The organism is Streptomyces sp. NPDC056987 (genome assembly GCF_042673865.1).
Taxonomy (GTDB): domain Bacteria; phylum Actinomycetota; class Actinomycetes; order Streptomycetales; family Streptomycetaceae; genus Streptomyces.
The window spans coordinates 115,343-167,223 of the sequence record NZ_JBHURV010000001.1; the positions used below are offsets into that span (position 1 = coordinate 115,343).

Consider the following 51,881-nt stretch of genomic DNA (forward strand, 5'->3'; position numbering starts at 1 on the left):
GCATCCGGATCCCCGCCCAGGCGTCCGCGGTGCACGGCATCAGCAGCGAGCGCGCGGCCTCGGAGGGGCGCCCCGCGCGCGAGGTGGCGGGCGAGATCGCGGAGGTCCTGCGCGGCCACTGGGCGCGCGGGGTGCCGGTCGTGGCGTACAACGCGCCGTTCGACCTGACGCTGCTCGCCGCGGAACTGCGGCGCCACGGACTGCCGGAGCTCGGTCCGGTCGGCCCGGTGATCGACCCGTACACGATCGACCGGGCGGTCGACAAGTACCGCCGGGGCAAGCGCAACCTGGAGGCGGTCTGCGGGGAGTACGGCGTGGTGCTGGACGCGGCCCACGACGCGGGCGCGGACGCGCTGGCGGCGGCCCGGGTGGCCACCGCGATAGCCGAGCGGCACGCCTCGGTGGCCGCCCTCACCCCGGCGCAGCTGCATGAGCGTCAGATCGTCTGGTACGAGGAGTGGGCGGTGGACTTCCAGCGCTTCCTGCGGAGGAAGGGGAACACGGACGCGGTCGTCGACGCGGGGTGGCCGCTGCGCGAGCCGGCGGTGACGACGACCTGACCCGGGCCCCCGGCCGGCGGGGCGGGCGGCGGGCGGCGGCTGTCAGAAGGGGTACCAGCGGACCTCGGGGTCGTCCTCGCGCAGGGAGGCGACCCGGCGGCGGAACTCCACGAGCGCCTTGGGGTTGGCCGGGGCGTGCTGCGCCACCCAGGCGCAGCTGGCCGTCTCGCGGGCGCCGCGCAGCACGGGGCAGCCGGACCAGGCGCGCACGTCCCAGCCGTACACCGCGGTGAACGTGTCGTACGCCTCGGGGGCCAGCCCGTACCGGTCCCGGGAGAGCGCCATGACCACCAGGTCGTGCTCGCGGAAGTCCGCGGAGAAGGTCTCCAGGTCGACCAGCACGGGTCCCCGCGGGCCGACATGGACGTTACGGGGCAGCGCGTCGCCGTGGATCGGGCCGGCCGGCAGATGCGGGGTGAGGGCGGCGGCGGCCTCGGCGAAGCCGTCCCTGCGCCCGCGCAGATAGTCGGCGTCGGCCGGGTCGATCGTGTCGCCCGCGAGCCGCAGCCAGCGCTCCACCCCGCCGAGGAGTTCGCGGCGGGGAAGGGTCAGCACGGCGGGATCGGGGGCGGGCAGCGCGTGCACGAGCCGCAGCAGCGCGGCGAGATCGGCGGGGCCCGCCGGGCGCACGGCTTCGGGCAGCCGGTGCCAGAGCGTCACCGGATGGCCCTCCACGGACCGGGCCTCCGGCTCGGCGGCCCGGACGGCCGGCACCCCGCACTCCGCGAGCCAGGACGCGAGGGCCACTTCACGCCGGGCGCGCTCCAGCAGCTCGGGGTGGTCCCGCGCGTCCCGGCCGACCTTGACGACCAGCCCGGCCGTCCCGAAGACCGCGTTCTCGCCCAGGGCCAGCAGCTCCGCGTCGTGCGGCAGCCCCGCCGCGGCGAGAATCCCCCGCGCCCGCGCCTCGTCCATCCTCTGCTCACTTACTTCCGCTCGTCGCCTCGCGCGGTCCGCCGCGCGCCGTGCCACCGCGAAGTGTCGCATCCGGACGCGTGTGCGTGCTTGACGTACCGAGGGGGCGTCACCACGATGACGAGGGCGGACAGGACGACGCCCGACAGGCTCTCCCCCCGAAGGAGTCGCATCCGTGACATCGGCCACCGCGACGACGCGGTCAGCGGCAGAGCGGGCGGGCGGTGGCCGCCCCCGCGGGCCGCGGTTCGGCAGGGGCCGGTCCGGCCGGGAGCGGCCCGGGCGGGAGCGGAGCCGGGGGGTGCTGGACCACGGCGCCTGGTTCCTGGTGCTGCCCGCGCTGCTGCCGATCCTGGTCCTCAGCGTCGGCCCGCTGCTCTACGGCATCGCGCTCGCCTTCACCGACGCGCAGTCCGGCCGTACCGAACCCACCCGGTGGATCGGCGCCCTCAACTTCCAGGACCTGCTGCACGACACCCTGTTCTGGGACTCCTTCGGCATCGGCCTGCTCTGGGCGGCCGGGGTGACCGTGCCGCAGTTCGCGCTCGCCCTCGGCCTCGCGCTGCTCCTCGACGCGGAGCTGCGGCTGCGCCCGCTGGCCAGGGCCCTCGCGATCATCCCCTGGGCCATGCCCGAGGTCGTCGTCGCCGTCATGTGGCGGCTCGTCTACCACTCCGACGCCGGGGTCCTCAACGAGACGCTCCGCGATCTGGGCCTGGGCGAGGGGCGGGACTGGCTGACCGGTCTGTCCACCGCCCTGCCCGCGGTGATCGTCGTCGGCGTCTGGGCGGGGCTGCCGCAGACCACCGTCGCCCTGCTGGCCGGTCTCCAGAACACCCCGCGCGAACTCCACGAGGCCGCCGCGCTCGACGGCGCGGGCGCCTGGCGCCGCTTCCGCACCGTCACCTGGCCGGCGCTCCGGCCGGTCGCCCTCGCCATCACCGCGCTCAACCTCATCTGGAACTTCAACTCGTTCGCCCTGGTCTACGTACTGACCAGCGGTGGCCCCGGCGGCCGCACCCGGCTGCCGATGCTCTTCGCGTACGAGGAGGCGTTCCGCTACGGGCAGTTCGGCTACGCCGCCGCGATGGGGTGCGTGATGATCGCCGTGATCTCGGTGCTCCTCGCGTTCCGTCTCGCCGGCCGGCTCACGAAAGGGGCCGCGGCATGAGCATGCGCGCCAGTGGGACCGTACGCGCCGGACAGTACGCCGCGCTCCTGTGCTACCTCGTCTTCCTCGCCTTCCCGTTCCTCTGGCTGATGTCCACGGCCTTCAAACCGCCCCGGGAGCTGGGCAGTCTCCACCCCACCTGGATCCCGGACCACCCGACCCTCGACAACTTCCGCCAGGCGTTCGGCGAACAGCCGCTGCTGCGGGCCGCGGCGAACAGCCTGACCGTCGCCCTCGCCGCCGCGGTGATCGCCGTCGCCGTGGCCACCCCGGCGGCCTATGTGCTGGCCCGCCGGCGCGGCGGGCTCGCGAGAGCGGCATCCGGCTGGGTGGTGGTCAGCCAGGCATTCCCCTTCGTCCTGGTGATCATTCCGCTCTTCCTCGTCCTCAAGAACCTCCGCCTCGTCAACTCCCCGGGGGGTCTGGTCCTGGTGTACGTGGTGTGGTCGCTGCCGTTCGCGCTCTGGATGCTCACCGGGTACGTCCGCGCCCTGCCCGCCGAGCTGGAGGAGGCCGCAGCCGTGGACGGCGCGGGCCGGATCCGTACCCTCGTCTCCGTCGTCGCGCCGCTGCTCGCGCCCGGCATCGTCGCCACCGCGCTCTTCGCGTTCATCACCGCGTGGAACGAGTTCTTCTTCGCGCTGGTCCTGCTCAAGTCCCCGGAGAGACAGACCCTGCCGGTGGTCCTCACCCACTTCATCGGGGCGGAGGGCGCCGCGGACCTCGGGCCGCTCGCCGCCGCCGCGTTCCTCGCCACCCTGCCCTCGCTCCTCGTCTTCGCACTCATCCAGCGCCGGATCACCGGCGGGACGCTGGCCGGGGCGGTGAAGAGCTGATGCGCGGGCGGACACCCGGGCCGATGCGCGGGCGGACAGCCGGACCGGCCCGCGGACCGCGGGCGGTCACGGCCCTGGCCCTCGCCACCGTCCTCGCCCTGCTGCTCGGCGGCTGCTCGGGCGGCGGCCCCGACCGGGCGCGGGACGGCCGGATCACCCTGCGCTTCCAGTCCCTCGCCTGGCAGGAGGAGTCCGTCCGCGTCAACAAGGAGCTGGTGAAGGAGTGGAACGCGGCCCATCCCGGCATCCGGGTGGAGTACGTGCAGGGAAGCTGGGACAGCGTCCACGACCAGCTCCTCACCTCCTTCGAGGGCGGCGAGGCCCCCGACGTCATCCATGACGCCTCCGACGATCTCGCCGACTTCGCCTACGGCGGACACCTCGCCGATCTGCGACCCCTGCTCTCCGGCCGGCTCACCCGCGACATCCCGCGGCGCAGCTGGGAGACGGCCACCTTCGGGGACGGCGTCTACGGGGTGCCGTTCCTCCAGGAGCCCCGCGTCCTGATCGCCAACAAGAAGATCCTGGAAGCCTCCGGCGTCCGGATCCCCACCGCACGGCACCCCTGGAGCTGGCCGGAGTTCCGGCGCATCAGCGCCGAGCTGACCGCGTTCATGCGGCAGGGGCGGGAGAAGGGCCGGTTCGCGGTCGCCTGGCCGCTCAAGGACCCCGTCTCCGCGACGCTCAACCTCGGCCTCTCCACCGGCGGCCGGCTCTTCCACCGGGGCACCGACGAGAAGGTGACGGTCCGGTTCACCGAAGCCGACGCCGTGGTGCCCGACACCGTCCGGCGACAGGTCACCACGGACCGCAGCGCGTCCGGCGCCACCCTCGGCATGGGCGGCTCCGACACCCTGCCGGGGCTGTTCGGCGGCCGGTACGCGATGGTCCCGCTCGGGTTCTCGTACCGTCAGCAGGTCATCCAGCAGGCCCCGGAGGGCTTCGAGTGGACCGTCCTGCCGGCCCCCGCCGGTGACGGGAGCACCGGCGCCGAACCCGCGCAAGGGGTGAGCCCGCAGACGCTCTCCATCGCGCGGGACAGCCCGTACAAGAAGGAGGCGGCGCGCTTTCTCGACTTCCTGCTGCGCCCCGCCAACATGGTGCGCCTGGCCAAGGGCGACTGGATGCTGCCCACCGGTACGGCGGCCCTCGCGGACCCGTCCCTGTCCACCGCCGAGCACGGCTGGGCGACGGGCGCGGCGCTCGCGCGCGGACTGCGCCCGGCCCCCGCCCAGTCCGTACGCGGCTACCCGGAGTGGAAGGACAAGGTGGCGACCCCCGCGCTCCAGGAGTACTACAGCGGCGCGATCGACCGGGAGGAACTGGAGAAACGCCTGGTCGAGGACGGTAACCGAGTACTGGCCCGCTATCAGCGGTAGGCGGCCGGGGCCCGCCCGGAAATAGGTTGTACGAGACGTCTCGTCTCGTCTACGTTGAGGGTATGACCGCAGCCAAGCCCGCCCACATCGCCATGTTCTCCATCGCCGCCCACGGCCATGTGAACCCCAGCCTCGACGTCATCAGGGAACTCGTCGACCGGGGCCATCGCGTCAGCTACGCGATCCCCGCGATCTTCGCGGAGAAGGTCGCGGCGACCGGCGCCCACCCCGTGAACTACACCTCCCTCCTGCCCACCCCCGACGACGACCCCGAGGCATGGGGCACGGAACTCATCGACAATCTGGAGCCGTTCCTGGACGACGCGATCCAGGCCCTGCCGCAACTCGCCGCCGCCTTCGAGGACGACCGCCCCGACCTCGTCCTCGGCGACACCACCTCCTATCCGGCGCCTGTTCTCGCCCACCACTGGGGCGTGCCGTTCTTCCAGATCTCCACGCACATGGTCGCCTGGGCCGGATACGGCGAAGAGGTCGCGGAGCCGATGCTCGCGGAACTGGAGAAGTCGGAGCGCGGCAGGGCGTACCGGGCACGCTTCGCCCAGTGGCTCACCGACCAGCACATGGACCACACCGACCCCGACCGGCTCGCCGCCGAACCGGGCCGCTCCCTCGTCCTGATCCCCAGGGTCCTCCAGCACCGGGCCGACGACGTGGACGAGTCCGTCTTCACCTTCGTCGGAGCCTGCCAGGGGGACCGCGCCGACCAGGGGGAGTGGCAGCGGCCCGCCGGGGCGGAGCAGGTCCTCCTCGTCTCCCTCGGCTCGGCCTTCACCAAGCAGCCCGCGTTCTACCGGACGTGTGTCGCCGCCTTCGGCGACGTGCCCGGCTGGCATGTCGTGCTCCAGATCGGCAAGAACGTCGCGGCCTCGGAGCTGGGCGAGATCCCGGCCAACATCGAGGTACGGGACTGGGTGCCGCAGCTCTCCGTCCTCCGCCAGGCCGACGCCTTCATCACCCACGCGGGCGCGGGCGGCAGCCAGGAGGGCCTGGCCACGGCCACCCCGATGGTCGCCGTACCGCAGGCCGTCGACCAGTTCGGCAACGCCGACACACTCGTCGCCCTCGGTGTCGCGCGCCGGATCGACACGGCCGAGGCCACCCCGGAGGCGCTGCGCGAGGCCGTCCTCACCCTGGCCGCCGACCCGGAGGTGGCCCGCAGGCTCGCCGGTATCCAGGCCGGGATGGCCGCGGAGGGCGGCACCCGCCGGGCGGCCGACCTCATCGAGGCCGAACTCCCGCAGGGCCCGGCCCGGTGACCGCGCGGGCCCCGCGCCCGGAGCACGCCGGGTGCCCCGGGCGCGGCCCCGCCCTATCGTGGGGCCCATGACCACGACCTACGTGGCGCTCCTGCGCGGCATCAATGTCGGCGGCCACCGGAAAGTTCCCATGGCGGAACTCCGGGCGCTGCTCACCGGACTCGGCCACGGCCGGGTCCGTACGTACCTCCAGAGCGGCAACGCCGTCTTCACCAGCGACTCCGACGACGAGGACCCGGAGAACGCCCTCGCCACCGCCCTGGAGCGGGCCATCGAGGAGCGCTTCGGCTTCACCGTCGACTGCCTCGTGCGGAACGCCGCGTACCTGCGGGCCGTGGCCGACGCCTGTCCCTTTCCGGCCGGGACACTGGAGGGCCGGCAGCTCCATCTCACCTGCTTCTCCGGGCCCGTGGCTCCCGAGCGGTTCGCGTCGCTCGATCCGGCCGGCTACCTCCCGGAGGAGTTCCGCCTCGGGGACCGGGCGCTGTACCTGTACGCACCCGACGGCCTCGGCCGCTCCAAGCTCGCCGAGGCGCTCGCCAGGCCCGCCCTGTCCAAGGGCCTCACGGCCACCAGCCGTAACTGGAACACCGTCGTCAAACTGGTGGAGCTGTCCCGTGACTGACCGCACCTCCGCGATCGCCGCGGCCATCGACGCCGAACTGCGCCTCCTCGACCCGGCCGTCCGCGCCTCCCCGGCGCTCCTCGCGGAGCTGCTGCACCCCGACTTCCGGGAGTTCGGCTCCTCCGGCCGGGAGTGGGAGCGCGACGCGATCATCACCGCGCTCACGGCGCGGGGCGGGCCCGCCAGGCGGCCGATCACCACCTCCAAGATGCGCGGCGTACGGCTCGCCCCGGACGTGGTGCACCTGACCTTCGACACGGAGTCCGAGGGCCGCCGGGCCCACCGCAGTTCGCTCTGGCAGCTGACCGGCGACCACTGGCTGCTCTACTTCCACCAGGGGACGCCGTACGCCTAGCGTCCGTCGTTCCTGAAGGGGCCGTCGGGGGCGAAGGCCAGTGCGGCGAAGCGTTCGCCGATGCGGCGGTGGGTGGCGGCGTCCGGGTGGAGACCGTCGGGCAGCGGGAGTTCGGCGGAGTCGGCCTCGCCGTAGAGGGCGCGGCCGTCGAGGTGGTGCAGATTCGGGTCCTCGGCCGACCGCTGGGCCACGATCCGGGCCAGCTCGTCCCGGATGACACCCAGGGTCAGTTTTCCCTGGGCGCGCTCCGCGGGATCGCCCGTGGCCACGAACCGCAACCGCCCTTCGCCGAGGGCGGAGGGGGCCATGGCGGCGGGGCCGGGCGTGTCCTCGTGGATCGGGCACAGGAGGGGCGAGACGACCAGCAGCGGGGTGGTGGGATGGCCCTCCCGGACGGTGTCGAGGAAGCCGTGGACGGCGGGGCCGAAGGCGCGCAGGCGCATCAGGTCGGCATTGACCAGATTGATGCCGATCTTGACGCTGATCAGGTCGGCGGGGGTGTCGCGCAGGGCCCGCGCGGTGAACGGGTCGAGCAGGGCGCTGCCGGCCAGCCCCAGGTTGATCAGCTCCACCCCGGCGAGGGAGGCGGCCAGCGCCGGCCAGGTGGTGGTGGGGCTCGCGGCGTCGGAGCCGTGGCTGATCGAACTGCCGTGGTGCAGCCACACCGGGCGCCCCCGGTCCGGCGCGGGCTCGACGGGGGCGTCCGTGCGGAGCGCGACGAGTTCGGTGGTCTCGTTGTGCGGCAGCCAGATCTCGATGTCCTTGACCCCCTCGGCCAGGCCGGCGAAGCGGAGGGTGCCGGCCGGGCCGTACGAGGGCCGCACGGACCCGGTGGCCATGTCGATGGTCAGCGTGTTGCCGCCGGTCACCCCGCCCCGGCCGGCGAGGCGCCCGTCCACGAGGAGTTCGTAGACGCCGTCAGGACGTGGCGGGGCGCCGACGTAGACACGCTTGGTGGGCAGCGCGTCCAGCTCCAGGACGGTGGCCCGGGTGCGGAAGGCGAGCCGTACGCCGGAGGGCTGGGACTCGGCCAGGGCGAGCTGCGCGTCGGCGCACTGGGCGCGGGCCCGGGCGGGCAGCCGGTGCGGCAGCACACCGTGCTCGGTGCGCTCCACTTCGAGGGCGCCGCGCAGGAGTTCCGCGGTGACGGGTGTGGTGATCAGGGCGTTCTGGGCGTTCATGTCATGGGCGTTCATGGGTCTCAACCTGTTGTTGATCGGAGGCCGGATGCGGGATGTCGTGAAGGGCCTGCTGCCTGCTGCCTGCTGCCTGCTGCCTGGTGTCCGGAGTCCGGTGTCCGTACCGGCGTCCGGCTCAAGGCGCCGGCCGGCCCCGGAGCAGCGCGTCGAGGCGGTCGAGCGTCCAGGACCACGATTCCGCCGAGTCGGGAGCGCTGTGGCTGAAGCCACCGGCCAGCTCCAGGCTGACGAAGCCGTGGAAGACGCTGCCCAGCAGCCGTACGGCGTGGGTCTGGTCCGGCTCCGGCAGGTCGTAGCCGCGCAGGATCGCTCGCGTCATCTGCGCGTGTCTGCCTCCCGCGCTCGCCGCCGCGGCCTCCGGGTCGAGCCGGTACTGGGCCGCGGCATAGCGGCCGGGGTGCTCCCGGGCGTAGTCGCGGAAGACATCGGCGTAGGCGGTCAGGGCGTCCCGGCCGGCCCGCCCGGCCAGCGCGGACGCGCCCCGGTCGGCGAGCTCCTCCAGTGCGAGCAGGGCGATCCTGGTCCTGAGGTCGTGGGAGTTCTTCAGGTGCGAGTACAGGCTCGCCACCTTGACGTCGAACTGCCGGGCGAGCGCCGAGACGGTCACCTGGTCGAAGCCGACCGTGTCCGCCAGCTCCGCGCCGGCCCGGACGAGGCGTTCCGTGGTCAGTCCGGCACGTGCCATAACCCCTCCTTCGTCAGCCTGAATCGATTATGCGCTTGCCTACAACCTTTAGGCAAATTAGCCTGCACTTTATGAAGCCGCTGACCGAACAACAAATCCGTGCCGCGTTCGTGAACTGCACCAAGGGCGAGGCGAAGCGCCTGTCCGTACCGCGCGACCTGGCCGACCGGCCCTGGGACGACCTGGACTACCTCGGCTGGCGGGATCCACAGGCGCCCGACCGCGCCTACCTCGCCGTCGAACTGGACGGCCGCCTCCGGGCCCTCGCGCTGCGCTCGCCCAGTCCCGCCTCCTGGCAGACGCGGCGCAGCATGTGCTCGATATGCCTGACCCTCCACACCGGCGGCGTCTGCCTGATGGTCGCCCCCAAGGCGGGGAAGGCCGGACAGCAGGGCAACTCGGTGGGCACGTACATGTGCGGCGACCTCGCCTGTTCGCTGTACGTGCGTGGGAAGAAGGACGCGGGCGTCGGCTCGCGGCTGCCCGAATCGCTCACGGTGGAGGAGCGGATCGGGCGGACCGTGGCGAACGTCGCCGCGTTCCTGGCCAAGGTGACCGCTTGACCGGGGTGCCCGCCGAGTCGGTGATCGGTCGTGCCCCGGTCGGGCCTCAGACGAGCGGGGCGGGTGAGGCGAGCGCGTCCAGGGCGCGCAGATCCTTGGCGGACAGCCGGATCTCCGCGGCGCGCAGGTTCTCGTCGAGGTGGACCGGCGAACCCGTGCCCGGGGTCGGGCACAGCACCGGGGAGTGGTGCAGCAGCCAGGCCAGGGCGATCTGCCCGCGCGTGGCGTCGTGGCGCCCGGCGACGGAGTCGAGCGCCGAGGCGGATGTACCTGTCAACGCGCCGTTGGCCAGGGGGAACCACGGGAGGAACGCGAGCCCGTGCCGCTCGCACAGCCTCAGCACCTCCGCCGACGCGCGGTCCAGGAGGTTGAAGCGGTTCTGCACCGAGGCGATCCCCGTCAGCGGGAGCGCCCGCTCCAACTGCTCGGCGGTGACGGAGTCCAGGCCGATGTGCCGGATCTTCCCCTCCCGCCGCAACTCGTCCAGGGCCCCCAGCTGCTCCTCCATCGGCACCGCCGGGTCCAGCCGGTGGAGCTGGTACAGGCCGATCGTCTCGGTACGCAGCCTGCGCAGGCTCGCCTCGCACATCGCCCGCAGCCGCTCGGGACGGCCCTCGACATGCCAGGCACGGGCGCTCGTCCGGACGACGCCGCCCTTGGTCGCGACGGTCAGCCCGGCCGGATACGGCGCCAGCGCCTCCGCGACCAGCTCCTCCGCCAGATCCGGCCCGTAGTTGTCCGCCGTGTCGATCAGGGTCACCCCGCGCTCGACGGCACGCCGCAGGACGGCCACGGCGTCCGCCCGCTCGCCGCGCGGGCCCCAGTAGCCGGGCCCGGTGAGCTGCGCCGTACCGAACCCCAGCCGCCGTACGGGGAGTCCGCCGCCGAGTGCGAAGGTCTCCGCGATCGGGTCCGGGGTCGGGTGCTCGGTTTTCTGTTCGGTCATTCCTGGACGGTATCCGACCGTTCCGTGACGGTGTCCGGCCGCGGGACCGGTGCGCGCGGGGTCAGTAGACGTCGCGTACGTACCGCTTCTCGGCGGCGAGCCGTTTGACGTACGCCGCCGCCCCGTCCTCGTCCAGACCTCCGTGGGCCACGGCGAGTTCGCGCAGGGTCCGGTCCACGTCCTTGGCCATCCGGGAGGCGTCGCCGCACACGTAGAAGTGGGCGCCGTCCTGGAGCCAGGACCACAGCCGGCCGCCGTGCTCGCGCATCCGGTCCTGGACGTAGACCTTGGCCCGCTGGTCGCGCGAGAAGGCGGTGTCCAGCCGGGTCAGGGTGGTGTCACGGCGCAGCCCGGCCAGTTCCTCCCGGTAGTAGAAGTCGGTGGCGCGCCGCTGCTCGCCGAAGAAGAGCCAGTTCGGCGCCCGGTGGCCGCGGGCCCGGCGCTCCTGGAGGAAGCCGAGGAAGGGGGCGACACCGGTGCCGGGGCCCACCATCACCATGGGGGTCGCCGGATCGGCCGGCGGGCGGAAGTGCGGGGAGCGCCGCACGTGGACCGCTACGGGGCTGCCGGGCGCGGCGTCCGCGAGGAAGGCCGACGCGACGCCCTTGCGCGGGCGGCCGTGGCGGTTGTCGTACCGGACCACGGAGACCGTGAGCCGGACGAGCGCGGGGTCGTCCAGGGGGCTGGACGATATGGAGTAGAGGCGGGGCCGCAGCCGGGTGAGGGCGGCCGTCCACTCGTCCGCCGTGGCCCGTACCGGGTACTCGGCGATGACGTCGACGCACTGGCGGCCCCAGGCCCACTGGGCCAGCTCGCCCTTGTTGTCCGGCCGCAGCAGTTTCTTGAGGGTGCGGTCGTGGGTGCGTTCCGCGACGAGCCGCAGCAGCCCGGGGGAGATCGCGGCGATGTCGAGATGGCGGTGCAGGGCCTCGCCGAGCGCGACCTCCCCGGGGCCGGGCAGCTCGACGGGGGTGGCGGGGTCGAGCCCGGTGACGGCGAGCCATTCGGCGACGAGATCCGGGCAGTTGAGGGGCTGCACGCCGAGCGCGTCACCCGCCTCGTAGGCCAGCGGGACGGGGCTGTCGCCGGTGTCGAACGTGAACTCGCGCACCTCCTTGGTGGCGCCCGGGAGGCTGAGCAGCCGGTTCCCGGTGAGCCGCGCGGTGGCGGACGCGGCCCTGCCGGACCCCGACGCCGGTGCGGGGGTGGCCGCGGGCGGTGCCGCCTCCGCAGTCCCGGCCGTCACTACCGCCTCAGCGGTCCCGGTATCCGCGCCGTCGGCCGCCGGCTCCGTACGCAGCGCCGCGCGGACGTGGTCGAGCCACTGCACGGTGGGCTGTTCGTACTCGGGTTCGCAGTCGGTACGGGGCACCAGGCGGACGGCGCCCAGCTCGTCGAGGCGCGCGTCGAGTCGGCGGCCGTGACCGCAGAAGTCGTCGTACGAGGAGTCGCCGAGGGCCAGCACCGCGTACCGCACGCCGTCCAGCCGGGGGGCGCCCGGGGCGCTGAGGGCCGCCCAGAACCCGGTGCCGTTGTCGGGGGCGTCGCCGTCGCCGAACGTACTGGTCACGACGAGCAGGTCCGCGCCGCGCCCGACCGCGTCCGGCGCCGTGTCGTCCATGCTGAGCAGCCGCGCCGCGTGTCCGTCCTCCGCCAGCCGCCGTACCACCAGCGCGGCGGCCTCCTCGGCGTTCCCGGTCTGCGAGGCCCACAGGACGACGACCTCACGGGCGGCGGGGCCGGGGGAGCCCGTGGCGGGGCCGGCCGGGCCCGCGGCGGGCAGGGAGGCGGCGGCCGGGGTACGGGAGTACATCCCGGCGAGGACACCGTTGACCCACAGGGCGTGCGCCGGGGCGAACGGCGCGTGCACCGGCAGCACCGGGGTGACGACGCTGCCCGCGCCGGCCCCAGGACCCAGCGTCCCGCCCGGTCCCACCGCCCCGCCCGTTCCCGTCGTCGCGCCCAGCCCCGCGAGGAACCCCGCCAGATAGCGGCGCTCCTCGTCGCTCAGCACCGGCGGCGCCAGGCCGTCCGTACCGAACACCCCCGCCAGCTCCGCCACCCTCCCGTCGCGCCCCGCCGGGGCGTCGTCCGTCAGGGCGGCGGGGGCGGTGGCCGGCGCGGCGGCGGGCGCGGTGGCGAGCCGGGTCAGCGACACCGCGCACACCTTGAGCTCCGGCTGGAAGGAGATCGGGTCGACCGCGTCGTTGGTGACCGCGTTGACGCAGGTGTACTCCCCGAACAGGTCGTTCCAGTGGAAGGGCGCGAAACAGCCCCCGGGCCGTACCCGCTCGGTCACCACGGCGGGCAGCACGGCCCGGCCCCGCCGCGACGCCACCTCCACCGCGTCGCCCTCCGCGATCCCCAGCTCCCGCGCGTCCGACGGATGGATCTCCACGAAGGGGCCGGGGTTGAGCTTGTTGAGCTTGGCGACCTTGCCCGTCTTGGTCAGCGTGTGCCACTGGTGCGGGAGCCGGCCCGTGTTCAGGACGTACGGGAAGTCGTCGTCCGGCAGTTCGGCGGCGGGCAGGTGCGGGCGGGCGTGGAACACGGCCCGGCCGGAGGCGGTGGGGAAGGAGAGCCGCGGCCTGCTGCCGTCGGGGCGCTCGGCCAGGGTCTGGCTGACGCCGTCGTTGAGGTAGCGGACCGGATTGCGGTCGGGGCCGTCGGCGGCGGCGCTGGGCCACTGGACGGGGGCCCTGCGCAGCCGCTCGTAACTCACTCCGCGCAGGTCGTAGCCGGTCGCCGGGTTCCAGGCGCGCTTGATCTCCTCGAATATCTCCTCGGCGCTCGCGTAGCCGAAGGCGTCCTCGTACCCCATTTCGCAGGCGACCCGGGCGATGATCCGCCAGTCGGGCCAGGCCTCGCCCGGCGGCTCCACGGCCTGCCGACTGAGGGTGAGCGTGCGCTCCGAGTTGATCTGGACGCCCTCGGACTCGGCCCACAGGGCGGCGGGCAGGGCGACATCCGCGTACGCGTTGGTCTCGGTCTCGGCGAAGACGTCCTGCGTGACGACGAACTCGGCCCGCTCCAGACCCTCGATGACCGTTCTGCGGTTGGCCACCGACGCGACGGGGTTGGTGCAGATGATCCAGCATGCCTTGACGTCGCCCTCGGCCATCCGGCGGAACAGGTCCACCGTGCCCTCGCCGAACCCGTCGGCCCGTACGGTCCCCGGCTCGACGCCCCACAACTCCTCGGCGAAGGCCCGGTCTTCCGCCACCAGCACCGACCGCTGGCCCGGCAGCCCGGGACCCATGTACCCCATCTCGCGCCCGCCCATGGCGTTGGGCTGGCCCGTGAGGGAGAACGGGCCGCTGCCGGGACGGCAGATCGCCCCCGTCGCGAGATGCAGGTTGACCAGCGCGTTGGTGTTCCAGGTGCCGTGCGTGGACTGGTTCAGCCCCATCGTCCAGCAGCTCATCCACTCACCCGCGCCGCCGATCCACTCGGCGGCCCGCCGGATGTCAGCCTCCGGGATGCCGGTGATCTCCGCGACCCGCGCGGGCGGGTAGTCCGCGAGGAAGGCGGGCATCTCCTCCCACCCCTCGGTGTGCTCCGCGATGAACTCCGGGTCGGTGCGGCCGTTCTCGACGAGGAGGTGCAGCACCCCGTTGAGCAGGGCGAGGTCCGTGCCCGGCCGGATCTGGAGGAAGAGGTCGGCCTTGGCGGCGGTGGCACCGCGCCGCGGATCGACCACGATCAGCTTGGCGCCCGCCCGCACCCGCTCCATCATCCGCAGGAAGAGGATCGGATGGCAGTCGGCCATGTTGGAGCCGGTGACGAGGAAGACGTCCGCGTGCTCGAAGTCCTCGTACGAACCGGGCGGGCCGTCCGCGCCCAGTGACAGCTTGTAGCCGCTGCCCGCGCTCGCCATGCACAGCCGTGAGTTGGACTCGATCCGGTTGGTGCGCAGAAACCCCTTCGCGAGCTTGTTGGCGAGGTACTGCGCCTCCAGGCTCATCTGCCCCGACACGTAGAACGCGATCGCGTCCGGGCCGTGCTCGTCGAGGATCCCGCGGAGCCGCCGCGCCGTCTCCTTGACCGCAGCCTCCGTCGGGGACGGTACGGGCTCGCCGCCGCGCTCCGCCCGTACCAGCGCGGTGGTCAGCCGGCCGGGGGCGGTGAGCAGGGCGGCGGAGGTCGCGCCCTTCGTGCAGAGCCGGCCGCGGTTGGCCGGGTGGGCCGGGTCGCCGGACGCCTTGAGGACGCTCCTGCGCCCGTCGGGGCCCGCGCCGATGTCGAGGAGGATCCCGCAGCCGACACCGCAGTACGAACAGACGGTCCGCAGCTGGGTGGCGGTGGCGGTGGAGCCGTCCTGGGGAGGCGATGCGGTCACGGGCGGCCTCTTTCGTGGACACGGGATCCGGGGTCCGGCGGCCCGGGGCTCCGGGTCGGTCGTCCGGGTCCGGCGTCCGGGGTGGGGCGTAGGGGGCGGAGTGCGGGGGTGGTGTGCGGGGGCGAGGTGTGGGGGCGTGGAACGTCGGGCACTTGACCGTACGAAGTGTCCGTTACCCGGAGGTCACGTCGGACGCGTTTGAAGAGTTACACCTGCCACACAGCGGCCCGAGCCGCTCGGTGAGGACCGCGGGACCGGGTGCGGACCACCCCTCGATCGGGCTCACCCGATCAGGTGGCACCGGCCCGCTTCGGCCCCGCCGGCCCCCGGTCCCGGTCACGCTGTCCCCGCGCCGACCACTGAGGAGTCACCATGCCCGACCTCTGGATGCCCGGAGCCGAGAGACTCGACATCAGGGACCACGCCCCCACCGACGGCGGCCCGGCCAAGGCCGTCGCTCACATCACCTGGGACCGGAGAGCGACCGAGGCCGAGCCCCTGGACCTCGTGCCGTACGCGAACCTCAGGTCGTACTTCTCCGGCAGCGGTCAGGGCGTCGCCCCGCATCTGCTCTGGGACCCGTTCACCGGCGCCTGCTGCCAGTTCGTGCCCGCCGATTCGCGTTCGAAGTCCCTCGCCGACCTGGAGGGCGGCACCCGGACCAACCGGGCCGGATCGGTCGTCCTCCAGATCGAGGCGCTCTTCTTCCCCTGGTGCGTGGTGAAGGGGAAGGCGTACGAGTCCCTCAAGGACACCCCGTGCGCGGGGTGGCGCGCACTGCACGCCTGGATCGCCTCCTGGGGTGTCCCGGACTCCTGGCCGATGGGACGGCCCGACGGGTTCGACAGCCGGCGCGACGAGAGCGTCTGGTCGGTGGAGGGCGGCTGGTACGCCCACGCCCACGTCCCGGAGAACGACCACACGGACCCGGGAACGTGGCCGGCCTTCCCGAAGGCGGCGCCGCGGGCGGCGTAGCGGGCGCGACCGGGGCCGACGCTCAACGGTTCGCGTGTTCGTGTGCTCGCCGATTCGCGCGTTCGTCTATGCGCCTATTCGCCCAGGCTGTCGAGCACGCGCCGCGCGACGTCCTCGACCTCGCCCAGCGCGTCGACGACGGCGGTGTGTCCCGCGTAGTAGGCGAGCAGCGACTCGGTCTGCTCGTGGTGGACCCGCAGCCGGTGCCGGATCACGCTCTCGGTGTCGTCGGCGCGGCCGCGCGCCAGCAGTCTGCGGACGACGATCTCGTCGTCGATCCGGAACTCCAGCACCCGGTCCAGCCGCTTTCCGAGCCCGGTGAGGATCGTGGCCAGCGCGTCCGCCTGCACCACGCTGCGGGGGAAGCCGTCGAGCACGAACCCCCGGGCCGCGTCCGCCGCGCCGAGCCGCTCCGCCACCAGCGCGACGGTCAGTTCGGAGGGGACGAGCTCACCGCCGCTCAGATACTCGCGCACCTCCAGACCCAGCGGGGTCTCCTCCGCGACATGGGTGCGGAAGAGATCGCCGGTCGAGACGTGCGGCACGTCGAACTTCGCGGCGAGCAGGCCGGCCTGGGTGCCTTTGCCGGCGCCGGGCGGGCCCAGAAGCACAAGTCGCACGGTGGGGATCCTTCGCGGGTCGGGTCGAGCCGTGTCCTGCGCCACCTGCGAGGACCGTCCCGTCGTTATACCCGGCGCGCAGGAGGCCCAGTCGTGACGCCGCTCACGGTGGTGTCGGAGGGCTCGCCTATGCTGAAGGCGTCGTACGGGAAGGGGGTCGGGATGCGTTACGTCATCATCGGGGCGGGAGCGGTCGGCGGCAGCGTGGGTGGCCGGCTGGCCGAGGCGGGCCAGGACGTGGTCCTCGTCGCCCGGGGCGCGCACCACGCGGCGCTGCGCGAACACGGCCTGCGGCTCACCACCCCGGAGGGCACCCGGGCGCACCGGCTGCCGGTCGTCGACGGACCCGAGGCGCTCGAACTGCGCCCGGACGACGTCCTGCTGCTCTCCGTGAAGACCCAGGACAGCACGGCCGCGCTGGACGCCTGGTCGGCCCGGCCGGTCGCGGGCGGCGGTACGGCGGGCGAGGTGCTGCCGCTGGTCTGCGCGCAGAACGGGGTGGAGAGCGAGCGGCTCGCCCTGCGGCGTTTCCGGCGGGTGTACGCGATGTGCGTCTGGCTGCCCGCGACGTATGCCGAGCCGGGTGCGGTGAGCGCCGGAGGCGCCCCGTACACCGGCATGCTGCACATCGGCCGGTACCCGTCGGGGACGGACGCGACGGCCATCGCGATCGCCGCCGGGCTGGAGAAGGGCAGACTCCTCGCCCCGGTCGTGCCGGACGTGATGCGCTGGAAGTACGCCAAACTGCTGTCCAACCTGATCAACACGATCGAGGCCGTCACCGGCGCGACCGGCGAGGAGAGCTGGGAGCTGCTACGGCGGGCCACGGCGGAGGGCGCGACCGTCCTCGACGCGGCGGGCATCGGGTACGTGGGCCCCGAGGAGCAGGCCGAGACGCGCGCGGACCACATCACCTTCGACCCGGCGAGCGGCGTCGAGCGCGGCCACGGCTCGTCATGGCAGAGCCTCAGCCGGGGCACCGGCACGATAGAGGCGGATTATCTGAACGGGGAGATCGCCCTGCTGGGGCGGCTCCACGGGGTCCCCACCCCGGTCAACGACACGCTCCAGCGCGTCGCCAACACCTTCGCGCGCGAACGCCGCGCGGCGGGCTCGATGAGCGTGGCGGAACTGACGGCGCTGATCGACGCCTAAGGGGCCCGGCCGGGCCAAGGTCCGACCCCCGGGCCCCGCCCCGTTACGCGGGCCGCGCCAGCGCCCACGCCGGGGCGTCGACCGCGCCGGCGGCACCGGCCGCGTTGGCAGCATCGGTCGCGCTGTCGAAGCGACGCAACATCAGCCTCGCCACCTCCGGCGCCGCGCCCAGCACCTCGGCCAGTGTGTCCGCGCCCGCCGCCCGCGCGCCCGCCGTGATCCGGTCGGGGAGCCGGCCGGGGGCGATGACGTACGGCGCCACCGCCACCCGCCGGACGCCCTCGGCGCGCAGCGCCCGTACCGCGTCCTCGGTACGGGGCAGGGATGCGGAGGCGAACGCAGGCCGCACGGCGCACCAACCGGTGTGCCGCCACTCCCGCGCGATATCAGCGATCACTGCGATCGCCTCCGGGTCGGAGGAGCCCGCCGAGGCCAGGACGACCCCGGTCGAGCTCTTGTCGGCGGGCGTCAGGCCCGCCTCGTACAGCCGCCGCTCCAGCGCCGCGCCCAGCAGCGGCGACGGGCCGAGCACCTCGCCCTGCCGGATCCGCAGCCGCGGATGGCGCTGTTCCGCCGCGCGCAGCACGGCGGGGATGTCGGACTTGGCGTGGAAGGCGCGCGTCAGCAGCAGCGGCTGCGCCACCACATCCCGTACGCCCTCCCGTGCGAGCCGGTCCAGCACACCGCCCACCGACGGGGTGTCGAAGTCCAGGAAGCCGGTCTCCACCCGCAGCCCCGGCCGCAGCGCGCGCAGCCGCCGGGTCAGCTCGCGCACCGTCGCGGCATGCCGGGGGTCGCGGCTGCCGTGCGCGACGACCAACAGCACGGGCCGCGGCTCGCGGTGCGGGAGGAGGCGGCGGACGAGGGACCGCGCCGGCACGGGTACGGGCATCAGCTCTTCACCAGCAGACCGCGCCCGCGCAGTACCCGCCGCTCCAGCGGACTGAAGATCAGCAGGTCGATGGCGACCCCGACGATCAGGATCAGGAAGATCGCGAGGAACACCATCGGCATGCTGCCGACCGTCCGGCCGTTCTCCAGCAGCTGTCCGAGCCCCACGCCGAGATCGGGCGACGAGGCGATGATCTCCGCCGCCATCAGCGAGCGCCACGAGAACGCCCACCCCTGCTTCAGCCCCGCCAGATAGCCGGGCAGCGCGGCCGGCATGACGATGTGCCAGGTGCCCCGCAGCCCGGTCGCGCCCAGGGTGCGTCCGGCGCGCAGGAAGAGCGGCGGCACCTGGTCGACGCCGGAGACCAGCCCGTTGGCGATCGAAGGGACCGCGCCGAGCAGGATCACCGCGTACATCATCGAGTCGTTCAGACCGAGCCAGATCACGGCCGGCGGCACCCATGCCACCGAGGGCAGCGACTGGAGCCCGGAGAGGATCGGGCCGATGGCCGCGCGGACGAACTTCACCCGTGCCACCAGCAGCCCCAGCGGAGTGCCGATCGCCAGCGCCAGCAGGAAGCCCAGCAGCCCGCGCGAGACACTGGTCCAGATGTAGCCGAGCAGGGTGCCCTGCATCCACGCGTCGGAGACCTCGCCCCACACCGCGCCCGGCGACGGCAGCTTGTAGCCGTCCGTCACCTTCGCCCACACCAGCACCTGCCACACCACCAGCACCAGCGCGACGGCGATCACCGGCGGCAGGACCTTGGCGACCAGCGTCCGGCGCAGCGGGGCACGCCCGGTCTGGACGGTGTCCAGCGCGTCGAGCCCGGCCTCCAGACCGGCCAGATCGCTGTGGTGTGCCGCGCCGCCCCGGGGCGGCGCCCCGCGCCCGGCGGTGTCCTGCTCCGCCGCGTCCCGCGGCGCGTCCTGGCCGGACGTCGTCTCAGTGCTGGCCATGGCGGCGGATCTCCCCACGCAGTTCTTCGGTGATCTCGACGGACAGCTCCGCGACGGCGGTGTCCTCGATACGGCGCGGCTGCGGGATGTCCACCCGCCACTCCCGGGCCACCCGGCCGGGCCGCGACGACAGCAGGATCACGCGCTGCGCGAGCCGTACCGCCTCACGCACGTTGTGCGTGACGAACAGCACCGACAGGCCGGTCTCCCGCCAGATCCGGGTCAGCTCGTCGTGCAGCACGTCCCGGGTGATCGCGTCCAGCGCCGCGAACGGCTCGTCCATCAGCAGCAGCCGGCTGTCCTGGGCGAGCGCGCGGGCCAGCGCGACGCGCTGGCGCATCCCGCCGGACAGCTCGTGCACCCGCTTGCCGTACGCCCCGTCGAGCCGGACGAGCCCGAGCAGCCGCTCCGCCTCGGCGCGCCGTTCCTGCTTGGCGACGCCGCGCAGCCGCAGCGCCAGTTCGATGTTCTTGCCCGCGGTCAGCCACGGGAACAGCGCGTGCTCCTGGAACATCAGCGCGGGCCGGCCGCCGGGCGTCTCGATGGCCCCGGCGGACGGCCGGTCGAGCCCGGCGACCAGATTGAGCAGCGTGGACTTACCGCATCCCGAGGCTCCCAGGAGGGTGACGAACTCGCCCGGTGCGACGTCGAGAGTGATGTCGTCCAGCACGAGCTGCTGCCCGGCGGGCGTCGCGAAGGACTTCGAGACGTGCGCGATACGGGCGGCGTGGTCCACCGCCGGGGTGGCCTCGGCGGCCTTGGCGAGAGTGGATGCCACGGTCGTCACCTCCTGGGAACGGTGTGGATTCGGCGGGCGTGGGTTCGGCGGGCGTGGGTTCGGCAGAGCGGGGCGCACACGGTGTACGGGGCTACGGGGCTACTCGGCGCCGAGTCCCGCGTCGGCGACCTCGGTCTTCCCCTCGGCCTTCAGCACCTTGTTGAGGGGCGTCACGTCGTAGATCCCGTTCAGGTCGGGCTTCTTCAGCAGCCCGGCCTTGACCGCGTGGTCCGCCTCCGAGCGGAGCGTCGCGGCCAGCGGGTCATCGGTGATCTTGATGGACTTCCACGCCGGGTCCAGCACCTCGGCGGGCAGCGCCTTGCCGGAGAGCTTCTTCAGCGCCTCGTTGGCCGAGGCCTTCGCCTGGGCGTCGTTGGCGTTGATCCACTCGTTGGTCTTCACCGAACCGCGCAGGAACGCCTCGACGACGTCCGGGTGCTCCTTCAGGAACGCCTGCCGCACGATGATGTTCGTGATCACGAACTGCTGGTCGGGCCAGAGCGTCGACTCGTCCAGGAGTTCCTTGGCACCCTCGGCGACCAGCTTGGAGGCGGTCGGCTCCGGCACCCACGCGCCGTCGATGTCCCCGGCCTTGTAGGCGTCCGGGGTGATCTTGTTGTCGGTACGGACGACGGAGACATCGCCCTTGCCGGACTGTGCGTCGACCTTCCATCCCTGCTCGGATATCCAGTTGAGGAACGCCACGTCCTGCGTGTTGCCGAGCTGGGGGGTGGCGATCTTCTTGCCCTTGACGTCGGCGAGGGTCTTGATCTTCGCCGGGTTGACGACGAGCTTCACACCGCCCGAGGCGGAGCCGCCGATGATGCGCAGCCCCTTGCCGGCGGTCTGGGTGTAGCCGTTGATGGCGGGGGAGGGGCCGATGAAGCCGATGTCGATGGAGCCCGCGTTGAGCGCCTCGATCTCGGAGGGCCCGGCGTTGAAGGTCGTGGTGGACAGCTTCGTGCCGCCCAGCTCCTTCTGGAACAGGCCCTTCTCGGTGCCGACCAGGGCGGTGGCGTGCGTGAGGTTCGGGAAGTAGCCGAGCCGTACCGTGTCGGCCGACAGCGCCTTGCCCGTGGGGGCGGCGCTGGACTCCTCGGAGGAGTCGGCGGCGGAGCCGTAGCCGCAGGCGGAGAGCACGGCGGCGAGGAGGGGCAGGGCGGCTACGGCGGCCAGGCGGCGGCGCGTCGCGGTGCGGGAGGCAGGCACGGGAGGGGTTCCTCTCGTTGGCCCGGTGCTCACGCCCTGATCGGATGGACCGGACAGGAGGGCGCGGCCGGGAGGTCGGCAGATCTTCGTCGATACGAGTGGTACGGGTGTGGCCGGTGGGGCATACGGGCGCGCGAGCGGTGCGCGTACGTCATCACGCACATCGCGCCACCCCGCCCGTCCCCGCGCCGAGGGCGCCGCTGCCCACCCGGCCGCCCTCCTTCGCGAACGTCGCGTAGACGTCGTGCGTCACGCCCGCCATCAGAAGTCCCAGCCCTCGTCGTCGGCGGCCGGGGCGGCGACCGGTACGGCGGCGGTGCCGTCGGCGAACGCCGCGCCCGCCATCCCGGCGCTCAGCGTCGTCCCGTCGGCGGGGTCGATCAGCAGAAACGATCCGGTACGCCGCGAGTCCGCGTACGCGTCCAGCGCCAGCGGCTCGGCCGTCCGCACGACGACGCGGCCGATGTCGTTGGCGACGAGCTGCCCCGGCGCCGGGTGCTGGGAGAGGTCGTCCAGCGTCAGCCGGGACGGAATGTCCTTCACGATCGCCTTGACCGTACGGGTGGTGTGCTTCAGCAGCACCCGCTGGCCCACCCCGAGCGGCTGGTCCGCCACATGGCAGACGGTCGCCTCGACGTCCTGGGAGGTGGCGGGCGCGTCGCCGGTCGGCACGATCAGATCGCCGCGCGAGATGTCGATGTCGTCCTCCAGGAGGAGCGTCACCGACTGCGGGGTCCAGGCCACGTCCACCGGCTCGCCCAGCAGATCGATCCCGGCGATCTTCGACGTACGGCCCGACGGCAGGACGGTCACGTCCTCGCCGACCCGGAAGGTGCCCGCGGCGATCTGGCCCGCGTACCCCCGGTAGTCGGGGTGCTCGGCGCTCTGCGGCCGGATCACGTACTGCACGGGCAGCCGCGCGTGGCAGCCGGTCAGGTCGTGGCTGACCGGGACGGTCTCCAGGTGCTCCAGCACCGTCGGGCCGCCGTACCAGTCCATGTGCGCGGACGGCTCCACGACGTTGTCCCCGGCCAGCGCCGAGATCGGGATGGCGGTGATCTCCGGGACGCCGAGGGAGGCCGCGTACGCCGTGAACTCCTCGGCGATCGAGGCGAAGACGGGCTCCGCGTACTCCACCAGGTCCATCTTGTTGACGGCGAGCACGACGTGCGGGACGCGCAGCAGCGCGGCCACCGCGGCGTGCCGGCGGGTCTGCTCGACCACCCCGTTGCGGGCGTCGACCAGGACCACGGCCAGCTCGGCGGTGGACGCGCCCGTCACCATGTTCCGGGTGTACTGCACATGGCCCGGGGTGTCGGCGAGGATGAACCGCCGCCGGGGCGTGGCGAAGTAGCGGTAGGCGACGTCGATGGTGATGCCCTGCTCGCGCTCGGCGCGCAGCCCGTCGGTGAGCAGCGCCAGGTCGGGCGCCTCCTGGCCGCGGCCCAGGGAGACCCGCTCGACGGCCTCCAGCTGGTCGGTCAGGACCGACTTGGAGTCGTGCAGCAACCGCCCCACGAGGGTGGACTTGCCGTCGTCGACGGAGCCCGCGGTGGCGAAGCGCAGCAGCGTGGTCGCCGCGAGCGCGCCGTCGAACGGGCCGGTGGTGTGCGTGTGTGTGCTCGGCATGGCTAGAAGTACCCCTCGCGCTTGCGGTCTTCCATCGCGGCCTCGGACATCTTGTCGTCGGCGCGGGTCGCGCCGCGCTCGGTCAGCCGGGAGGCGGCGATCTCGGTGATCACCGCGTCGAGCGTGGTGGCGTCGGAGTCGACGGCGCCGGTGCAGGACATGTCGCCGACCGTGCGGTAGCGCACCAGGCGCGTCTCGACGGTCTCGGACTCCTTGGGGCCGCCCCAGTCACCGGCGGTCAGCCACATCCCGCTGCGGCGGAACACCTCGCGCTCGTGCGCGAAGTAGATCTCCGGCAGCTCGATCCCCTCGCGGGCGATGTACTGCCAGACGTCCAGCTCGGTCCAGTTGGAGAGCGGGAAGACCCGGACATGCTCGCCCGGGGCGTGCCGCCCGTTGTAGAGCTGCCACAGCTCGGGGCGCTGGCGGCGCGGGTCCCACTGCGAGAACTCGTCCCGCAGCGAGAACACCCGCTCCTTGGCGCGCGCCTTCTCCTCGTCGCGCCGCCCGCCGCCGAAGACCGCGTCGAACCGCTCGGCCTGGATCTTCTCCGTGAGCGGCACGGTCTGGAGCGGGTTGCGGGTGCCGTCGGGCCGCTCGCGCAGCTTTCCGGCGTCGATGTACTCCTGTACGGAGGCGACGTGCAGCCGCAGCCCGTGCTCGGCCACGGTGCGGTCGCGGTAGGTGAGGACCTCGGGGAAGTTGTGCCCGGTGTCGACGTGCAGCAGCGAGAACGGCACCGACGCCGGCGCGAACGCCTTCAGCGCCAGATGCAGCATGACGATGGAGTCCTTGCCACCGGAGAAGAGGATCACCGGCCGCTCGAACTCGCCCGCGACCTCGCGGAAGATGTGGACCGCCTCGGACTCCAGCGAGTCCAGGTGGCTCAGCGCGTACGGCGCGTCCGTGCCCTCGGTGACGGCTGCGACGGTGGTGGTCACGCGAGACCCCTCTCGGTGAGCAGTGCGTGGAGTGCGGCGGCGGACTCCTCGACGGACTGCGTGTGCGACTCGATCCGCAGGTCCGGCGCCTCGGGTGCCTCGTAGGGGTCGTCCACCCCGGTCAGCCCGGTCAGCTCGCCGGCCGCCTGCTTGGCGTACAGGCCCTTCACATCGCGTACGGAGCACACCTCGACCGGCGTGGCCACGTGCACCTCCAGATAGCCCGTGCCCTCCGCCTGGTGGCGCTTTCGTACCGCCTCCCGGCTGTCCGCGTACGGGGCGATCACCGGGACCAGCGCCTTGACGCCGTTCGCCGCGAGCAGTTCGGCGACGAAACCGATGCGCTGCACGTTGGTGTGCCGGTCCGCGCGGCTGAAGCCGAGGCCCGCGGAGAGGAACTCCCGGATCTCGTCGCCGTCGAGCACCTCCACCCGGTGGCCCTCCTCGCGCAGCCGCCCGGCCAGCGCGGTGGCGATGGTGGTCTTGCCGGCGCTCGGCAGGCCGGTGAGCCAGACCGTGGCGCCCTGCTCCGTCGCGCTCAACCGTTCCTCCACGTCGTGTTCCCGGTGGACACCGCGTTCCTGGTGGTCATCGCGTTCCTGACGGACACCAACAGCCTGACGGCCCGTCATCAGTGCAGCCCGCATTCGGTCTTGGACCGGCCCGCCCAGCGGCCGGCGCGCGCGTCCTCGCCCGCCAGGACCCGGCGGGTGCACGGCTCACAGCCGACCGAGGCGTAACCGTCCTCCAGCAGCGGGTTGGTGAGCACCCCGTGCTCCAGCACGTACGCGTCCACGTCGTCCTGCGTCCAGCGCGCGATCGGCGAGACCTTCACCTTGCGGCGCTTCTCGTCCCACCCGACGACCGGGGTGTTCGCGCGGGTCGGTGACTCGTCGCGGCGCAGCCCGGTGGCCCAGGCGTCGTATCCGGTCAGCCCCTCCTCCAGGGGGCGGACCTTGCGCAGGGCGCAGCACCGGTCCGGGTCGCGGTCGTGCAGCTTCGGGCCGTACTCGGCGTCCTGCTCGGCGACGCTCTGCCGCGGGGTGAGCGTGATCACGTTCACGTCCATCACCGCGTCCACGGCGTCCCGGGTCCCGATGGTCTCCGGGAAGTGGTAGCCGGTGTCCAGGAACACCACGTCCACGCCGGGCCGTACCCGGGAGGCGAGATGGGCGACCACCGCGTCCTCCATCGAGGAGGTCACGCAGAACCGCGCGCCGAAGGTGTCCGTGGCCCAGGTCAGTATCTCCAGGGCCGACGCGTCCTCCAGGGCGCGCCCCGCCGCTTCGGCGAGCGCCCTGGGATCGTCGGTCTCCGTCAGTGCCGTCATATCTCTTCCCCTCCGTCATTCCGCCGGAGCCCCCGGGCGAGCAGCCCGAGGAACTTCAACTGGAAGGCCCGGTTGCACGCCCCGCATTCCCAGGCGCCGTGTCCCTGCTCGCCGGGGCGCAGGTCCTCGTCGCCGCAGTAGGGGCAGTAGAAGGGGGCCGCGCGCTCGCTCATGACAGGGCCTCCTCGTCGGCCCTGGCGACCCAGGTGGCGAAGCGCTCGCCGTCCTCGCGCTCCTTGGCGAAGCGCCCGAGCACCCGCTCGACGTAGTCGGGCAGCTCCGTCGAGGTGACCTTCAGCCCCCGCACCTTGCGGCCGAACCCGGCCTCCAGGCCCAGCGCGCCGCCCAGGTGCACCTGGAAGCCCTCGACCTGGTTTCCGGCCTCGTCCAGCATCAGCTGGCCCTTGAGACCGATGTCCGCGGTCTGGATACGGGCGCAGGCGTTGGGGCAGCCGTTGATGTTGATGGTGATCGGCTCGTCGAAGTCCGGGATACGGCGCTCCAGCTCGTCGATGAGGGTGGCGCCGCGCTCCTTGGTCTCGACGATCGCCAGCTTGCAGAACTCGATGCCGGTGCAGGCCATGGTGCCGCGCCGGAACGGCGAGGGCTTGACCCGCAGGTCGAGCGCCTCCAGGCCGGCCACCAGGGAGTCCACCCGGTCCTCGGCCACATCGAGGACGATCATCTTCTGCTCGGCGGTGGTACGGAGCCGGTCCGAGCCGTGTGCCGCGGCGAGCGCGGCGATCTCCGTCAGCTTCACGCCGTCCACCCGGCCGACGCGCGGCGCGAACCCGACGTAGAAACGCCCGTCGCGCTGGCGGTGCACCCCGACGTGGTCCCGCCACCGCTGGAGGGGCTGCTCCGGGGCGGGCCCGTCGATCAGCTTCCGCTCCAGGTACTCGTCCTCCAGGATCCGGCGGAACTTCTCCGCGCCCCAGTCCGCGAGCAGGAACTTCAGCCGGGCGCGGGTCCGCAGCCGGCGGTAGCCGTAGTCACGGAAGATCGAGATGACCCCGGTGTAGACGTCGGGGACCTCGTCGAGCGGCACCCAGGCGCCGAGCCGCTGGCCGATCTTGGGGTTGGTGGAGAGCCCGCCGCCCACCCAGAGGTCGAAGCCGGGGCCGTGCTCGGGGTGGTTCACCCCGACGAACGCGATGTCGTTGATCTCGTGGGCCACGTCCAGCGACGGCGATCCCGAGATGGCCGTCTTGAACTTGCGCGGCAGGTTGGAGAAGTCGGGGTTGCCGATGATCCGGCGCTGGATCTCGTCGATGGCGGGGGTGCCGTCGATGATCTCGTCCTCGGCGACACCGGCGACCGGCGAGCCGAGGATCACGCGGGGCGTGTCACCGCACGCCTCGGTGGTGGAGAGCCCGACCGCTTCGAGGCGCCGCCAGATCTCCGGGACGTCCTCGATCCGGATCCAGTGGTACTGGACGTTCTGCCGGTCGGTGATGTCGGCGGTCCCGCGCGCGAACTCCTGCGAGATCTCGCCGATGACCCGGAGCTGCTCCGTGGTGAGCCGGCCGCCGTCGATCCGTACCCGCAGCATGAAGTACTCGTCGTCCAGCTCCTCCGGCTCCAGGATCGCGGTCTTGCCGCCGTCGATCCCGGGCCTGCGCTGGGTGTAAAGACCCCACCAGCGCATCCGGCCGCGCAGATCGTTGGGGTCGATCGAGTCGAACCCGGCCTTGGAGTAGATCGTCTCGATGCGTGTCCGCACGTTGAGACCGTCGTCGTCCTTCTTGAACTGCTCATTGCCGTTGAGCGGAGTGAAGTGGCCCCTGGCCCACTGGCCCTCGCCGCGGTGACGGCTCACCTTGCGGCGGGGCGTGGCAGGGGACGGCTGTTCCGGCGTCGCGGCCATGGCGGTTCCGTCCATTTCGAGACATGCGGGAGGGCGGCTCTGAACCGCACACTTCGCGTGAGGACGCGGGGGTGCGCGGCAGAGGGGAAAGGAGAAGGTGTACGCGGCGGTGCTGGGACTCTCAGCTCGCCGGACAGATGGCGCTGGACATGCGGCAGAGGTCGACGTGGCGTCGACTCACCAAGGCGATTCCAGAGCAGGACATGAGGGAAGCGTGGCACGCCGATCTCTGGGCAGTCCACTGTTGTCCATTATATGGACCATAACGTACCACTGTGCGAGACAGTGTGTTGTCTGTCACGGGGTGTGGGTGTTTAACGCCTGTTCCGGGACCCCGCAAGCCCCGTGTGGGTGGACCTCCGGCTACCGGCCGGTGGCCTTCGGCTTCGGAGCGTCGTGGCACATTCCCAAATCGAGCCATCCGAGATTCAGCCGGCGCCATTCCCCCGTCGTGTAGCCACCGCTCTCCCGGTCGAAAACCGCTGCCGATATGCCGTCCCCGTCCTGACGACCGAGGTAGTGGCCCTCTGTACCGTCCCCGGTCGACTGGAAGATCTGGAGTTCCGCGCGGCCGTCGTGATTCACGTCCGTGGCCCGCACCCCTGACACGAACGACCCGTACGGCATGCGGATGGTGCCGGTCCTGGCACTGCTCAAGTCGGTCGCGAGCGGTCCGTAGTGCACCTCGTGTGTGATCATGTTGTCCTCCGGTGAGTCTCCGGTGTCGTGCTGGCTGTAGAACAGGGCCAGATCGATGTACCCGTCACCGTCGAAGTCCCCGAAGGTCCCGCGCGTCTCCATGTCGTCGGACCACATGCCTCGGAACTTCTGCCAGCGCCCGCGCGCCTTTTCGACCCGGACGGTGTCGCCGCCTCCGAAGGTCACCAAGGGGTCGCCCTCACGGGTCCTGTCGTAGATCTCGTCCTGGTGTCCGTCGGCGTCCACGTCGGCGCGCAGGGTGGTGTTGTTCAGCGCGCATATCTCCATCGGCGCGTGACTGCCGGGCTTGGGCCCCATGACCGACAGCTGCCAACCGACCACGCCGATCACGGCGAGGGCGGCACCCGCGATCGCGGTGTACCGCCGTCGCCGTTCGCGCCGCCGCGACAGCGAGGAGGGCACGTTCCGGGACCCGGACGGAGACCCGGCCCCGGCCCCGGAAGGAAAGTCGTTCCCGGACTCGGACGGCCGTGGAGTCGCATCGGCGGAGGGGGTCATGGCGACACGCTAGGTCGGCGCGCGGCGGTACAGACCGAACCCGGAGATCCGTAACGGAGTTGAGGCGGAAGGGCGATCCCCCCCCGAAGCCTCAGAAGCTGACTCCGTCGGAGATCTTGGTGGTCCGGTCAGTCTCCGGCGGACCGCCAGGACCTCGGCCGGGGCTGACCGGGGGCACGGGCCCGCACCCGGTCGGACGGCGGGGGCCCGGACGCCCCGTATGTGCCTTCCGTCAGACCGCCGGGTGCGCGCCGGGCCACGGGCCGGGGGCCGCGCCGCCGGGCTCCTCCTCCGTCTTCGTCGCGAAGAGCCGGAAGCCGCGTCGCAGGTAGTTGTCCATGGCGTGCTCGCCGTCCTTGGAGCAGGTGTGCAGCCAGACCCGCTTCACCGGCTCGGCCCCCGGCCACCGCTCGGCCAGGTCCCAGGCCCGCGCCACCCCGTACGACAGGAGGTGCCCGCCGATCCGGCGGCCGCGGAAGGCGGGGAGCAGCCCGAAGTACGCGATCTCGACCGCGCCGCCCTCCTGCGCCTCCAGCTCGATGAATCCGGCCGGGGTGCCGTTCTCGTACGCCACCCATGTCTCCACGCCGGGCCGCGCCAGATACCCGGACCACTGGGCGTACGTCCACGGCAGCCGGTCCGTCCAGTGGACGTCGCCGCCGACGGCCGTGTACAGGAACCGGCTGAACTCGGGCGAGGGCACCTCGGCCCGTACGATCCGCACCCCGGCCGGGGAGGGCCCGGCGGGCCGCAGATCGTCGGGCGAGGTCTGCTCCAGGGACCAGGTGGTCACGGTGATGCTCATACGGGCCAGGAGAACACGGGATGGGGACGGGCCGAACAGCCGCCCCCGTCCACGCGGAGGCCGGCGTCTCACGGGCAGGACAGGCCCCGGGCGCCAGGGCGCCGTATCGATTATTCCGCAAGGGTCCGCAACTCTGGCGTATCGCTCACGGGTGCGTGAAAGTGACTACCGGTCAGAGGCGGTGCCGTGTCGGCGCGGCACCACCTCTGACCACTCCGCACGCGGTCAGGCCACGGGCCGCGCCCGCTCCACGACCGACGCCAGGTCGAGCGTGTGGGGCAGGGTGCCGAAGGCCGCCCCCCAGTCCCCGCCGAGCCGCGACGCGCAGAACGCGTCCGCCACCTCCGGCGGCGCCCACCGCACCAGCAGCGACCCCTGGAGCACCAGCGCCATCCGCTCCACCAGCCGCCGCGCCCTGGCCTCGATCCCGGCCAGATCCGCCAGCTCGGTCAGCAGGGCCTTGATCGCGCCGTCCAGCCGGTGATCGGCGCCCCGCGCCTTCCCGACCTCCTGGAGGAACGCGTTCAGCGCCGCGGGCTCCCGCTGGAGCGCCCGCAGCACGTCCAGCGCCTGCACATTGCCCGAGCCCTCCCAGATCGAGTTGAGCGGCGACTCCCGCAGCAGCCGCGGCATCCCCGACTCCTCGACGTACCCGTTGCCGCCCAGGCATTCCAGGGCCTCCGCCGCCAGTGGGGTACCCCGCTTGGTCACCCAGTACTTGGCGGTCGGCACCGCGAGGCGCAGAAACGCCCGCTCCTCCTCCGTGTCCGCGTCGTACGCCGCGGCGAGCCGCAGCGCCAGCGTCGTCGCCGCCTCCGACTCCAGCGCCAGATCGGCCAGTACGTTGCGCATCAGCGGCTTGTCGATCAGCTCACCGCCGAAGGCACTGCGGTACGTGGCGTGGTGCACCGCCTGGGCCACGGACTGGCGCATCAGCGCCGCCGTCCCCACCACGCAGTCCAGCCGGGTCGCCGCGACCATCCCGATGATCGTGCGCACCCCGCGCCCCTCCTCACCGACCCGGCGCGCCCACGTCCCGTCGAACTCGACCTCGCTCGACGCGTTGGACCGGTTGCCCAGCTTGTCCTTGAGACGCTGGAGCCGGAACACGTTGCGCGTCCCGTCCGCCAGCACCCGCGGTACGAGAAAGCAGGTCAGCCCGCCCGGCGCCTGCGCGAGCACCAGGAACCCGTCGCACATCGGCGCGGAACAGAACCACTTGTGCCCGGTCAGGGCGTACTCCCCGGACTCCCCGGATGCCCCGGACGCGTCCAGCGGCCGGGCGGCCGTCGTGTTCGCCCGTACGTCGCTGCCGCCCTGCTTCTCCGTCATCCCCATGCCGAAGAGCGCGCCGCCCTTCCCCGCGGCGGGCCGCAGCCCCGGTTCGTACGCGTGCGCGGTCAGCCGCGGCTCCCACTCGGCCGCGAGCGCCGGATCCGCCCGCAGCGCGGGCACCGCCGCGTGCGTCATCGACACCGGGCACAGATGCCCCGCCTCCGCCTGGCTCCACACCAGGAAACCGGCCGCGCGCCGGAGATGGCCGTCCGGCCTGCCCCAGGCGTCGGTCAGCCCCGCGGAGACCGCCCGCCCGAGCAACTGATGCCAGTCCGGATGGAAGTCGACCTCGTCGATCCGGTTCCCGTGCCGGTCGTGGGTGCGCAGGACCGGGGGGTTCTCGTTGGCCCGCACCCCCCACTCCTGGACCTCGGCGGAGCCGGCCGCGCGGCCGAGCGCCGTCAGCTCCGCGCGGGTCCCGTCGAGCAGACCCGGCGCGCTGTGCCGCTCCACGGCCTCGGCGAGGACCTGGTCGGCGCGGAAGACGTCGTACCCCACCAGGGGCGGAACCTGGTTGGTCACTGTGTGGGTGCTGGCTGCCATGCCGATACGGTAAGGAGGTGCAGGCAGCAAAAGAAACACCTGAGCGGCCGACTGGCCGACTCCACCGGGTCCGAGTCCTCTACCGCAACGTATCCAAGCGGAAGATGGCCTGGTTGCTGCTGAAGGACACGGTCAACTCGTGCATCGAATACCGGATCCTCGGGCTCGCGGCCGAGGCGGCGTTCTTCACCCTGCTCTCGCTGCCGCCGCTGCTCCTCGGGCTGATCGGCCTGCTCGGCTACGTGGACGACTGGACCAACTCGACCACGGTCGCCTCCATGGAACGGAACATCCTCAGCGCCTCCGGCACGGTCCTCTCGGCGCGCGGCGTGGACGAGATCGCCAAACCCCTGCTGGCCGACCTCACCCGGGGCGGCCGGCCCGACGTCATCTCCCTCGGCTTCGCGATCGCGCTCTGGTCGGGATCGAGGGCGGTGAATGTCTTTGTCGACACCATCACCGTGATGTACGGCCTCGACGGGCGGCGCGGCATCGTCGCCACCCGGCTGCTCGCCTTCCTGCTCTATGTGGTGGCGATCGTGATCGGCGCGGTGGTGCTGCCCCTCGCGGTGGTCGGCCCCGACCGGGTGGTCGAACTGATCCCCTGGGGCACGGAGGTCGTCAGCGTCCTCTACTGGCCCGTGGTGATCGTCCTCTCCATCGCCTTCCTCACCACGCTCTACCACGTCTCCGTACCGGTCAGATCCCGCTGGATAGAGGACATGCCGGGCGCGCTGGTCGCCCTCGGCATGTGGGTCCTGGGCAGCTTCCTGCTCCGGATCTACCTGACGAACGCGGTCGAGGGCCCCACGATCTACGGCTCGCTGGCCGCGCCCATCGCCGTCCTGCTCTGGATAGGAGTCTCCGCGTTCGCGGTGCTGGTGGGGGCGGCGGTCAACGCGGCGATCGACCGGGTCTGGCCGTCGGTCTCCACGGCCGCGGCCCGCGCCGCCAACGAACGGCTGCGCGCGGCACAGGCGGCGGAACTGGTGGCCCGCGCGGCGGCGGGCACGGACGGCCCCCAGGACGACGACGTGACGGACCCGGACATGCCGTCGGAGTTCCCGGAACGCTGGTCCAAGTTCCTGCCGCCGGACGACGTCAAGTCCCGGGTGACGGCGCGGCTGCACGGGGGGCGGCAGAGGCACCCGAAGCCGCCGGGCGGGAGTGGCGGCGAGGGCGGCAACGGGAACGGGAACGGGAAGGCGAACGGTACGGGCGGCTAGCGGGGCTCCTCCGGCGGCGTGGTCGGCGGGCTCTCGTCGCTGCCGCCGCCGAACAGCCGGCGCAGCCAGGACGCGCCCGTGCGCGGCTGCTCCGGCGGATATCCGACGGTCAGGTACCAGACGGGCCGTTTGACGCCGTCCGCGCCCTCGGTGTTCCGGCGTACGAAGCCCTCGGGCGCGCCGATCCACCGGTACAACTCGTCGCGCAGGCCGACCATCATCGAGATCTTCCCGGGCTTGGAGCCGCCCACCTCCACTGCTGCGGGGAAGCGCCCCTCCAGCGCTCTGGCCTCCCCGTCCGGCTCGCCCGAGTCGACCAGCACGGTCATCAGCACCGTCAGGGGGAAGACGAGCGTGGACATGCCCGCCGTGACGGCCTCGGCGAAGGGGCCGGTCAGCCGCTCCAGCACCTGGGGCACGGTGTACGCGGGGTCGGCCGCCACCCGGAGCGTCAGCGTGGGGCGGCGCAGCCGGTCCTCAAGGTCGACGATGGTGCCGTGCGAGCCGAAGGCTTCCTGGCAGGCTTGCCGGACGGAGACGATGAAGAGGGACTGGGCGGCGGATCGATCGTTAGGAGGGACGCTGTACAGCTCTGCGACACCGATGGTGAGGTGGACGGCGTTCCCGGGGGTGGGCAGGGTCGCCGCGTCGCGAGCGGCCTCCAGAGAGTGCTTCCACTCGCGGAGCCGCCCGCGCTGCTCCTCGGCCCACGTGCCTTCGACACCGCCCAGGGTTTCGCCGTACCAGAGCCCCAGCGCCTCCTCGTAGAGCGCGGCACGGTGCCGGAGGTCGTAGGTGTGTGCCGCCTGCCCGGCCAGTCGCTCGGCAACAGTCAGATCCGACTCCGTGTCGAGGCGTAGACGGAAGCCGCCATTGTCTTTCCGGATTGCGTGCCCGCCCGCGAGCAGTTCACCGATGGCGTCGGTGATCAGGGCATCCGTCCGCGGCGAGAGCTCGTTGTACAGGGCGAGCACCAGCAGGTCGAGGGGGACCCAGGCGCCCTGGGCCAGCAGGAGCCTGCTGAGGACGACTCGTCCGGCGGGTGTCCTGGGCGTACGGTCCCGCCCGCCGTTGGCCGCCCGCAGCGGCCCCAGCACCCCGTACTGCCACGTCGACACCGGAGGGGCCCCCGAGTCCGGGAGGACCTCCGACGCCAGCGCGTCCGCGCCGCGCCGCCGCTCCTCCGGGTCCTTGGCGAGCAGATCCAGGATCGCGTCCTCCAGCGCCGGGGGCAGGTCGGGTCGAAGCTCCCCGGGCGGCCGGGGCCGCTCCTCCCGGTGGGCCGTGAGCGTACGCCAGATGTCCGGGTACGCGAACGGCGGCTGGCCGGTGGCGAGTTCGTACAGGACACAGCCGAGCGAGTAGAGATCACTGAGCTGGTCGACATCGCCGCCCCCGATCTGCTCGGGCGACATGTACTGCGGGATCCCCGTGGCCGTGGATCTGCGGGCCACCTGGGAGGTACGGGTGGAGTCGAGGCCGGTGCGCGTGAGCCCGAAGCCGCCGGTCTTCACGACGCCGTCCGCCCGCAGCATGATGCTCGCCGGTGAGAGATGCCGGTGCCAGACGCCCTGGTCATGGGCGTACGTGAGGGCGGCGAGCACCTGCCGGGCGAGGGCGGTGATCTCGGCCACGGAGAGCGGCGGGTGCTCGGGGTCCACCGGCCGCGCGTCGAGGCTGTGGCCGGTCACCAGCTCCATCACCACGTAGAAGGAGCCGTCGTCGGCCGTGCCGAAATCATGGATGGTGATGATGCCGGGGTGCCGCAACCCGGCGACCACCCGCATCTCGCGGGAGAAGCGCGCCTGGGCCCGGGTGGCCACCGCGCCGATCTCGGGACCGGCGCCGCGCACCCATTTCACCGCGACCTGACGCTGCTCCGTCATGTCGTACGCCCGCCACACCAGGCTCCGCTCGCCGCGCCCGATGACCTCCAGCAGCTCGTACCGCCCGGCCACCACCTCGTGTTCGGGCGCCGACGGCACCGGCACCGGCTCCGGCGGCTCGGGCCCCCGCAGGAGCCGTACGCTCTCCCGGCTCACCAGTGCGAACGGCTCGCCGTCCGCCCCGCCGCCCAGCAGCGCCCGGAACTCGCCGCGTGCCGAGCCCGCGCGGGACTCGATCTCCGCGCCCACCCGGTCGAGCAGGCCCACCGTACGGGCCAGGCTCGTCCGGGGGAGCGAGTGGAGCAGGAGCTCGCGGACGCCCGGGCGGAAGTCGTACGAGCCGGGCGGGCCCGGTACGGCGCGGAGCAGGCCGCTCAGGACCACCTCGGCGAGGTGCTGCGGCCGGGGGTGTTCCTCGACGGCCGCCTGGACCAGCCGCATCACCGGCAGGTGCGCCGGGCCCACCGCGAGATGGCCGGCCAGCCGGACCGCCTGCGGGGAGGCGGCCGCGCGGAAGCGCAGCACCAGTTCGTCGGCCGGGACATCCTCGGGGACCAGCCCCTCCGCAGCCCCGCTCTCCCACGTTTCAGGGACGGAGCCGGTCCGCCCCGAGGGGAGCAGCGCGGCGGCGCCGGGGAACGCCGCGCCGCCCGGTGAGGCCACCAGCCCCGCCCAGTGCGTGAGCCACCCCGCCGTCGGCTCCAGCACCGGTACCGGGATGCCGCGCGCCGGACCGTCGTACGGCGCGAAGCGCAGCGCGGTGTTGGGCGCGCCGGGGCCCGGCGCCGTGAACAGGCCCGGCACCGGGGCGAGCGCGGTCTGCTGCCACATCCGTTCCGGCAGCGGCTGGAGCACCGCCACCGGCAGCCGCCGCGCCCAGCCGCGCAGGGTGTCGTACCAGCGCTGCCCCGCCGGTCCCTCCCGCCACTGGGGTCCCATCGCGTCGCTGATGACCAGGGCCAGCGTGCGCCCGGCCGTCCACTGCCGTGGCGGTACGGTGCCGTCCGCGCCGAGCCGGACGAGCTCCACCGTGCGGAACGCGCCCGTCTGTCCGAAGGCGGTGAACAGATCGCGGGCCAGCGGCTGCCACATCGCCATCGTCGGCCCCTCGTCCACCACCAGCCGCAGGTGGAGCCAGCGTTCCCGCGCGGGACGCAGTTCGGGCAGCCACTGGTCCCGGCGGGCGCCGAGCGAGGCGATGCGGTACACCGTGCCCGCCTCGTCCAGCTCCCGTTCGCTCGCCGACGGCACCGTTCTGCGCAGCGGGCGCAGCGCCCGCTGGAGCGCCAGCGGCCGGGAGATCATCGGGGGCGCGGGCGCCAGCACTGCGGGCGGCTTCGCCGACTCCCGTTCCTCCGGGGGGACGGCGGCGGAGGGCGCGGGGGTGGTGCGCAGCACCACGGGCGGGGCAGGGCGGGGCGCGGGTGTACCAGGCTTGTCCCGGGCACCGGGTCGGCGGATCCGTGGCAGTTTGACCGACGGTACATCGACCGCCATGTCGTCCTCCGACCACTCGTCCTCGGCCGGGCCGGCGGGCGGTCCGGGCGGGGTACCCGACGCGCCCGGAGGTGTCGGCGCGGGGCGCATCCGCGCGGCCAGCCACAGCAGCTCCGCCAGCTCGCGGCCGGTCGGCGGCTCACCGCTCGCCGCCGCCAGTACCTCGCGCAGGGCGCCCAGTTCGGGGAACGTCTCGTCGTCAGGGGTCATGGTCGGAAGCCGTCGTCAGAAGTCGTCGTCGGGTTCCGGCGCCCGGCTCAGATAGCGCAGGAGATGGTCCGCCAGTTGTTCGCGCGAGGCCCCGGCCAGCCCCGAAGTACGCGTCAGGTAGATCGCGTTGAGCAGCTGGTCCGTCGCCAGTTCGCCGCCGCTGCCGCGCTCCAGGAACGTACGGATCAGCTCTCTGCCCGGTGCGTCCAGCTCCCCGAGATGGGCCCGGACGATCTCCTCCAGATGGGCCGCGACCGGCTGCCTCAGCTCCAGGGTCACACACCGCCGCAGAAACGCCGGCGGGAACTCGCGCTCCCCGTTGCTCGTCAGCACCACGAACGGGAAGGCCCGGCAGCGCACCCGGCCGCGCTCCACCGCCACCAGCCGGTCGGCGTCGGCGGTCAGCACCCGCGCGCCGGGGCGGGTCCTGGCGGCGCGGACCAGTTCGGGGATCTCGTACTGACCCTCCTCCATGACGTTCAGCAGATCGTTGGGCAGGTCCAGATCGCTCTTGTCGATCTCGTCGATCAGCAGCACGCGGGGCCGCTCGTACGGCAGCAGCGCCGTCCCGAGCGGGCCCAGCCGGAGATGGTCCTCGATGTGCCCGCCGCTCCCGCCGCCCGGCCCCTGCGGGCCCTGGCCCGCCGCGTAGAGCCGGGAGAGCGGGTCGTACTGGTAGAGCCCGTCGCCCAGCGTGCTCCGGCTGGTGATGTTCCAGCGCAGTACGGGGCCGAGCCGCAACTCCCGCGCCACCGCGTACGGCAGGCTCGACTTGCCGCTGCCCGGCGGTCCCGTCACCAGCAGCGGGCGGCGCAAGTACAGTGCCGCGTTGACCAGTTGGACGCTTTCGTCGGTCGTCCGGTATGCCCGCGCCCGGTGTTCGCGGTCCGGCGAGGAGACCTCGTCGTCCGGGGGCGGCTCGACCGCGGGGCCGCCGTCGAAGTCCCGCCACGGCGGCGGCGCGGGCAACCGCCCTACGCCGTCGTGCGGTTCGTCGGCTCCGGTGTAGACCGGCCACAGGGACATTCGGGGCTCCAGCTCTGAGGGGGGAGGGGATGATCGGTCTGTCAGCCGACGGGGGTCCCGCTCAGCCGGGGGACGGCGGGGAACCAGCGCGGATCCTCCCAGACGAAGGACAGCTCCGCCGCCCAGTGCGGTTCCGGACCGTCGTGCGCGAACGCCGTCCTGCGCAACGCGAGGATCTGCTCGGGCAGTTCACCCGGTGGCAGCGCCGCCAACCGCTCGGCCAGCGCGTCCAGGAACTCCTCCCCGCGGCACGCGCCGTCACACTCCGCCCCGCCGGGGCATCCGGTGCGCGGCCAGAGCACGATCGGCGCGGGGGCGTCCAGCACCGCGCCGTGCAGGGCCCGGTCGCGCGGCGCCTTCGGCGGTCTGGTCAGCGCCACCGGGCCGGTCACGTCCTGGAGCTGTACGGTCAGCCGCTCGGGTCTGACCGGTCCGGTGCAGGAGATCCGGTGGACGGCCGAGCCGGGCTGCCGGTCGAGTACGTCCCAGATCTTCTTCAGCCGGAACTGGAGCCTGCCGCTGGCGCGCCGGTCGTGGTCCATCACCACCACCGGTGCCACACACCCCAGCGGTGTGCTCATCGCCTTGCGCCCCGCCCAGCGGTCGACCGGTTTGTTCAGCCAGCCGCGCGGCAGGGCGAAGGCGATCAGCTCCTGGCCCTCCGGGTCGATCTCCGCGAACGCGTCGTCGATCCGGTCGAGCACCCAGGCGCGGACCTCGCGCTCCGCCAGCCGTTCTTCACCCACCAGTCGGCGGCTGCCGTCGCGGTACGCCGAGACCTCCACCAGCAGCGCGTTGCGGCCGGCGCCGCTGCGTCTGATCTCGACCAGGATCGGCGACCAGCGGCGCACGGGCGGGACGACCGGCACCGCGGGCGCCGGCGCGGGCATCGGCACCGGCGCGGGCATCGGCACCGCCGGCGGTTGTTTCGCGGACAGTGGCGCGGGCGCAGGCGCGGGCGGTGCCACCGGGCCCGGCGGGGCGGAGGACCACGGCCGTGGCGCGTCGTGCCGGGCCCGGTGGGCGCGGGCCCACTCCCGCAGCTCCCGCCCCAGCGCCTCGTCCCCGACCAGCCCGCCGAGCCGTACCGCCAGTTCGGCGAGGGGCAGCGCGCCGGCGGTGGGCGTCGACTCCGACAGCAGGTACCAGACCGCCTCCCACAGCGAGCGCGGCTCGCCGGGCGGCAGGTCGACGCGGAGCGGTCCCGCCGCCTCGCGCAGCAGCCGGTCCAGCGGGCCCGGGACGGCGGGGGAGCGGGCGACCAGCCTGCGCAGCCCGCGCTTCTCCTCCGCCGGATAGCCGGGCGTGGGGACGAGGTCGCCCAGCGGCGCCCAGTGCCGCGCCAGCACCGTCGCCGGGATCATCCGGCTGTTACGGGTCACCGGGTCGTGCGAGACGACCATGCCGGCCACCGTCCCGCTGCCCTCCAGCATCACGGCGGCGCCGCTGAAACCCCGGTCGGTCTGCTGCCCGTACCCCCGCGCGAATTCGAGCTGCGCCCACTCCGCACCGATCAACTGGCTTGAGGTGACGACCAGTTCGCTCTGGACGCCCTCCTCCCCGTATCCGTGGGGGAAGCCGTACGCCACCAGCTTCGGCGACGGTGAGGCGTGCGGCGCGTCGACCGCCGCGAAGGCCGCGGGCGCGATGGCCACCGGGCGTTCCAGCTCCAGCACGGCCAGATCCCCCGGATCGCGGTCGCCGCCGGCCCACGCGCCCCGGGCCACGACACGGGCGGCGAGCGGGGCGAGCCCGGGGGCGCCGGGGAAGACCGCCTCGGCCCGGTCGTGGTGGCCCAGCACATGGGCGCAGGTCAGCACCGTACGGTCGGAGACGAGGAAACCCGAGCCCTCGACCAGCCCCGCGACATCGATCCGCGCGTGCCAGGCGGGCGAACGCGTCACCGGCCCGCCGCTCCCGGGTCCCCCGCCGAGGCCGGGGCCGGCTCGGGAGCTGGGGACCCGGCCGCCGCCGCGCCCGGGTTCCAGGACAGCTTCACCGTCAGATGCCCCTCGGTGGCCGTCTTGGCGATCACCGCGCCCGCCTCGGCCATCATCTTCACGCCGAACTCCAGCTCCACCCCGTCCGGCCGGAGCGAGCCGTCCCGGAACACGGTGAGCGCCGACTCGGCCGCGGCGCGGATGCCCTGGAGCGCCGCGTCGAAGCTGCGGCCCGCCTGTGTCAGGGAGTTGGCGCGCGACACCGGCCGGGCACCGGGGGCGTCCTGCGCCACCTCGACCGTGACGGTCGCCCCGCTGTCCGTGGTGAATTCCATCAGTGCTGTCATCGGTCGCCCCCGCGATAGACCCCGCGGCATCCCCGTCCGGACACCCCGCAGAGCGACCATTCTGGATCAACGGCCGCCGGTGGGGCGAGGCTTTAGCCTGAATCGTATGTATGAGGAACGGGCATCGCGGCTCGACGGTGCGATCGTCTGGACCCGGTCGGCGACGCCGACGGATACGGCGAAGAGTGTGCGGGACCCCGGGGCCGTCCCGTACCCCGTACTCCCCGACGGCTGCATGGATCTGCTGTGGATCGGCGGCAGACTGCTGGTCGCGGGCCCCGACACCCACGCGTACACCCCCGAGGGCGTGTCCGGGCTGCACTGCGCCGGCGTACGGTTCGCGCCCGGGACCGCGCCCGCGCTGCTCGGGGTGCCCGCGTACGAGCTGCGCGACCGGCGGGTCGAGCTCGCCGACCTCTGGTCACCGGCGAAGGTGCGTGCCGTCACCGGGTTCACCGCGCGCGTCGCCGCCGCGACCGATCCGGCCACCGCGCTGGAGACGGTGGCGCTCCGGTGCGCGGCCGGGGCCGATCCGCCCGACCCGCTGCTTCGGGCCGTCGTCAGCGGGCTGAACGCGGGGCGCCCGGTCGCCGCGGTCGCCGACGCCGTCGGCCTCGGCGCCCGGAAGCTGCACCGCCGCTCCCTGGACGCCTTCGGCTACGGCCCCAAGACCCTCGCCCGGGTGCTGCGGCTCCAGCGCGCACTGGAGCTGGTACGGCGCGGTGTGCCGTACGCCGCCGCCGCGCTCGCCGCGGGCTGCGCCGACCAGGCGCATCTCGCCAGGGAGACACGCGCGCTGGCCGGACTCACCCTCCGCGCCTACGAGCGCGCCTACGCGGCGTCCGCGAACAGCGAGACCCCGCAGCCGTCCGGGTCGAGGACGACGGCGTAACGCTGTCCCCAGACCGCGTCCCACGGCTTGAGATGGCCGCGGTACCCGGCCTCGGTCAGCGCGGTGTACAGGGAGTCCACCGCCGCCGGACCGTCGCAGCGGAAGGCGAGCCCGATCCGCTCGCCGGCCTCGGGCCTGGTCCACTGCGGGCCGAAGGAGCGCATGGTCTCCTCTGTGTCCCAGAGGACCCGCAGCCCGTTCGGCAGCGTCGCCTCGGCGTGCGGCGCCGTCTCCGACCCGGCGGGCGGTTCGAGGCCGAGCAGGCGGTAGAAGGCGAGCGAGGCGGCCATGTCGGAGACGACCAGGCCGATCGCGTCGAGTCGTGGAGCGGGGGTTCTCGTCATGCGCCCCCGGTGGGGGGCCCGCCCCCGGCGGTTTTTCACCTACGGGGCGGGGGTCCCCTGGGGGAGACGGGCCGGGGGGGCCGGGGTTTGGGCGCGCCCCGCCGGTCGTGCGCGGAGCGGGTACGGGTGTGGGGGATCCCGTACGGTCGTACGGTGGTGCGGCGGTGCGTCCGTACCGGCGGCGACAGGTCGTACCCCGGTACGGAGGGGCGGCCTAGTAGACGCTGACGCCGTAGGCGTTCAGGGCCTCCACGACCGGCTGGAAGAACGTGGTGCCGCCGGAGGTGCAGTTGCCGCTGCCGCCCGAGGTCAGGCCCAGCGCGGTGGTGCCCGCGAAGAGCGCGCCGCCGCTGTCGCCGGGCTCGGCGCAGACGTTGGTCTGGATCATGCCGTAGACGACGTCGCCGCCGCCGTAGTTGACGGTCGCGTTGAGCGCGGTGACCGTGCCGGAGCGGACCCCGGTGGTGGAGCCGCTGCGGCGCACGCTCTGGCCGACCGTCGGGTTGGCCGCGCTGGTGATGTCCTGGTACGAGCCGTTGTACAGGTAGACCCGGCCGTCGGCCGCCGCCGTGTTGGAGTGGCGGATGATGCCGTAGTCGTTGGTCGGGAAGCTCGTCCCGGCGCGGGTGCCCAGCGAGGCGGTGCCGGCCGAGTTGGTGTACCAGGCGCTGCCGATGTTGGTGCAGTGGCCGGCGGTCAGCGCGTAGTACGTCGAGCCGCTGCGGACGTTGAAGCCGAGGGAGCAGCGGCCGCCGCCGGCGTAGATGGCCTCGCCGCCCGCGATCAGCTTGCTGAATTTGCCCTCGGTGTGCTTGATCGTGACGCCCGCGTCGGTGTCCGCCACGGAGTTCTTGATCTCGGCGATCTCCGCGTCGGAGACCGTGCTGTCGACGGTGACGACGACCTTGCCGGACGCCTTGTCCGTGTACCAGGCCGTACCGGCGATGTCAGCCGCGCCGATGGCGCTGCTGGCGGCGGCGAGCTGCGCCGCGGAAGGAGCGGGGGCCGGCGCCGGGGCGGCGACGGCACTCGGGGCCGCAAGCGCGACCGCGGTCACCAGACCGGAGGCGACGGCGAGGAGCCGGGCTCGTCTGGACGCCGCGCTGAGGGGGGAAAGGCGCTTGATGGACACAACATCCTCCATTGAGTGGGGGAGCTTCGCGGCCCGGTTGGGTTAGCGGACCGCTGGCGTACGACCGTGCACGGCCATTCGGTTTTAGCCGTGAACCTGTCAATCGCACGAGGTGAATCCTTGGGTTCGTTCGCTGGTGAGGCAAGGCCGACTTCTGGACCTGCGGCGCGAGCCTCCCCCGAAGCCCCGGAACCCGGCCGCCGGGCGCCTTCCCGGCCGGTCGCTCCGCCCCGCTCGGCCACCCTGCCGGGCTACCGCGAATGAGCTACAGCAAAGCCCGTGGCGGTGGGCGGGGTGGCTGGTGACAGACCGTCAACACCCTTGCTGAGATGGGCAATCGCCCCCAGTCGTCATTCGGCCACGATTTTGCCAAACGATGGGACATCACAAACACACATGGTTCACCGTGGGTGTCGCGGAGATGACGCAACGGCATGCGGTGATCTCGGGGTTACGGCCGAAAGTTTGGAATCTCTGCGCGTAGAACGTCCGTTTAACGGCGGCGTACCACGAAATGCTCTGATGATGATCATGGCCGGATCTTTTCGATCGAGAGTGGGGGTGGAGGCCGAACGGCGCCCGACCGTCCGCAAATTCGGCCGATGGGGCGCCCTTGTGTTCGCCCGGGACGTGTGCTGCGGGTGAGGTGGCGCGGGCCCTGGGAGGGCGGCGTCGGAGCGCGCCGTACACCGCGTCGAGCAGCACCGTCTTCCGCGGATCGTCGGCGAGCCGTCCCGGGTGTCCGCGACGTAACGACCGGTCGGACCGGCGGGAAGGCGGTGGAGAGGGGTTCGATTCAGTCCGTGCCCCGTCGCCGGTGCCGGGCCACCGCGTCGTTGTTGGCGCACCGCACGGAGCAGTAGGCCCGCCTGCCGTTGCGTGACGTGTCGACGAAGGCCAGACCGCACCGGGCGCGGGCGCATGTGCCCAGCCGGGAGGGGCCGGCGAAGCAGATCACATGGGCGAGCGCGGCGGCCGTGACGGCACGGATGTGGGCGACCGGGCCGAGGGCGGGGTCGGCGTAGTGGAGGTGCGGGGCGTGGCCGTCGTGCACGGTGATGTACGGCTTGCTGGCCGCCTCGGCGAGCAGGCCGTTGACGGCCTCCCGGCGCAGCCGCGGATCCTGCGGGCCGAAGCAGGGTGCCAGACGGTGGCTCCACGCCTCGACCTCGGCCGCCTCCGCGAGGGTCAGCGAGCGCCGGGCGGTGCCGCGCGCGGCCAGCAGCGGCTCCAGGCTCGCGGGCGTGAACGGGGCGCCGGTGGCCGTGGCGTTGACCAGGTCCATGGCGAGCAGTGCGGCCTCGCCGCCGTAGTGGGTGAACTGCATGGCCCCACCGTAGCCACATGTAATGGTTGAACGTAACTAGGTCATGACAGCACGCTGGCCGTATGCGAATACGGTGTGGTGACGGTGGGTGTCCCGATGAGGACCGGTGCGCGGTGTGCGACAGGGCGGGCGCGGCGGACGACGCCCGCTGGTCCCTGCTGTCCCGCCATGCGACGTCGCAGGGGGTGGTGGAGTACTGCGCCTGCCGCTGCGGCGGCGTGGTGGTCCTGGTCGACGGCCGGCTCGCGAAGGTCCTCCCCCGGGCGCCCCGGTCCGCCCCGTACGCCTCCGGTCCGCCCGGTCCGCGCCGGGGGCGTACGGGTGACCGGTGCCGGTGACCCGGCGCCCGGGCGGGTATCCGGAGAGAGCGAGCCCGAAGCCCGTAGTCCTTGGGCCCGTAGTCCCTGAGCCCGAAGTCCCTGAGCCCGAAGGGGGAGGACGCCGTGAGCGAACTCCAGATCCTCGTCGCCGTGGCCGTCGTCCTGGTCGCCCTCACCCTGGGCGCCGCGATCGTGCTGGCCGTACGGCTCGTCCGGGCCCGCGGCACCCTGCTGAAGGCGGGCGTGCCCCTGACGAGGAAGTGGCTGTTCTGGGCGGCGCTCGGCTATCTGGTCCTGCCCGTCGACCTGCTGCCCGATCCCGTGTACCTCGACGACATCGGGGTGCTGCTGATGGCCCTGCGCTCGCTGAACTCCGCGGAGGAGAAGCTGCCGTAATACCGGAACCAGGGGCCGTGGTCGGCGCGATGAAGGGATGATCGCACCGCACCACTAGAGTTTCGGCCTGGTTTCATCGGCACGAGAGGTACCAGTGACTCAGCACGCGATCCCGGACGGCAGCGCTGACAACGGCGGCAGCGGCGGCAGTGGCGGCAGTGGCCGGGGCGCCGGTTGCGGCGGCCCGCGCGACTGGTGGCGGGAGTCCGTCGTCTACCAGGTCTACGTCCCGAGCTTCGCCGACGCCGACGGCGACGGCATGGGTGACCTCCGGGGGATCACCGACCGCCTCGGCCATGTCGCGGAGCTGGGCGCCGACGCCGTCTGGCTCACGCCGTTCTATCCCTCGCCGCTGGCCGACGGCGGCTACGACGTCGCCGACTACCGGGATGTCGACCCGCGCCACGGCACCCTGGACGACTTCCGCGCGCTGCTGGCGCGGGCCCGGTCGCTCCAGCTCCGTACGATCGTCGACATCGTGCCCAACCACTGCTCCGAGCGGCACCCCTGGTTCGTGGAGGCCCTCGCCTCACCGCCGGGCTCGGCCGCCCGCGACCGGTTCGTCTTCCGGGACGGCGGCGGGCCGGACGGGGCGGAGCCGCCCGCGGACTGGCAGTCCAAGTTCGGCGGCCCGGCCTGGACCCGGCTCCCCGACGGCCAGTGGTACATGCATATCTTCGCCGCCGAGCAGCCCGATCTGAACTGGGAGAACTCCGACGTCATCGCCGATTTCGAGCGCACCCTGCGTTTCTGGCTGGACCTCGGTGTCGACGGTTTCCGTATCGATGTGGCGCACGGGCTGCGCAAGGACCTCACCCCGCCGCTGCGCGACACCCGGGGCGGCGACACCGCGCCCCTCAACGCGCCGCCCAGCGGCGAGGACCACCCGTTCTGGGACCGCGACGAGGTCCACGACATCTACCGTGTCTGGCGCAAGATCACCGACTCGTACGCGCCGCCCCGGATCATGGTCGCGGAGGCGGGGGTCAGCGCGGCGAGGCTGCCGCTGTACACCCGGCCCGACGAACTCCACCAGGCGTTCAACTTCTTCCATCTGCGCTGCCCTTGGGGGGCCGAGGCGTTCCGGGACGTCATCGACATGTCCCTCACCGGCGCGGCGTCCGTCGGCTCCCTGCCGACCTGGGTGCTCTCCAACCACGACGTGGTCCGCCATCTCACCCGGTACGCGCTGCCCGAGGGGACCGACCCGCGCGCCTGGCTGATGAGCGAGGGCCCCACGCCCGCGCCGGACGAGGCCCTGGGGCGGCGGCGGGCCCGCGCCGCCGCGCTGCTGACCCTCGCCCTGCCCGGCACGACCTATCTCTACCAGGGCGAGGAACTGGGCCTCCCCGAGGTCGCCGACCTGCCCGCCGAGGCGCTGCGCGACCCGATGTGGGAGCGCACCGGGCGCACGGTGAAGGGCCGCGACGGCTGCCGGGTGCCGCTGCCGTGGACGGCGACCGGCTCCTCGTACGGCTTCGGCCCCGGCGGGAGCTGGCTGCCCCAGCCGGCCGGCTGGGGCGGGTACGCGGTCGAGGCGCAGACGGGCCGCCCCGGCTCGTTCCTGGAGCTGTACCGTACGGCGCTGTCCCTGCGCCGGGGCTTCCGCGGCGACGAGTCCTTCGCGTGGCTGCCGTCCGCCGAGGGCGAGCTGGCCTTCCGGAAGGGCGCGGGGCTGGAGTGCCGGGTGAACTTCTCGGGCGCCCCGCTGCCGCTGCCCGCGGGAGCGGTGCCGCTGCTGTTCAGCGATGCCCCGGCGACGGACGCCGCCACGCCGGACCGTGCGCCGCGCGGGCTGCTGCTGGCCCCGGACACGGCCGTCTGGCTCGATGCCCGGGGTTCCGCGGAGGGGTGAAGGGCGCCCTCAGGAGGCGGGGCCGGAGGGCCGGACCACCTGGACGACGTGCTTCCCCCGTACCCCGCCGGCCTCCAGCGCGCGGTGGGCCGCGGCGATCTCCGCGAGCGGGTGCACGGCGGCCACGACCGGCCGCACGGCCCCGCTCTCCACGTAACCGGTCAGGTCGGCGAAGTCCTGGTGCAGGGGGTTGCCGCTGAAGGCCCGGATCCGCCGGGAGCCGAAGACGGCGGACCCGAGCACGTACCCGATCGCGGGGACCGGCCTGCCGGGGTCGAAGGCGATCGCCCCCATGCGGCCGCCGGGCGCGAGCAGCGCCCGGTAGGCGCGCAGGTCCTTGCCGACGGTGTCGAGCACGACGTCGAACGTGCCCAGCTCGTCCGGCCCGGTGGTGCGGTAGTCGTACGCCTCGTCGGCGCCCAGTTCCCGCACGAAGTCGAGGTTCCCGGCGCCGGTGAGCGCGGTGACCCGCGCGCCGAGCGCCCGGCCGAGCTGGACGGCGACATGGCCGACCCCGCCGCTCGCGCCGCGCACCAGCAGCCGCTCGCCGGGCCGCAGGCGGGCCTTGTCGCGCAGCGCCGTGACCGCGGTCGTGCCGACGATGGGCAGCGCGGCGGCCCGCACGAGGTCGGTCCCGGCGGGGGCGAGCGCCACCTGCCGGGGGCGTACGGCCACGTATTCGGCCGCGCTGCCGGACCGTCCGCGCAGAACCCGACTGCGCGGCACGGCGCCCCACACCCGGGCGCCCACCGCGGGACCGGTGAGACCGGGGCCCAGCGCCGCCACCTCGCCGGCGAAGTCGACACCGGTGCGCTTGGGGAAGTTCCGGCCGCCCAGGGCCGCCAGCTGCCCGGCCCGCATCGGGAGTTCGCCCCCGTTCACGCCGACGCCGTGGACCCGTACCAGCAGCTCGCCGGGGCCGGCGACGGGCGTCGGCACCGTGCCCTCGTGGAGCACCTCCGGGGGGCCGTAACGGTCGTACAGTGCCGCGCGCATCTCGCTCAATGCTCTGCCTGTCAGGAGTGGGGTGGACGGAGTGCCGGGGAACGGCGTGGAGGAGGGGAGCGACCGGGTTAAATGGAAGAGGTCGTTCACTTGCCGGTCACGCTAACACGCTAAATGAACGACCTCTTCCACTTGGGTTAAAGTGAGAGTCATGCCCACCGAACCCTCTCGGATGCTGCGCTCCGACGCGCTCCACAATCGCGAACGCATCCTCGCGGCCGCGCGCGAGACCTTCGCCGCACACGGCCTCGACGTGCCGATGTCCGCGATCGCCCGGCGCTCGGGCGTCGGCGCCGCCACCCTCTACCGGCGCTTCCCCACCAAGGAGTCGCTGGTCACCGAGGTCTTCTCGGACCAGCTCGCGGACTGTGTCGCGGTCGTGCACGAGGCCGTCGCCGACCCCGACCCGTGGCGCGGGTTCTGCGCGGTCGTCGAGAAGATCTGCGCCCTGCACGCCGTGGACCGGGGGTTCACCGCCGCGTTCCTCACCGCGTTCCCCGGGGCGTTCGCCTTCGAGCGGGAGCGCGAGCGCGCCGAGGAGGCGTTCGCCGGGCTGGTCCGGCGGGCCCAGGCGGCCGGGCGGCTGCGCCCCGACTTCGCCCTGGCGGACCTCACCCTGATCCTCCTGGCCAACTGCGGTGTCGCCACCGGCGCCGGCGGCGACACCGGGCCGGAGGCGTCCCGGCGGCTCGTCGGCTATCTCCTCCAGGCGTTCCGGGCCGAGGGCGCCGAGCCGCTGCCGCCCCCGGCCCCGCTCGGCCTGGACCGCCTCTACGCGGTCTGACGAGGCGTCACGTCAAGTGCCCCGCTGCCACTGCTGGTTGGTGGTGCCGGTGCAGGTGTAGGTGATGATCCTGGCGGAGTTCTCGGCGGACCCGGACGTCACGTCGAGGCACTCACCGCTCGCGCGGGAGGTCAGCGTGGTGTACCCGCTCGTGTTCACCGCCACGCGCCACTGCTGCTCGGGCGCGCCGCCGCACGCGCGCTGCTGGACGTCGGCCGCCGTCTCCGTCAGGCAGAGCGAGCTGTGCCGGGCCATCAACTGGGCGTATCCGTCACCGGTGTTCTTGAACCAGAACCGCTGATTGCCGCCGCCGTTGCAGGTGTACTGCGTCAGTGCCACACCGTCGAGCACCGACTGGTTCGGTACGTCGGCGCACTTGCCGCTGTGCCGGGCGGTCAGCGTCTCGTACGGCCCGCCGGAACCGGTCACGGTGCCCGCCGCCGTGTCGACGGTCAGCTCCGGGTACCAGTCCATGGTCAGCGAGGTGCTGGTCGGGAAGGTGAGCGGCAGCCACACGTACCGCGAGTCGTTGACCTTCTGGCCGAACGAGTTGCCCCACCGGTCGCCCAGGTAGAGGTACGAGGTGCCCGACGTGCCCTGGAGCGGCAGGACGTACGCGGTCTGGGAGTTGTACGCCGTCGAGTCGCCCACGTTCCGCATCGCGCTCCACGGCCCGGCGAGCGAGGTCGCGGTGGCGTACTGCTGCTGGTTGGGGTTCCACCCCGTGGCGCCGGAGGTCAGCATGAAGTAGACGCCGCCCCGCTTGAAGAGCGCCGGGGCCTCGCGGTGCCCGCCCGGCCAGGGGTTGGCGACCAGGCTCTCGACAGCGGTGTAGTCGGAGGTGAGCCGGTAGATCTGGAGGTCGTAGTTCTCCCGGGCGGCCGACACCATGTAGCCGGTGCCGTCGGTGTCCGTGAAGACGGTGATGTCACGCGACATGTGGGTGCCGAGCGGCCGGAAGCTCCCCTTCCAGGCGTAGTCGCCGTCGACCGTGGCGGACGTGGCCACGGCGGCCCGCGCCTGGCTGTAGTCCGTGGCGCTCTCCTTGTGCATCCACATCACGAACCGGCCGGTCGCCGCGTTGTAGAGCACCTTCGGCCGCTCGATGTTGGCGGCGGCCAGCTCCGGGTCGGTGGCCTGGGTCAGCACATGCCGGCGGAACTCCCAGGTCTTCAGGTCGGCGGAGCGGTACGCCGAGACGTACCGGAAGGTGTTGTCCGCGTTGCGGTTCTCGCCGAACCAGTAGTACCAGGAGCCGACCTTGATGACCCCGCCGCCATGGGCGTGCACCAACTGCCCGCCGGTGTCCGTGAACTGACCGCCGTTGGTGACGGTGACGGGACCCGCCGCGGCGCGCTGCGCGGAGGGTCCCACCCCCGTGTCCCGCGCCGAGGCGGGCCCCTCGGTGCCCTGCGCGGCGGTCGCGGGGAGGAGGAACCCCGCCGCCGCGACGCAGAGCGCGAGCAGAACCGTACGTACCCGTCTCATCTCAGACACGCTCCCTCAGTACGGTGAAGTGCCGTGCGAAGCCCGAGAGTCCGGGCAGCTGCCGGATCGGCGTCCAGGTGCGCAGCCCGTCCAGACTGTCGCTGTAGTAGTACTTCTGCTCCGCGTAGCCGTCGAAGTAGATCCGCCAGCCGCCGTTGTCCAGCCGGACGAGCGCGGGCCCCTCCCGCCAGCTGCCCCAGCCCGCCCAGTCGCCGGTGCCGGTGAACGTGTACGGGCCTTCGAGCCGGTCCGCGACGGCGTGCTCCAGATACTTCGTCGTCTCCTGCTTGGTGATCGCGTGGTACTTGCCGTCGTGGCGCACGACGAACGTGTCGATGTAGTTCGAGCGGTCGAGCCCCGCCACCGGCTTCGGCGCCGTCCAGTTGAGCAGCGAGCCGTCCGTCGCGCTCAGCAGATGCGGCCGGAAGGTGTACGTGTTCGTCGTGTCGAGGGAGACGATGATGTGCGTACGGCCGTCCGCGTCCACGAACCACTCGGGCGCCCAGGTACGCGCCACCCCGGCCACCGGCAGGGTGTGGCGGGCGTGGAACTGCCAGTTCGTACGGTCCCTGCTGCGGGCGAACCCGATCGTGTTCCCCGTCCAGTCGGTGGTGTGCACGATGTAGTAGTAGCCGTCGGTGTGCCGGATCAGGCTCGGATCGCGGATCAGCCCCGAGGGCGGGGTGTACGCGGGCCCCCTCAGCAGTGAGTACCCCAGCGCGTCCGCCGACTCGTACACGTACATGTTGGACTCGCTGGAGTTGGTGAACGCCGTCATCGTGTACCGCGTCACCGCCGCGGCGGCCTCCGGGACCGGTCCGTCGGCCACCGGCACCCCGAAGTCCGGGGTGCCGTCCGCCCGCCAGCCCAGCCGCTGGATCCGGGTGTGCCGGTTCGGGTCGTTGAGCGGGTCGCCGTTGATCTCCTTGTACTGCCGGGCGTGGTAGACGAGCACATCCGTACGCCCGTCCTCGGCGACGGTGAACGAGTTGTGGCCGGGACCGTACTGCCCGTTCGCCGAACTGCTGACGAAGACCGGTGCAGGCGACTTCGACCAGGCGGCGGGGTTCATCAGATCGCTGTCCGCGCGGGCGGTGAGCAGCCCCACGCAGTAGTGGTGGTCGGTGGCGCTCGCCGAGTACGAGAGGAAGACCCGGCCGTTCCGCTGGATGACGGCCGGCCCCTCGTTGACCTTGAACCCGACGGTCTCCCAGTCGAACTCCGGTGTGCTGAGCCGGATCTGCGGCCCCTTCAGCGTCCACGGGTTCGCCATCGCTGAGAGGAAGAGACCGCTGTTGTTGTCGATCCCGGGCTCCTGCTGCGCCCAGGCGAGATAGCGGGTGCCGCGGTGGGTGAAGGTGGTCGCGTCGAGGGAGAAGGTGTCCCAGGCGGTGGTGATCCGCCCCTTCTCCGTCCAGGTGCCCTGGAACGGATCGGCGTTGGCGTTCTCCAGCACCCAGATCCGGATCCGCCACACGTCGTCTGCGCGTCCCGCGGCGAAGTAGATGTACCACTTCCCGTCGATGTGGTGGATCTCCGGGGCCCAGATGTGCGCGCCCATGTCACCGCTCGTGTGCCGCCGCCAGATCACCGACTCCTGCGCGGTCGACAGGCCGCCCAGGGTGGGGGAGCGGCGCAGGATGATGCGGTCGTACTCGGGAGACGTCGCCGTGAAGTAGTAACGGCCGTCGGTGTGCCGGTGGATGTACGGATCGGCCCGCCGCTCCACCAGCGGATTGCGGTACGCGGGCCCCGGCGGGGGCGTACGGTCCCCGCCGGGGCCCGCGGCGGGGTCGGCGGGGACGCCGGGCGAGGCGGGTGTGGCGGCGCGGGCGACGCCGGGGACGGCGGCGAGGGCACCCGCGCCGAGCGCCCCCTTCAACAGCACGCGTCGGCCGGGGACATCACTGCGGCTCATGCAGTCTCCCTTTCCGGGACAGAGGGACACGTCCGAGATGTCGAACGCCATCTGTGATTCCGAACGCCGAAACCGTAGAGGTGCGGTACGGGGAGGTCAACGGGGCGGACGGGACCGACCTCACCCGTCCCGCCCGCCCCTCGCGCCGGGCGGGTCAGAGACCGTAACGGCTCTTCAGATGACGCCAGAAGTCCCGGTACATCCACTGGTCGAACTCGGTGATCCGGGTGGCGCTGCCCGCCTTCATGAGGAAGCCGCCGACACCGGTCGGCGTCCAGTCGTAGAAGTCGTCGAGGCCGTAGGTGTGCCCGATCTCGTGCTCCAGGATGTGGATGTCCTCCTGGCCGCGCGCGCCGACCATGTACTCGCTGCCGATGCGCTGCCCCCAGTCACCGCCCGCGCCGCCCTGGAAGCCCTTGGTCAGCCACAGCGACTGGTCGTAGTGGCGGGCGGCGCCGCCCGGGCACTTGGAGTAGTCGCCGTTCTGGTGGAAGAAGCGCCCGCAGTCGGGCGCGCACTGCGGTGCGCCCCCGCCGTCGAGCACATTGGTGTAGATGTCGACGGAGTTGTCGGTCCACTGGAGCGTGGAGCGGTTCTTGACGGCCCAGCCGACGATGTCGACCGGGACCTGCGCGTACGGGAAGCCCTCGAAGCCCGCGACGGTGTCCGTCCACTTCTTCGACTGACGCTTGAGCGCGGCGTGGATCTCGTCGCGCAGCTGCGCGCTGACCGGCTGGTCGGACTCCCAGCGGACGCAGTAGGCGATCCGGCCCCGGTTGGCCATCACCTGGTCCCAGCCGTAGTTCCGGAAGCCGTACAGGTCGGGGTAGGTGGACTCGACATGCCGCCAGACCTCGTCCAGCGGCCGGACGAGCTGGGCGGGCGGGTTCCAGGCGGCCGCCGGTACGGCCGCCGCGGGCGCGGCGCCGGCGACGACGGGGACGGCGCCCGCGGGGGTGACGAGGCCGAGAACGGTCAGAGCGCCGACGATCAGGGCGACCGCGGCGGTACGCAGTGCGGGTAAGGACATCACGGCTCTTCTCGGGGTGTGGGGGCTGTGGGGGTGGGGGGGGGGGGGGGGCCCCCCCCCCCCCCGCCCCCCCCCCCCCCCCGGGGGGGGGGGGGGGGGTCAGAACGGCGTGTTGGGCCGGGGTGGTTAGTGGGGGGGGGGGGGGGCGACGG

Annotated in this window: 47 protein-coding genes (1 of these 47 cut by a window edge); 16 read left to right on the plus strand and 31 right to left on the minus strand. The window is 72.8% G+C overall.

Translation table 11 applies throughout. From position 1 onward, the window contains the following. A protein-coding gene (locus ACFTZC_RS00440) for a 3'-5' exonuclease (protein WP_382885381.1) crosses the window boundary here: on the plus strand, nt 1-560 show its 3' portion. 145 nt of this gene lie to the left of the window's left edge; 560 of the gene's 705 nt are visible here — the last part of the coding sequence; its start codon lies beyond the left edge, outside the window; its stop codon occupies nt 558-560. Nucleotides 561-602: 42 nt separating this feature from the next. On the opposite strand, the gene ACFTZC_RS00445 is transcribed toward ACFTZC_RS00440, so the two are convergent. Next, entirely contained in the window at nt 603-1,475 is an 873-nt protein-coding gene (locus ACFTZC_RS00445; RefSeq protein ID WP_382885382.1) for a phosphotransferase enzyme family protein, read from the minus strand. 175 nt (nt 1,476-1,650) lie between these two features. Here ACFTZC_RS00445 and ACFTZC_RS00450 point away from each other — a divergent pair, with 175 nt between their 5' ends. From ACFTZC_RS00450 to ACFTZC_RS00475, 6 genes are all read left to right on the plus strand, one after another. After that, nucleotides 1,651-2,646: a carbohydrate ABC transporter permease gene (locus ACFTZC_RS00450; RefSeq protein WP_382885383.1), complete on the plus strand. Its 996-nt coding sequence runs from the start codon at nt 1,651-1,653 to the stop codon at nt 2,644-2,646. Between the two features lie 2 nt (nt 2,647-2,648). Then, the gene (locus ACFTZC_RS00455) at nt 2,649-3,482 is read left to right on the plus strand and encodes a carbohydrate ABC transporter permease (RefSeq protein WP_382885981.1); all 834 of its coding nucleotides are present in this window, start codon (nt 2,649-2,651) and stop codon (nt 3,480-3,482) included. 23 nt (nt 3,483-3,505) lie between these two features. Then, the gene (locus ACFTZC_RS00460; RefSeq protein WP_382885384.1) at nt 3,506-4,861 is read left to right on the plus strand and encodes an ABC transporter substrate-binding protein; all 1,356 of its coding nucleotides are present in this window, start codon (nt 3,506-3,508) and stop codon (nt 4,859-4,861) included. Between the two features lie 62 nt (nt 4,862-4,923). Continuing rightward, the gene (mgt, locus tag ACFTZC_RS00465; RefSeq protein WP_382885386.1) at nt 4,924-6,138 is read left to right on the plus strand and encodes a macrolide-inactivating glycosyltransferase; all 1,215 of its coding nucleotides are present in this window, start codon (nt 4,924-4,926) and stop codon (nt 6,136-6,138) included. A 67-nt stretch (nt 6,139-6,205) separates the two neighbouring features. Then, nucleotides 6,206-6,763 carry a DUF1697 domain-containing protein gene (locus tag ACFTZC_RS00470; RefSeq protein ID WP_382885388.1) on the plus strand — a complete coding sequence of 186 codons (558 nt, stop codon included), beginning with the start codon at nt 6,206-6,208 and terminating at the stop codon, nt 6,761-6,763. Then, on the plus strand, nt 6,756-7,118 hold the full coding sequence (locus ACFTZC_RS00475; RefSeq protein ID WP_382885390.1) for a DUF4440 domain-containing protein: 363 nt from the start codon (nt 6,756-6,758) through the stop codon (nt 7,116-7,118). Before ACFTZC_RS00470 ends, ACFTZC_RS00475 begins: the two co-directional genes overlap by 8 nt. On the opposite strand, the gene ACFTZC_RS00480 is transcribed toward ACFTZC_RS00475, so the two are convergent. Together ACFTZC_RS00480 and ACFTZC_RS00485 are read right to left on the minus strand one after the other, a co-directional pair. After that, nucleotides 7,115-8,299 (minus strand): GDSL-type esterase/lipase family protein, encoded by a 1,185-nt coding sequence (locus ACFTZC_RS00480; protein ID WP_382885983.1) that lies wholly within the window; start codon nt 8,297-8,299, stop codon nt 7,115-7,117. The two genes, ACFTZC_RS00475 and ACFTZC_RS00480, sit on opposite strands and share 4 nt — an antisense overlap. 133 nt (nt 8,300-8,432) lie before the next feature. Further along, nucleotides 8,433-9,002: a TetR/AcrR family transcriptional regulator gene (locus ACFTZC_RS00485; protein WP_382885392.1), complete on the minus strand. Its 570-nt coding sequence runs from the start codon at nt 9,000-9,002 to the stop codon at nt 8,433-8,435. Between the two features lie 71 nt (nt 9,003-9,073). Between ACFTZC_RS00485 and ACFTZC_RS00490 the strand changes: the two genes are divergently transcribed. Then, nucleotides 9,074-9,565, plus strand: coding sequence for an FBP domain-containing protein (locus tag ACFTZC_RS00490; RefSeq protein ID WP_382885394.1), 492 nt, complete (start codon nt 9,074-9,076; stop codon nt 9,563-9,565). A 46-nt stretch (nt 9,566-9,611) separates the two neighbouring features. Here ACFTZC_RS00490 and ACFTZC_RS00495 read toward each other — a convergent pair whose 3' ends face one another. Continuing rightward, the gene (locus ACFTZC_RS00495) at nt 9,612-10,511 is read right to left on the minus strand and encodes an aldo/keto reductase (RefSeq protein WP_382885396.1); all 900 of its coding nucleotides are present in this window, start codon (nt 10,509-10,511) and stop codon (nt 9,612-9,614) included. A gap of 61 nt (nt 10,512-10,572) precedes the next feature. Then, nucleotides 10,573-14,850: a molybdopterin-dependent oxidoreductase gene (locus ACFTZC_RS00500; RefSeq protein WP_382885398.1), complete on the minus strand. Its 4,278-nt coding sequence runs from the start codon at nt 14,848-14,850 to the stop codon at nt 10,573-10,575. A 372-nt stretch (nt 14,851-15,222) separates the two neighbouring features. Here ACFTZC_RS00500 and ACFTZC_RS00505 point away from each other — a divergent pair, with 372 nt between their 5' ends. Next, complete coding sequence (locus ACFTZC_RS00505) at nt 15,223-15,825, plus strand: hypothetical protein (RefSeq protein WP_382885400.1); 603 nt, start codon at nt 15,223-15,225, stop codon at nt 15,823-15,825. Nucleotides 15,826-15,899: 74 nt separating this feature from the next. On the opposite strand, the gene ACFTZC_RS00510 is transcribed toward ACFTZC_RS00505, so the two are convergent. After that, entirely contained in the window at nt 15,900-16,445 is a 546-nt protein-coding gene (locus ACFTZC_RS00510) for an adenylate kinase (RefSeq protein ID WP_382885402.1), read from the minus strand. 162 nt (nt 16,446-16,607) lie between these two features. On the opposite strand from ACFTZC_RS00510, the gene ACFTZC_RS00515 reads away from it, so the two are divergent. After that, nucleotides 16,608-17,600: a ketopantoate reductase family protein gene (locus tag ACFTZC_RS00515; RefSeq protein ID WP_382885985.1), complete on the plus strand. Its 993-nt coding sequence runs from the start codon at nt 16,608-16,610 to the stop codon at nt 17,598-17,600. 43 nt (nt 17,601-17,643) lie between these two features. On the opposite strand, the gene ACFTZC_RS00520 is transcribed toward ACFTZC_RS00515, so the two are convergent. The 14 genes from ACFTZC_RS00520 to ACFTZC_RS00585 form a co-directional block, all read right to left on the minus strand. Continuing rightward, nucleotides 17,644-18,492: a sirohydrochlorin chelatase gene (locus tag ACFTZC_RS00520; protein ID WP_382885404.1), complete on the minus strand. Its 849-nt coding sequence runs from the start codon at nt 18,490-18,492 to the stop codon at nt 17,644-17,646. Then, nucleotides 18,492-19,451 carry an ABC transporter permease gene (locus ACFTZC_RS00525; protein ID WP_382885406.1) on the minus strand — a complete coding sequence of 320 codons (960 nt, stop codon included), beginning with the start codon at nt 19,449-19,451 and terminating at the stop codon, nt 18,492-18,494. The genes ACFTZC_RS00520 and ACFTZC_RS00525 overlap by 1 nt, the downstream gene beginning before the upstream one ends. Further along, nucleotides 19,438-20,238, minus strand: coding sequence for an ABC transporter ATP-binding protein (locus ACFTZC_RS00530; RefSeq protein ID WP_382885408.1), 801 nt, complete (start codon nt 20,236-20,238; stop codon nt 19,438-19,440). Before ACFTZC_RS00530 ends, ACFTZC_RS00525 begins: the two co-directional genes overlap by 14 nt. Nucleotides 20,239-20,328: 90 nt before the next feature. After that, on the minus strand, nt 20,329-21,438 hold the full coding sequence (locus tag ACFTZC_RS00535; RefSeq protein WP_382885410.1) for an aliphatic sulfonate ABC transporter substrate-binding protein: 1,110 nt from the start codon (nt 21,436-21,438) through the stop codon (nt 20,329-20,331). Between the two features lie 261 nt (nt 21,439-21,699). After that, nucleotides 21,700-23,067, minus strand: coding sequence for a sulfate adenylyltransferase subunit 1 (locus ACFTZC_RS00540; protein WP_382885412.1), 1,368 nt, complete (start codon nt 23,065-23,067; stop codon nt 21,700-21,702). Between the two features lie 2 nt (nt 23,068-23,069). Further along, nucleotides 23,070-24,008: a sulfate adenylyltransferase subunit CysD gene (gene cysD / locus ACFTZC_RS00545; RefSeq protein WP_382885414.1), complete on the minus strand. Its 939-nt coding sequence runs from the start codon at nt 24,006-24,008 to the stop codon at nt 23,070-23,072. Beyond that, nucleotides 24,005-24,655 carry an adenylyl-sulfate kinase gene (cysC, locus tag ACFTZC_RS00550; protein ID WP_382885416.1) on the minus strand — a complete coding sequence of 217 codons (651 nt, stop codon included), beginning with the start codon at nt 24,653-24,655 and terminating at the stop codon, nt 24,005-24,007. The genes cysD and cysC overlap by 4 nt, the downstream gene beginning before the upstream one ends. Beyond that, a complete protein-coding gene (locus ACFTZC_RS00555) occupies nt 24,640-25,338 on the minus strand; it encodes a phosphoadenylyl-sulfate reductase (protein ID WP_382885417.1) in 699 nt (232 codons plus the stop codon). The genes cysC and ACFTZC_RS00555 overlap by 16 nt, the downstream gene beginning before the upstream one ends. Further along, a complete protein-coding gene (locus ACFTZC_RS00560; RefSeq protein ID WP_382885419.1) occupies nt 25,335-25,511 on the minus strand; it encodes a hypothetical protein in 177 nt (58 codons plus the stop codon). Before ACFTZC_RS00560 ends, ACFTZC_RS00555 begins: the two co-directional genes overlap by 4 nt. Continuing rightward, nucleotides 25,508-27,205 (minus strand): nitrite/sulfite reductase, encoded by a 1,698-nt coding sequence (locus ACFTZC_RS00565; RefSeq protein ID WP_382885421.1) that lies wholly within the window; start codon nt 27,203-27,205, stop codon nt 25,508-25,510. Before ACFTZC_RS00565 ends, ACFTZC_RS00560 begins: the two co-directional genes overlap by 4 nt. 121 nt (nt 27,206-27,326) lie before the next feature. Beyond that, entirely contained in the window at nt 27,327-27,647 is a 321-nt protein-coding gene (locus ACFTZC_RS00570) for a putative leader peptide (RefSeq protein WP_382885423.1), read from the minus strand. Further along, on the minus strand, nt 27,569-28,327 hold the full coding sequence (locus ACFTZC_RS00575; RefSeq protein ID WP_382885425.1) for a hypothetical protein: 759 nt from the start codon (nt 28,325-28,327) through the stop codon (nt 27,569-27,571). The genes ACFTZC_RS00570 and ACFTZC_RS00575 overlap by 79 nt, the downstream gene beginning before the upstream one ends. Nucleotides 28,328-28,655: 328 nt before the next feature. Further along, entirely contained in the window at nt 28,656-29,228 is a 573-nt protein-coding gene (locus tag ACFTZC_RS00580; protein WP_382885427.1) for a GNAT family N-acetyltransferase, read from the minus strand. 225 nt (nt 29,229-29,453) lie between these two features. Next, nucleotides 29,454-31,106, minus strand: coding sequence for an acyl-CoA dehydrogenase family protein (locus ACFTZC_RS00585; protein ID WP_382885429.1), 1,653 nt, complete (start codon nt 31,104-31,106; stop codon nt 29,454-29,456). 17 nt (nt 31,107-31,123) lie between these two features. Here ACFTZC_RS00585 and ACFTZC_RS00590 point away from each other — a divergent pair, with 17 nt between their 5' ends. Further along, nucleotides 31,124-32,332: a YihY/virulence factor BrkB family protein gene (locus ACFTZC_RS00590; protein ID WP_382885431.1), complete on the plus strand. Its 1,209-nt coding sequence runs from the start codon at nt 31,124-31,126 to the stop codon at nt 32,330-32,332. Here ACFTZC_RS00590 and ACFTZC_RS00595 read toward each other — a convergent pair. Genes ACFTZC_RS00595 through ACFTZC_RS00610 form a run of 4 tightly spaced genes read right to left on the minus strand, consistent with a single transcriptional unit; the run spans nt 32,329 to nt 39,238 of the window. After that, nucleotides 32,329-35,925 carry an SAV_2336 N-terminal domain-related protein gene (locus tag ACFTZC_RS00595; RefSeq protein ID WP_382885432.1) on the minus strand — a complete coding sequence of 1,199 codons (3,597 nt, stop codon included), beginning with the start codon at nt 35,923-35,925 and terminating at the stop codon, nt 32,329-32,331. The two genes, ACFTZC_RS00590 and ACFTZC_RS00595, sit on opposite strands and share 4 nt — an antisense overlap. A gap of 15 nt (nt 35,926-35,940) precedes the next feature. Then, a complete protein-coding gene (locus ACFTZC_RS00600) occupies nt 35,941-36,951 on the minus strand; it encodes an AAA family ATPase (RefSeq protein ID WP_382885434.1) in 1,011 nt (336 codons plus the stop codon). Nucleotides 36,952-36,992: 41 nt separating this feature from the next. Beyond that, nucleotides 36,993-38,855 (minus strand): trypsin-like peptidase domain-containing protein, encoded by a 1,863-nt coding sequence (locus tag ACFTZC_RS00605; protein ID WP_382885436.1) that lies wholly within the window; start codon nt 38,853-38,855, stop codon nt 36,993-36,995. After that, a complete protein-coding gene (locus tag ACFTZC_RS00610; protein ID WP_382885437.1) occupies nt 38,852-39,238 on the minus strand; it encodes a CU044_2847 family protein in 387 nt (128 codons plus the stop codon). Before ACFTZC_RS00610 ends, ACFTZC_RS00605 begins: the two co-directional genes overlap by 4 nt. A 106-nt stretch (nt 39,239-39,344) precedes the next feature. Between ACFTZC_RS00610 and ACFTZC_RS00615 the strand changes: the two genes are divergently transcribed. Continuing rightward, nucleotides 39,345-40,130 (plus strand): helix-turn-helix domain-containing protein, encoded by a 786-nt coding sequence (locus ACFTZC_RS00615; RefSeq protein WP_382885439.1) that lies wholly within the window; start codon nt 39,345-39,347, stop codon nt 40,128-40,130. Here ACFTZC_RS00615 and ACFTZC_RS00620 read toward each other — a convergent pair. The 3 genes from ACFTZC_RS00620 to ACFTZC_RS00630 all read right to left on the minus strand — a co-directional run bounded on the left by ACFTZC_RS00620 (nt 40,070) and on the right by ACFTZC_RS00630 (nt 42,933). After that, a complete protein-coding gene (locus ACFTZC_RS00620; protein WP_382885441.1) occupies nt 40,070-40,474 on the minus strand; it encodes a VOC family protein in 405 nt (134 codons plus the stop codon). The two genes, ACFTZC_RS00615 and ACFTZC_RS00620, sit on opposite strands and share 61 nt — an antisense overlap. Before the next feature lie 214 nt (nt 40,475-40,688). After that, a complete protein-coding gene (locus tag ACFTZC_RS00625; protein ID WP_382885443.1) occupies nt 40,689-41,606 on the minus strand; it encodes a S1 family peptidase in 918 nt (305 codons plus the stop codon). 796 nt (nt 41,607-42,402) lie between these two features. Next, nucleotides 42,403-42,933, minus strand: coding sequence for a CGNR zinc finger domain-containing protein (locus tag ACFTZC_RS00630; protein ID WP_382885445.1), 531 nt, complete (start codon nt 42,931-42,933; stop codon nt 42,403-42,405). 113 nt (nt 42,934-43,046) lie between these two features. Between ACFTZC_RS00630 and ACFTZC_RS00635 the strand changes: the two genes are divergently transcribed. The 3 genes from ACFTZC_RS00635 to ACFTZC_RS00645 all read left to right on the plus strand — a co-directional run bounded on the left by ACFTZC_RS00635 (nt 43,047) and on the right by ACFTZC_RS00645 (nt 45,504). Continuing rightward, nucleotides 43,047-43,271, plus strand: coding sequence for a hypothetical protein (locus ACFTZC_RS00635; protein WP_382885447.1), 225 nt, complete (start codon nt 43,047-43,049; stop codon nt 43,269-43,271). A gap of 105 nt (nt 43,272-43,376) precedes the next feature. Next, nucleotides 43,377-43,649: a YkvA family protein gene (locus tag ACFTZC_RS00640; RefSeq protein ID WP_382885449.1), complete on the plus strand. Its 273-nt coding sequence runs from the start codon at nt 43,377-43,379 to the stop codon at nt 43,647-43,649. A 94-nt stretch (nt 43,650-43,743) separates the two neighbouring features. After that, nucleotides 43,744-45,504: an alpha-amylase family glycosyl hydrolase gene (locus tag ACFTZC_RS00645; RefSeq protein ID WP_382885451.1), complete on the plus strand. Its 1,761-nt coding sequence runs from the start codon at nt 43,744-43,746 to the stop codon at nt 45,502-45,504. Nucleotides 45,505-45,513: 9 nt separating this feature from the next. Here ACFTZC_RS00645 and ACFTZC_RS00650 read toward each other — a convergent pair whose 3' ends face one another. Continuing rightward, nucleotides 45,514-46,509 (minus strand): NAD(P)-dependent alcohol dehydrogenase, encoded by a 996-nt coding sequence (locus ACFTZC_RS00650; RefSeq protein ID WP_382885452.1) that lies wholly within the window; start codon nt 46,507-46,509, stop codon nt 45,514-45,516. A 151-nt stretch (nt 46,510-46,660) separates the two neighbouring features. Between ACFTZC_RS00650 and ACFTZC_RS00655 the strand changes: the two genes are divergently transcribed. After that, the gene (locus tag ACFTZC_RS00655; protein ID WP_382885453.1) at nt 46,661-47,293 is read left to right on the plus strand and encodes a TetR/AcrR family transcriptional regulator; all 633 of its coding nucleotides are present in this window, start codon (nt 46,661-46,663) and stop codon (nt 47,291-47,293) included. A 12-nt stretch (nt 47,294-47,305) separates the two neighbouring features. On the opposite strand, the gene ACFTZC_RS00660 is transcribed toward ACFTZC_RS00655, so the two are convergent. The 3 genes from ACFTZC_RS00660 to ACFTZC_RS00670 form a co-directional block, all read right to left on the minus strand. Continuing rightward, nucleotides 47,306-48,781, minus strand: a complete 1,476-nt coding sequence (locus tag ACFTZC_RS00660; RefSeq protein WP_382885455.1) for an RICIN domain-containing protein — start codon at nt 48,779-48,781, stop codon at nt 47,306-47,308. Nucleotide 48,782: 1 nt separating this feature from the next. Beyond that, a complete protein-coding gene (locus tag ACFTZC_RS00665; RefSeq protein ID WP_382885456.1) occupies nt 48,783-50,699 on the minus strand; it encodes a family 43 glycosylhydrolase in 1,917 nt (638 codons plus the stop codon). A gap of 154 nt (nt 50,700-50,853) precedes the next feature. Further along, complete coding sequence (locus tag ACFTZC_RS00670) at nt 50,854-51,729, minus strand: hypothetical protein (RefSeq protein WP_382885458.1); 876 nt, start codon at nt 51,727-51,729, stop codon at nt 50,854-50,856. Nucleotides 51,730-51,881: the final 152 nt, after the last annotated feature.

Bases quoted from the DNA above. Each gene is read 5' to 3' on its own strand.
- ACFTZC_RS00445 (WP_382885382.1), bottom strand. From the start codon at position 1,475: ATGGACGAGGCGCGGGCGCGGGGGATTCTCGCCGCGGCGGGGCTGCCG.
- ACFTZC_RS00455 (WP_382885981.1), top strand. From the start codon at position 2,649: ATGCGCGCCAGTGGGACCGTACGCGCCGGACAGTACGCCGCGCTCCTG.
- ACFTZC_RS00460 (WP_382885384.1), top strand. From the start codon at position 3,506: ATGCGCGGGCGGACAGCCGGACCGGCCCGCGGACCGCGGGCGGTCACG.
- mgt (WP_382885386.1), top strand. From the start codon at position 4,924: ATGACCGCAGCCAAGCCCGCCCACATCGCCATGTTCTCCATCGCCGCC.
- ACFTZC_RS00470 (WP_382885388.1), top strand. From the start codon at position 6,206: ATGACCACGACCTACGTGGCGCTCCTGCGCGGCATCAATGTCGGCGGC.
- ACFTZC_RS00480 (WP_382885983.1), bottom strand. From the start codon at position 8,299: ATGAACGCCCAGAACGCCCTGATCACCACACCCGTCACCGCGGAACTC.
- ACFTZC_RS00485 (WP_382885392.1), bottom strand. From the start codon at position 9,002: ATGGCACGTGCCGGACTGACCACGGAACGCCTCGTCCGGGCCGGCGCG.
- ACFTZC_RS00490 (WP_382885394.1), top strand. From the start codon at position 9,074: ATGAAGCCGCTGACCGAACAACAAATCCGTGCCGCGTTCGTGAACTGC.
- ACFTZC_RS00495 (WP_382885396.1), bottom strand. From the start codon at position 10,511: ATGACCGAACAGAAAACCGAGCACCCGACCCCGGACCCGATCGCGGAG.
- ACFTZC_RS00505 (WP_382885400.1), top strand. From the start codon at position 15,223: ATGCCCGACCTCTGGATGCCCGGAGCCGAGAGACTCGACATCAGGGAC.
- ACFTZC_RS00515 (WP_382885985.1), top strand. From the start codon at position 16,608: ATGCGTTACGTCATCATCGGGGCGGGAGCGGTCGGCGGCAGCGTGGGT.
- ACFTZC_RS00520 (WP_382885404.1), bottom strand. From the start codon at position 18,492: ATGCCCGTACCCGTGCCGGCGCGGTCCCTCGTCCGCCGCCTCCTCCCG.
- ACFTZC_RS00525 (WP_382885406.1), bottom strand. From the start codon at position 19,451: ATGGCCAGCACTGAGACGACGTCCGGCCAGGACGCGCCGCGGGACGCG.
- ACFTZC_RS00540 (WP_382885412.1), bottom strand. From the start codon at position 23,067: ATGCCGAGCACACACACGCACACCACCGGCCCGTTCGACGGCGCGCTC.
- cysC (WP_382885416.1), bottom strand. From the start codon at position 24,655: ATGCGGGCTGCACTGATGACGGGCCGTCAGGCTGTTGGTGTCCGTCAG.
- ACFTZC_RS00555 (WP_382885417.1), bottom strand. From the start codon at position 25,338: ATGACGGCACTGACGGAGACCGACGATCCCAGGGCGCTCGCCGAAGCG.
- ACFTZC_RS00560 (WP_382885419.1), bottom strand. From the start codon at position 25,511: ATGAGCGAGCGCGCGGCCCCCTTCTACTGCCCCTACTGCGGCGACGAG.
- ACFTZC_RS00565 (WP_382885421.1), bottom strand. From the start codon at position 27,205: ATGGCCGCGACGCCGGAACAGCCGTCCCCTGCCACGCCCCGCCGCAAG.
- ACFTZC_RS00570 (WP_382885423.1), bottom strand. From the start codon at position 27,647: ATGGCGCCGGCTGAATCTCGGATGGCTCGATTTGGGAATGTGCCACGA.
- ACFTZC_RS00580 (WP_382885427.1), bottom strand. From the start codon at position 29,228: ATGAGCATCACCGTGACCACCTGGTCCCTGGAGCAGACCTCGCCCGAC.
- ACFTZC_RS00585 (WP_382885429.1), bottom strand. From the start codon at position 31,106: ATGGCAGCCAGCACCCACACAGTGACCAACCAGGTTCCGCCCCTGGTG.
- ACFTZC_RS00595 (WP_382885432.1), bottom strand. From the start codon at position 35,925: ATGACCCCTGACGACGAGACGTTCCCCGAACTGGGCGCCCTGCGCGAG.
- ACFTZC_RS00600 (WP_382885434.1), bottom strand. From the start codon at position 36,951: ATGTCCCTGTGGCCGGTCTACACCGGAGCCGACGAACCGCACGACGGC.
- ACFTZC_RS00610 (WP_382885437.1), bottom strand. From the start codon at position 39,238: ATGACAGCACTGATGGAATTCACCACGGACAGCGGGGCGACCGTCACG.
- ACFTZC_RS00615 (WP_382885439.1), top strand. From the start codon at position 39,345: ATGTATGAGGAACGGGCATCGCGGCTCGACGGTGCGATCGTCTGGACC.
- ACFTZC_RS00620 (WP_382885441.1), bottom strand. From the start codon at position 40,474: ATGACGAGAACCCCCGCTCCACGACTCGACGCGATCGGCCTGGTCGTC.
- ACFTZC_RS00630 (WP_382885445.1), bottom strand. From the start codon at position 42,933: ATGCAGTTCACCCACTACGGCGGCGAGGCCGCACTGCTCGCCATGGAC.
- ACFTZC_RS00655 (WP_382885453.1), top strand. From the start codon at position 46,661: ATGCCCACCGAACCCTCTCGGATGCTGCGCTCCGACGCGCTCCACAAT.
- ACFTZC_RS00660 (WP_382885455.1), bottom strand. From the start codon at position 48,781: ATGAGACGGGTACGTACGGTTCTGCTCGCGCTCTGCGTCGCGGCGGCG.
- ACFTZC_RS00665 (WP_382885456.1), bottom strand. From the start codon at position 50,699: ATGAGCCGCAGTGATGTCCCCGGCCGACGCGTGCTGTTGAAGGGGGCG.
- ACFTZC_RS00670 (WP_382885458.1), bottom strand. From the start codon at position 51,729: ATGTCCTTACCCGCACTGCGTACCGCCGCGGTCGCCCTGATCGTCGGC.